We start from the raw sequence: 55,257 nt of genomic DNA, 5'->3' as shown, positions 1-55,257 counted from the left end.
TGGTGGGTGAGGCGGCAGTCGGCGGGCCGCTGACGGACCAGATCCGCGCCCGCGTAGCCGTGCGCGCGGTCAACCGCGATGGTTATGGCATCAACGAGTTCACCGGCAACGACATCGACAATGCCAAGCAGTTCAGCACGCGTGCGCATCTGGAGTTTCTGCCTACGGATACGCTGTCTGTCCTGCTGACCGGCGAGTACCACACAGAAGACGATCGCTCGCTCGCTATCAAGTTCCGTGAGATCAGCTTCCCGGGCGTGCTCGACGATGCCGACCCCAGCAATGACGGGCTTGCATCGCTGGGCCAGCGCGATGGCGCTTCCTTTGCCAGCAAGGTGCGCAATCTCAATGCAAATATCGATCCGATCAACGACCGCGAACAATGGGCGCTTACCGGTGTCGTCTCGCTTGAGGCGTCGGATGACGTATCGCTGAAGTCGCTGACGTCTTACCGCAGCTTCGATGCGATCTTCTTCCACGATTTCGACATGTCGAGCTACGCCGCATATCCACTGGCACAGACTCCACCGGTTGGTACAGGCACGAGCGCCAATCACTGGCAACCGGTGTTCCAACACCAGTTTACCCAGGAGCTTCAGGCCAATATTGATACGGGTCGGCTCCACGGGGTGTTCGGCCTGTTCTATCTGGATGAGAGAATTCGCACAGAGAACCACATCGGCAAGGACGTGATTACCAATACCGATCCTTTCCGCGTCCAGCTCGACGGTGTCCTGAATATCGAGGCCTATGCCGCTTTCGCCAACCTGACGTTCGACCTCTCCGACCAATTCTCGATCAAGGCGGGCGGTCGCTACAGCCATGAGAAGCGCCACATCAAAAACAATTTCGGCGTGGGCAGCTCGGTGACGAACAGCCTGACGCCCGATGCGTTGCAATGGGACAACTCCAAGAGCTGGAACGATTTCTCGCCATCGCTTGGCCTCGAGTACCGCCCCAATGACGACTTGATGTTCTATGGCAACTGGTCGCGCGGCTTCAAGAGCGGCACGGCCGAGATTGGCAGTGCCCGTCGTGGTCCGCCGTCAGTGACGACTTGCGACGGGTGCAATCCCTTCGTGAATCCCGAGAAGGTGGAAGCGTTCGAAGCTGGCGGCAAATACTCCGGCTATGATTTCAGCCTGAATGTGGCGGCTTTCTACCAAACGCTGAAGAACGGGCAGTTCCAGTTCACACAGCCGATTCCGACGCCGCCGTTCTTCTCCAGCGTCTTGCGTAACGCGGCCGAATCCGAAGCCTATGGCGTCGACGTAGAGTGGCAGTGGCGGGCGACATCGGCTCTGCAGATCGATGGATCGCTGGCCTACCTCCACTCGACGTTCACGAAATTCAATTCGATTGATCCGCTCGATGCACGGCTATTCGCGCCGGGCGCCGATCCCACGATGCTGACCAATGACCTTTCGGGCAATTACACCCGGATGTCGCCAAAGTGGAGCTTCAACCTCCACCCGACCTACGATATCGCGACGGGCAATGGCGGTTCGATCACGCTGGGCACCAACTTCGCCTACCGCTCGAAGCAGTTCCATACGGAGTTCAACGATCCGCGGCTGGCGCAAGACGGCTATGCGATGGTCGATGCCAACATTCTGTACAGGGCACCCAACAGGGATCTGACGGTCAACCTGTGGGTCAAGAACATCTTTGATGAACTGGTCTGGGCTGGCAGCTATGCGGTTGCCACGAGCCGGACGATCGGCGGCACGCTGATGCCGCCGCGCACCTATGGAGTGACGCTGGGTTACAACTTCTAGCTGCAATCCAGCACTGGGCGCTCGCCGGAGTGCATTCGGGGCCCTGTCGCAGAGATGCGGCGGGGCCCTTCGCCTTTGAGGCAACGCGCGACTACGCGATCACTCCAATCCATGCTAAGGGCTCGTCCAGGGTTGCGTTTTTCCTTTGGGGGAGAGGGAAATGGCTCGTGCTTTCATGATGGTTGTGGCTCTGGTTTGCTACGCCGCTTTTTTCGCTTCGTTTCTGTATCTGGTCGGCTGGGTCGGTGGTTTCGATTTCATGCCCACCCATGTCGACAAGGGCGCAGCGGCGGCACCGATTACTGCGATTATCATCGACGCTGCGCTGATCGCGCTGTTCGGCATTCAACATTCGGTCATGGCGCGCCCCGGCTTCAAACAAGGCTGGACCAAAATCATTCCTGCTCCGATCGAACGCAGCATCTATTGCCTCGCGACTGTCGCGGTGCTCGTGATCCTGTTCCGTTTCTGGCATCCGATCGAAGGCACTGTCTGGATGGTCGATAACGAAACCGGCCGCTTGGCGATCTGGGCACTGTTCTGGATGGGTTGGGGCATCCTGTTCATTTCAACCTGGCTACTCAACCATTTCGAACTGTTCGGTCTGCAACAGGCCTGGCTCAATCTTACGGGTAAGGACGCTCCACCGCCGAAGATGCGTACCCCACTATTCTACAAGCTGGTGCGGCATCCGCTCTATACCGGATTCTTCATTGCTTTCTGGGCGACGCCGCACATGACCTACGGCCATTTTCTCGCGGCGATCGGTTTCACGATCTACATCCTGATCGGCATCGCTCATGAGGAGAAGGATTTGCTGGCGGTCTTTGGCGAGGAGTATGCCGATTATCGCCGCAGGGTCGGCTCCTTCATTCCGGGGATCGGAAAGAAAGGCTGAGAAGCCGCACTAGAATTCGTCAGCCGCGTCGAGCAGTTTGGTGAGCCGCTTTGGCGCAACGCTTTGCCAACTTCTGCGCAGCCAGTGTTCGACCTGGTTCCAGTCGGTACCGCGACGATTGAGCACGATCCCGATCCATCCGCTCGCGCCGTAATAGGCCGGGCGGTAGAAGGTTTCCGGATCGCGCTCGATCAGCGCTGCCATCTCGTCAGTGCCGCTGGTCTTGGCAAGCAGCGCGATATGCGGTTCGCCATGATGATGGTCGCTGAAATAGGCGAAATACTTGCCGCTCTTGCCGCCCGTTCGCCAGCCGGGTGCGCCGTGGCTCTCGCGCTCATGGACTTCAGGTAGAGCAAGCGCCAGTTCGCGCACGCGCTCAAGCAACCAATCGGGGTTTTGCCCGCGCCCAACATAGGCACCAAGCGCACGCGGATAGAGCTGGTGTTCGGCGATCAGCACGCGTGTGGCGAGCTTTTCGGGCGTATCACCGTCGATGATCGCGACTTTCGCCTGACCCAGGATTTCACCGTCATCGAGCTTGGACGTGACGATATGCACCGTCGCCCCGGCATGGCTGTCGCCTGCATCCAGCGCGCGCTGATGCGTGTCGAGGCCCTTGTATTTGGGCAGCAGCGAAGGATGGATATTGACAATCCGGCCCGTCCAGCGGGAGACCAATGCTTCTCCAAGGATACGCATGTAACCGGCAAGTGCGATATATTCGGCACCGGCATCCATGGCCGCCTGTTCCATCGCGGCGTCATGAGAGTCGCGCGCCATGCCTTTGTGCGGCAAGACGAAAGTAGGCAGGCCCTCTGCCTCGGCCAGCTTCAGCCCGCCGGCGTCGGGATTGTTGCTGACGACCAGCACGATCTCGTAAGCCGAGCCGGGCTGGCGGCTGGCATAGAGCAGCGCCGCCATGTTGGTCCCGCTACCGGATATGAAGACGGCGACACGGGCCTTCTCGGCAGTGGGATCACTTGCGCCTGCATCAGGCAAGGTGCACCGCCTCCCAATCGGACTGTGCACTCCAGGTTCCTTGCGATCCGCGCACGGTGCAGCCGCGCTCGCCCGCTTCGATCACGCCGACGCGAAAGGCGGTTTCACCCGCTTCGGCGAGCCGATCCGCAACCGCCTCGGCCTTGTCCGGCGTAACCGCCAGCACCATGCCGACGCCGCAATTGAAGGTGCGCGCCATTTCCCCCGGTTCGATATTCCCTTGCGCCTGCAGGAAAGCCATCAGGCGCGGCTGTTCCCACAGAGCAGCATCGACCACCGCGTGCGAACCCTTGGGCAGGATGCGCGGGATATTCTCGAGCAATCCGCCGCCGGTGATATGCGCCAGCGCGTCGATCAACCCTTCGCGGACCAGCGGCAGCAGGCTTTTGACGTATATCCGGGTCGGTTCGATCAGTGTGTCGATCAACAGGCGCTCCTGGTCGAACAGGGCAGGGCGGTCGAGCTTCCAACCCTTGTCCGCCGCCAGACGCCGCACCAGCGAATAGCCGTTTGAATGGACGCCCGAGGATGCGAGGCCGATCAGCACATGGCCGGGCGCAACCTTCTCACCCGTCAACTGCTCGCCGCGCTCGACTGCGCCGACGCAGAACCCCGCAAGGTCATAATCGCCCGGCGCATACATGCCCGGCATTTCAGCCGTCTCGCCGCCGATCAGGGCGCATCCGGCCTGTTTGCAGCCATCTGCGATGCCGGCGACGACGCGTTCGGCAATGCCATTTTCGAGTTTTCCGGTGGCGAAATAGTCGAGGAAGAATAGCGGTTCCGCGCCTTGCACGATCAGATCGTTGACGCACATGGCAACCAGATCGATCCCGACGGTATCATGCCTGTCATGGTCGATTGCCAGCTTCAGCTTGGTACCTACGCCGTCATTGCCCGCGACCAGCAGCGGATCCTTGTATCCGGCGGCCTTGGGATCGAAAAATCCGCCGAAACCGCCCAGCTCGCTATCCGCTCCGGGCCTTGCGGTGGCTTTAACCAGCGGGCCGATCGCCTTGACCAGGCGGTTGCCAGCATCGATCGAGACACCCGCATCTTCGTAGGTGTAAGGGGAATTCTTGCCGTTCATGCGGTCCCCTTTAGCAATATCGCTTGGAATCGCACGATGCTTTCGGCAAAAGGCTCTCCGTTTTCCCCGATGACCCCGCATATTTCCCTTCCTCGCCTGTCGCACACCTTGCCGAGCGGCACGTCAGCCCGCTTTGGCTGGGCCTTTGCAGCCTGTCTTCTGATGGGTTTGGCGGTGGCTGTCTGGGCGCAGGTCGAAGGCGATCGCGGCATTGCTCCAGTCGTTTCCAGCAGCGATATCGACGTTGGCGGTATCGAAGTCGATGTACGTGCGGATTCGGCCGAGGAAGCGCGCGAAAAGGGCTGGAAGGAAGCGCATCGCAAGGCTTGGGAGAAGCTCGGCGGACCCACCATCTCGGAAAGCGAGTTGCAATCGCTTGTTTCTGCGGTCGTGGTCGAGAATGAGCGGATCGGTCCCAAGCGCTATATCGCCCGTCTGGGCGTGATTTTCGATCGCACCCGCGCGGGCCGCTATCTGGGCGAAGGCGCAAGGGCCAGCAGGTCCGCGCCGATGCTGCTCCTTCCGGTGACGGAAAGCGGCGGTGCTTTTACCATGTATGAGGTGCGCAATCCGTGGCAGCGTGCCTGGGCGGAGTTCAATCCCGGCACCAGCCGGATCGACTATGTCCGCCCGGCCGGGGCCGGGGGCGATTCGCTGCTGCTGACCTATGGCCAGACCGGGCGCCGCAGCCGCACCTGGTGGCGAGTGATTCTCGACCAGTTCGGCGCCGCCGATGTCCTGGTCCCCGTGGCCCGGCTGCGCTACACTTGGCCCGGCGGGCCGGTGAAGGGCGAGTTCACGGCGCGCTACGGCCCCGACAGCCGCTACCTCGACGGTTTTACGCTTACGGCCGACAATCCGCGCGAACTGCCTGTGATGCTGGAACAGGCGGTCAAACGATTCGACACGATTTTCGAACAGGCTCTGGCCGATGGCAAATTGCGACCCGATCCGACCTTGAACCTGGGGGGTGGCGGAGATGTCGATCCGGCACTTCAGCGGCTGATCGAGATCGGCCGTGCGATCCAGCGCCGCGACGCAGCCGAAGAGACTGGCGAAATCGGTCCCGTGCCCGGGATTGGAACACCTCCGCCTGCTGCCACGCCGCAGCCAAGTGTCGTCAACAGCTATGTCGTGCAGTTCAACAGCCCCGATGCCTCGGCGATCGACTCGACGCTGGCGGCGATGAGGGCAACCCCTGGCGTGCGCGGCGCGGCGACCACGAGCATCGCCATAGGCGGGACCTCGGTGATGCGAATAAGCTTCGCCGGATCGCTCGACCAGCTTGCGGCGGTGCTGCGCCAACGCGGCTACACCGTGCAGGAAGGTTCTGGCGCGCTCGCAATCAGCCGCTAGAATGTTGCGATGTCGCAGATCGCCCTTCCTCTGGATTTGCGCGGTCAGTCGGATCCTGACCGGATCGTGATCGGCAGTGCAAATCGCGCGGTCTATGAAGCGCTCTCCGATCCAGCCGCGTGGCCGTTTCGCACTGCGGTGCTGACCGGTCCCGCGCGCTCGGGCAAGAGCCTGCTGGGCAAATGGGCGGCCAGCCAGGGCGTGAGCGTGGTGGATGACGCCGACAGTGTCGATGAGACCGAGTTGTTTCATCGCTGGAACGCCGCGCAAGAGAGTGGCGAGCCCCTGCTCCTGATCTCGAATAGCCAGCCCTGGGACATCGATTTGCCCGATCTGCGATCGCGGCTCGGCGGCTCGCTCCAGCTCGAAATCGGTTCGCCCGATGACGATATGATTGGGCAATTGATAGAGACTATCGCGGCGCAGAGGGGGCTCTCGCTGGCCGAGGGCGCAACCCAATATCTCGTTCCGCGGGTGGAGCGCAGCTTTGCTGGAATCGAGAGTTTGGTGGGCGCGATCGACCGCTTGAGTCTTGAACGCAAGCATCCAGCCACCATGTCGATATGGCGGGATGCATTGGACCAGGTGCAGGGCCCGGAGCAAGCACGCTTGCTTTGAACCGCATTTGGTGGGAGAAAATTGTCATGTTTGCTGGCCTGATCGCCTATCTTGACTCCGTTCGCGCGCGCGATCCTGCTCCGCGTTCGCGCTGGGAAATCCTTTTGTATCCAGGTGCTTGGGCGGTGTTCTTCCACCGAATTGCACACTGGTTATTCGAAGCTAAGCTCTATTTCCTGGCGCGAATGGTGAACCACACCTCGCGCTTTCTGACGGCTATCGACATCCATCCCGGCGCCACAATCGGCAAATTCTTCTTCATCGACCACGGCTTCACCGTGATTGGCGAAACGGCCGAGATTGGCGACAATGTGACAATCTACCAATGCGTTACGTTGGGTGGGACCAATCCCACCAACGGCAAGGCGGGCAAGCGCCACCCGACATTGTGCGACAATGTCATCATCGGGTCCGGTGCTCAGATCATCGGGCCGATTACAGTGGGCGAACGCGCGCGCGTGGGTGCCAATGCCGTCGTCACCGAAGACGTGCCTGAAGGCGCGACGATGATCGGGCTCAAGGCGCGTTCGACACTGGTTCCGGCGGATGAGTGGCTGAGGGAGTTCATTCCCTACGGAACTCCGTGTGACGATCCCTGCGAGCCGAGCCGCGATTGCATCGAGAAGCTCGAAGGAGAGCTCAAGGTGCTGCGCGAGGAAATTGCCGCGCTCAAGCGTGAGACGCTGGGTGTAACTGCCCACAAGCGCAGCGGGACTGACGACTGATGACGACTGGCGTCGGTGCCGGAAGTTCCAGCTCGGTCATCGCATTTCCCGGACGCGTTCCAAAGCAGGTCGGCTTTGCCCGCGACGAGCTCCAGCGCATTCTCGATCTATACGGGCGCATGGTCGCTGCTGGCCAATGGCGCGACTACGCAATGGACTTCACCAAAGACGTAGCCGTGTTTGCCGCGTTCCGCCGCGCTGCAGAGCGCCCGCAGGCGCGGATCGAGAAACGGCCCGCGCTGAGAAGCCGCCAGGGCATGTGGACGCTCTTCGGCGAGCACGGCCAGGTGCTCAAGCGCGGACACGAATTGCCAGGAATTTTGGCACCGGTCGAAAGGCGGCTGGTGAAGGCGGTCGGGGACTAGACGAATCGCGTCAGCGGCGGCGGTAAAGGGATGCTGCGGTAATGATTGTGGGGAAGATAAATCCCTTGAGATAGGACAAGGGATGTCGTCCTTCCGTAAACTCGACCGGCAAGTTGCCGAAATGCGCCCAATACTGGGTGGCGACGAGCCCCGCTATGCTGCCCCACATTGCCCACAGCGCAATGCGCTTGCCCATCGACACCGCAATCAGGCTGGCGACGATAGCCAGGCGAAAGATTGCCTGGATCGCATTGAAGCCTGGGTCACTGCTCAGGCCCTTCCCCTGGACGAGATCGAACAGCATGCTCACATGATAGACTACCAGCAGACCCGCCAGTAGCAGGATAATGAAGTAGCGGAACGACCCACTCCGATCGGTCCCCGTATCAGCGGTTTCGTCCATTGGTTCGAGGCCTTCGATATTGATTAAAAGGGCCCGCACCACCGGCGCGAGCCCCTCTCCTCCATCAGGTGTTTCAATTCGCTGTCAGGCCGCTCGGCAGCGCAGCGGTTGTCGGCAGGCGGCCCTGTAGATCGTCCGGCAATGTGTGCACCACCATGCGGCGGATCGGCGTCCAGAAGGCCGACAATGTCAACAGCGCGGAGCCGATCACCAGCGCCGTAAGCGCCACGTTCAGTTCCACCGCTCCGAAGCGGTCGAACAGGAAGGTGAGCGCCGCCAACACATAGGCGAGGGCAGAGACCAGCAGCGCGCGCCGGTCGATCGCCAGCGCCACAAGTCCTAACGCGACATAGACCACCAGCACGCCCACTGCGGCACCCATCCCGATGTTCTCGCCGCCGGTCACACCCAGCCAATGGAACAGCGGATGGGCGATCATCGGCGCGGCGAGCAAGTGGAGCCAGAAAGCGACATCGCTGCGCCGCGTCTGGCGGCCCAGGTCGCTGATGTCCCAGCGCATAGCGAAACCAAAGATCACGAGGCCCGCCACAAAGACCAGCGGGATGATGATGCTTTCGGGACTGTCAATCGATTGCGGGCCTAGCGCGGTGATGACGAGAGCGATCGCGGTGACCGCCAGTGCCCCTGATCCTGCCGCGACGGTAATCGGGACCATGAAACGCCGCCAGTGGAACCAGGCTGCGACTGCCGTCAGCAGCGCCGAGCCGGAGATGAGCGTCCCTGCGAGGACCTGATGGCCATCGAAATTGGCGTTCAAGCTCAGCACGACAAAACCGAGCAGCATCTCGAAAACGCCGCCGACGAATGCCAGGAGCAGAACGATCGAAGGCAGCGCCATGCGCCGCACGCGCGTGAAGTATTCGGCCATGCCCCAGGCCGCGGCTGCGATCAGCAAACCGGAAAAGGGTGGCGGTCCGTCGAGTCGAGGTGTGAAAGCCTGTCCGATTCCCGCCATCGCCACCAGCAGCAGTATCGCCGCTATGGTGACGAATATGTCATTGAAACTGTTGATCAGGCGGAAATGTTCTTCGTCGGTCGCGGGTGCCTCGGTCGAGGCACGGACCGATGCGCGCAGCGCGTCAGCCGCTTCGGCGCTGATCGCACCGCTGGCGACGGCCCTGCGCAGATCGTCTTCGGTATACATCGTCGTAACTCTCCCCTGCAATCGGGGAAAGCTACGACAGGTGTATTACTGTGTCAATACGGTGTGTGGATCAGCCGCGTGCGCTGGACGGGGCAGCTTCGGCGCCAAGCACCTTCTGCATCGCCTTGAGGATCGCGCCAGACTGCTCCGCGCCCGATTGCGGGGCGACGAGGTTGGAGAACTCGGAAATCTTGCTCCAGTTCTCGGCAAAGCCTTCAACAGTGCGCTGGCCTTCGGGCAGCCAGACGGCGTCGTTCATCACCGTCCATGAGCTGTGATAGCCGCCTGCACCTGCGCCGACGATGGCATTGGTGGGCGAGTCCTCACTCACAAGGAACAGCGCGGCGGGGACCACGTTGACCGGATCGAACAGCTTAAAGGCTTCTTCAGGGAAGAGGTCTTCGGTCATGCGGGTGCCGGCAACCGGCGCGAGCGTGTTGACGCGGATATTGTACTTCGCGCCTTCGAGCTGCAGCGTCTTGGTCAGTCCCGCCAGGCCCAGCTTGGCCGCGCCGTAATTGGCCTGGCCGAAATTGCCGAACAGGCCGGTGGAGCTGGCAGTCATCAGGATGCGGCCATAGGCCTGCTCGCGGAAGGTATCCCAGCACGCCTTGGTGGCGAAGGCCGAGCCGGTCAGGTGAACCTTCAGCACGAATTCGAAGTCGGCCGGCTCCATTTTGGCGAAGGTCTTGTCGCGCAGAACGCCCGCATTGTTGATGAGGATATGGACGGCGCCCCACTTTTCCTTCGCCTTGGCGACCATTTCTTCCATCTGGTCGTATTCGGTGACCGAGTGGCCGTTGGACATGGCGGTGCCGCCAGCAGCCTCGATTTCCTCGACAACCTTCAGCGCGGCATCGGAATGGCCGGTGCCGTCGCGCGAGCCGCCGAGGTCATTGACGACGACCTTTGCGCCGCGCCGCGCCAGTTCCAGCGCGTATTCCCTGCCCAGGCCGCCGCCTGCGCCGGTCACGATGGCTACTCTATCCTTGAAATCGATGCTCATGAGAACTCTCCGAAGCTTCCGTAAACGTAAATCTGGGCGCTGGGTGGCACTTTCACTGCTGCAATGCAACAGGATTGGTGCGGCGGCGCGATGCCGTAAGGTCAAGCGCGGGGTTACAGCCCTTCCAAGGCAGAAATCAGGCCGTTCAGCGAATCGATCACCACATCGCCGCCCATTTCGTGCGGTGGCTGGTCGCAATAGCCATAGCCGGCCACAACCACCGGCACATTGGCCGCACGCGCCGCTTTTACATCGTAGCTCGAATCGCCCACGAAGGCGAAGCGGCCTCCTTGTCTCTTGGCTCCGCAGCGGTCTTGCGCTTCCAGTACCGGATCTGGCGCGGGCTTGGCGCGGCCTTTGCCCAGGGTATCGCCGCCGATCACCGTTTCGAACCGGTCGATCAGATCCAGTTGAGTCAGGATATCGCGCGCAAATCCTTCGAACTTGTTGGTGACCACGGCTATGCGCACGCCGCGTTGCGCCAGATTGTCCAACATCGTTTCGGCACCGGGGTATGGCCTTGTGTGGACGGCATTGTGCTCGGCATAATATCCCAGCATCTGCTTGTAGAGCGCATGGAACTCGTCCTTTGGCATCCCACCCTGGCGTTCTACCGCTCTCGCCAGCATGATCTTGGCCCCACCGCCGATCAAATCCTTTGAGCTGTCGACAGGCACCGGGTCGAAGCCGCCCAGCTTCAACGCATGATTGACCGCAGCGCCCAGATCCTGGTGCGTATCGAGCAATGTGCCGTCGAGATCGAAACCCACAGCGTGAAAGGTAAAATCGGCCATGTGCTGTGCGGTGGCGGATGGTGCTTCAAACCGCAAGCGTTTGGTGGCATTGGGGCTTTCGATGACACATTTCGCAGCCATAATCCTTGCTGCGGGCAAGGGCACCCGCATGAAGAGCGACCTGCACAAGGTCCTCCATCCGATCGCAGGCAAAGCGATGATCGACCACTTGATGGATTCGGTCGATGCGCTGGCCCCTGCACACAAAGTCGTGGTGGTCGGCGCCGGGCGGGAGCAATTGGAGCAGGCGCTGGGTGATCGCGCCATGACTTGCCTGCAGGAACCGCAACTGGGCACCGGACACGCCGTGCAGCAGGCACAGGGCCCCTTGGGCGGCTTCGATGGCGATGTGCTCATCATGTATGGCGATGTGCCCTTCGTCCGTCCCGCGACGATGCAGGCAATGCTTGAGCGTTTGCGGCAGGATGACGAGCCCGCGGCCGTTGTGCTGGGTTTCACCCCTGCGGACGCATTGCAATATGGCCGTGTTATCGCCGATGCTCATGGGCGGATCGCGAAGATGGTCGAGTTCAAGGATGCGAGCGAGGAGGAGCGTTCATGCTGCCTCTGCAATTCCGGCCTGATGGCGGCGCGCGCTTCTGATTTGTGGGCGCTGCTTGACCGCGTGGGCAACGCCAATGCTCAGGGCGAGTATTACCTGCCCGATATCGTCAATATCGCGATCGCTGACGGTCGCGCCTGTGCGGTTGTGGCGACGGACGACCCCAATGAAGTTGCAGGCATCAATAGCCGTGCCGAGCTGGCCCAGGCCGAAGCTCAATGGCAGGAGCTCAAGCGCGCAGAGGCAATGGCCGATGGCGCGACTCTGCGCGCACCGGAAACCGTCTTCTTCAGCTGGGACACGCAAATCGGGCGCGATGTGACGATCGAACCCAATGTCGTATTCGGCCCCGGTGCATCAGTGGCCGATGGCGCTACGATCCTTGCCTTCAGCCATATCGAAGGTGCCCATGTGGGGGAGGGGTGCTCGGTCGGCCCCTTTGCCCGGCTGCGCCCCGGTTCGGTGATGGAAGCGGGCAGCAAGGTCGGCAATTTCGTCGAGATGAAGAATGCGGTTCTGGGGCCCGGGGCCAAGGCAAACCACCTCACCTATCTGGGCGATGCGACTGTGGGTGCCGAAGCCAATATCGGCGCTGGCACGATCACCTGCAATTACGATGGCTATTTCAAGCACAGGACCGAGATTGGCCCGCGCGCCTTCATCGGCAGCAACAGCGCGCTGATCGCGCCAGTGAAAATCGGCGCGGACGCCATTGTTGCCGCGGGCAGCGCGGTCAGCCGCGATGTCGATGAAGGTGAGCTGCGCATGGTGCGCGGGGAGCAGATCGTGAAACCCGGTTGGGCCGATCGTTTTCACGATACGATGAAGAAGAAAAAGGCGGCGCAGAAGAAGGGATGAGTGAAGGCGAAGCTCCGCTTACCTGCTGGCTCTGCGAACGCCCGTTCGAGACCCTGATCGAATGGCACCACCCGGTTCCCAAGGCAAAGAAAGGCCGGGTGAAGGTTTCTGTCCACCCGATCTGCCATCGTGCGATCCATGCCAATTTCACCAATTCCCAGCTTGCCCGGATTGGTGAGGATCGCTCAGCTCTGATCGAAGATGAAGCGCTGGCAAAGTTCCTCGATTGGGTGAAAGACAAGCCGCCCGATTTTCATGCTCCTACCCGGAGCAGGTGAGGCAATCGAGCGGCTTGCAAGTCTTGGTACCGAAGGCGGATCAGACGGATGCGAGCCTTGGGCGTTCGCGCGGCTGTTCCTCGTCGGCCGATTCGCGGCGACGTTCGACGGGCGGCACGGACTGCAGGCGAATGCTCTTGTGGCCGGTCTTCTCGTCAACCTGCTCTTCCCAGCTTTCGAACTCCTTGCGGCTGAGCAGATAGCGCCAGCGCGCTTCGTCAAAGCTGATTAGCTTGTTGCGCACAGCACGCACTACATCTGCCTTGCGTGCGTCGGACCAATGAATGTCATGCGATTCGGGCAGTCCAGCGCGCTTGATTGCGTCGGCCACAGTTTCATGTGGGGCATAAGGCATATTCAATCTCCAAACTTCGGCCCCCGTGGCTCAAATACTGGATTTTGAGGGTTAATTTGGAGTTTTGAGGCTTGGTCGATGGTGGATTTACCATTCGAATCGTGGCCACAATGCGGTGAGGCGTTTGGGTATAAGGCTTGTTAGTTACGGCTTCGCTCGCGCAGGTTAGTCAAGCCTGCGAATCGAACAAACCCGGCTATTCCGGCTTGCCGTCCATAAGTCGCTGCATCAGATAGACAAATTGCAGTGCCTGTAGCTGCGCACGCTGGCTGTTATCGACTCCGCCTGAATGGCCCCCGGTCATTTCCTCATAATAATAATAGGGCTGGCCGAGCGCCTTGAGCTTTGCGGCACCCTTGCGTGCATGAGCGGGATGCGTGCGGTCATCCGCAGTCGATGCCCAGAGGAAGGGCGAGGGATAGTCCATGCCCTCTGCGATCTTCTGATAGGGCGAATAGGGTTCGATCCAGGCGCGCTGTTCGGGGATGCGCGGATCGCCATATTCGCCGATCCATGATGCACCTCTGCCAATCAGGTGGAAGCGCAACATGTCGAACAGCGGGATTTGTACGATTGCCGCGTTGAACAGATCGGGCCGTTGGGTGAAAGCCGTCCCGACCAGCAAGCCGCCTTGCGATCCGCCTTCTATGCCGAGCTGGGTCGGGGTGGTGAAACCGCGCGCCACCAGGTCTTCGGCAACGGCGATGAAGTCGTCCCATGTGCGCTGCTTGTTTTCCCGCATCGCGGTCTGGTGCCAGTTGGGGCCGAACTCGCCGCCCCCACGCAGGTTCGCCAGCACATATGCACCGCCCCTTGAAAGCCACAACTTGCCGGTCAGGCCGAGATAGCCGGGCAGTTGAGGGACCTGGAACCCGCCATATCCATGCATCACCGTGGCGGCTCCGCCATCTGGCTTCATGCCGCTGGGCTTGACGATGAAATAGGGAATCTTAGTGCCATCGGCGCTCGTCGCCTCGTGCTGTTCCACCTCCATCCCGGTGGGATCGAAACGGCTGGACGATTGCTTGATCGGCTCGGGCTTGCCGCCATCGGCATAGTAAAGGGTGGTTGGATTTAGAAAGTCCGAGACCGTGTACATGATCTGGTCGGTTTCGTTTGACGAAGCCTGGATGCCGACCGTGGCGTTATCCGGCAGGTCAACCGTCTCGCTGGTCCATGCGCCATCGATGAAGTTAAACCGCAGCACACGGCCACGCACATTGTCGAGCAGGCCGACATAGAGCGCATGGCCGGTGATTGCGCCACCCTGCCTCGTCTGGCGTTCTCCCGGCGCCCAGACGAGGGTCTTTTGGGCACCGTTGGGATCGACCTTCCATTCTTCCAGATCGATCGCGACCAGCGAATCCGCAGGGAAGGTCTCTCCGTCCACTTCCCAATCGACATCGGTCGAGACGAGCAATTGTCTATCGACAATGCCATAGAGCGAAGCCTTGAGCGGGATTTCCAGCCGAAGCCAGTCGCCGTCTTTCCAGACGTAGTTCTCGGTCTCATGGAAGCTGATCGCGCGAAAGGCCGTGCGGGCCTGTATCGCGCCGCTGGCATCGCGCAGCAGGCTGGCGCCTGACCAGACATCTTTTGGCGAACCGCGAAAGATCTCTTCCGCTTCGTCGAGCGACTGCCCGCGCTTCCATATCCGGCTGGTGTAAGGATATTCGCTCTCGGTCATCAGCTCTTTGCTGAAATTGCGCGTGACGAGCAGCGTGTCCTTGTCGATCCACTGGATGCTGCCCTGACTCTCGGGCAGTTCGAAGCCTCCGGCGACAAAGTTCTTCGTCTGCATGTCGAACTCGCGCATCACGGTGGCGTCCTTGCCGCCATCCGACAGGGCGATCATGCAGTGGCGCAGATCGGGCGGGAGGCAGGTTGAGCCCCTGTAGACCCACTCGCGGCACTCCTCCTTCGCAAGAGCATCCACATCCAGCACGAGCTCCCATTCGGGATTTTCGCCGCGATAGCTTTCCAGCGAAGTGCGGCGCACCAGGCCGCGCGGGTTCTGCTTGTCCTGCCAGAAATTGTAGAGCCCATCGGGCCGGAAGGAGACGAAGGGAATGCGGTCTTCGCTATCGAGGATATCCAGCGCTTCGCTTTTGAGCGCGTCGAAGCGCGGATCTGCAGTCAATGCTGACAGCGTGCGATCATTCTCTGCCTCGACCCATTCCAGTGCACTTGGATCGCGTGCTTCTTCCAGCCAGATGAAAGGGTCCTGCTCGGGGCCGGGGATGCCTGCATCGGCCGGCTGATCGCTGGCAGAGTCGCCTGTTGTGGTTTCAAGTGTCATGGATGCGGCCAGTGCGAATTTACAGACAAGATTCAAGAGTCCTCTCTACGCAACTGATGCATCATCGGCCCGAATAACGCTGCAAGATGCTGTGCGATTTCTCGATTCCGCAGAGACAGCAATCAGGACGACGAGTACAACTGACGTCATCGTTGGGTAGGTGTAGTAAAGTGATCCGTCGAGCACCGCCATCGCAGACAGGCCTGCGACGGCGCAGAAAGCGGGAATCGCAACCTCCGGACTTGTGCGTATTGCTGCTCGTATCCTCAAGAAAGGGCGTGCAAATAGAAATGCTGCGCAGATTGTTCCTATGGCACCCCACTGAAACAGGGATTGCACAATCACATTGTGCGGATGATTGAAACGAACCTGCCCTGCCTGATAGAAGAACCTGAATTGACCTTCACCATTGCCGACGAATGGATGATCCAGGAATCGCTCATAGGCGATTCCCCAAAGCAGGGTTCTGCCGGGCGAGGATACGCCAAGTTCGTTTGAACCAAACAGTGTCTTTATGGTTCTCAGGAAGCCCCATGAGTCATTAGGCGGGACATAGATCATTGACAGGGGAACAGACGCGGCAAAGCACGCCAGAAATGAGAATGCGTTCCTGAGCCGCTTGTCCGGCGCCGACAAAAGTGCCGCCAGACCCACGGCTCCGAGTCCTGCCACTATCCCGGCGCGGCCTCCATTCAGATCAAGGAACGTCAGGCCTATGACGACACCCAGGCAACATACCAGAAAATGCTTTCCACCCGGGCTTCGTGCGGCCAGTCCTGCCGAGATACCTGCGACAACGATCCCGATAAAGGAAAGCTGGCGAACGTTGCTGGCTCCAGCCATGAAGATCTTCCATTCGATTTCGCCAGTAAGCGCCCCGTGCGCGATCACGAAATAGCTGAAGGCAATCTGAAACAATGCGCCGAAGAGTACCGCGTGCACGATGGGTTTCGCGAAGTCGCGCCAATGCGCTGCAAGCGCTTGGAACAGCAAGGCAGCAAGGGCGATGTGTGCGACAGTTCTGAACAGAAAAAGCAATGAATCACCCGGGAATGGCGCATTGAGAACTGCACCGGCAATTCCGGTGGCTATCAGCAACAAGCCTGCAGCAAGATTCCAGCCCTCTGGAGGGCGGAGGGGCCCGCCAGTTTCCAGAAATGAAAGCCCCAATACGAGAATCATCAAGATTTCGCCGCCGAGGATCGGGATCGAGGCAGTGTGCATAATTGGAAAATGCCACGTGATCAGCGCGAACGCGGTCGGTACAACGACAAGCAGCGCCAGGAAGGCGATTTGCAAAAAGTGATGACCAGGGCTGATCCCCGCCTTGGCAGTCATCATGCGAAAGCTTGTTTGCAATGAGCAGTTCTGGATTCAATCATGAACTCGAAATTATCGGGTCTTTTCGAATAGTAAACAAAAAGGGCGACCCGTTGGGCCGCCCTCTTGTTTTTCGGTTGTCCGAAATGATCAGCTGACAATGAGTTCTGCCAGCACGGTTAGGCTCCCGTCACTCGCCGACATGTTCGGCGAGGACAGTCAATCCAGTGTCGGCCACTTCGGCGAAGCCGCCGCGGACCTGGATCTCTTCCGCCTGCGCTCCGGCAGTCTTGAAGACCTGCACCACGCCATCGCGGATGGTCGACATGAAAGGCGCGTGGCCTTCCAGAACGCCGAACTCGCCTTCGGTTCCAGGGACAACCACCATGTGGACATCCTCGGACCGGACCAGTTTCTCCGGCGTGACGAGTTCGAAATGCAGCGCCATCTGGATCAGGCTTCCTCGGCCAGCTTCTTGGCCTTCTCGACCGCCTGGTCGATGCCGCCAACCATGTAGAAGGCCGCTTCGGGCAGGTGGTCATATTCGCCGTCAACCACAGCCTTGAACGACTTCACCGTGTCTTCAAGCTGCACGAACACGCCCGGGATGTTGGTGAACACCTCGGCCACGTGGAACGGCTGCGACAGGAAGCGCTGGATCTTGCGCGCGCGGGCGACGGTCAGCTTATCCTCTTCGGAAAGCTCGTCCATGCCCAGAATGGCGATGATGTCCTGCAGGCTCTTGTACTTCTGCAGCGTTTCCTGAACGCGGCGTGCAGTCTCGTAGTGCTCCTGGCCAACGACGCGCGGTTCGAGAACGCGCGAAGTCGAGTCGAGCGGATCGACCGCCGGGTAGATGCCCAGCTCGGAAATCGCGCGGCTCAGCGTAGTGGTCGCGTCCAAGTGAGCAAACGAGGTTGCAGGGGCAGGGTCGGTAAGGTCATCGGCCGGAACGTAAATTGCCTGCACCGAGGTAATCGAGCCCTTGGTGGTCGAGGTAATGCGTTCCTGAAGGTTGCCCATGTCGGTCGCGAGGGTCGGCTGATAGCCCACCGCCGAAGGAATACGGCCGAGCAGTGCCGACACTTCCGAACCCGCCTGGGTGAAACGGAAGATGTTGTCGACGAAGAACAGCACGTCCTGGCCTTCCTGATCGCGGAAATATTCCGCCATGGTCAGGCCCGAAAGAGCGACGCGGGCACGTGCGCCCGGAGGCTCGTTCATCTGGCCGAACACCAGAGCAACCTTCGAACCTTCGCTGGTGGCGTTGCCATCGGCGTCCTTGGCGATAACGCCTGCGTCGAGGAACTCGTGATAAAGGTCGTTACCTTCGCGGGTACGTTCACCCACACCGGCGAAGACGGACACGCCGCCGTGACCCTTCGCGATGTTGTTGATGAGCTCCTGGATCAGCACGGTCTTGCCCACGCCGGCACCGCCGAACAGGCCGATCTTGCCGCCCTTGGCGTAGGGCGCGAGAAGGTCGATCACCTTGATGCCGGTAACCAGAATGGCCGCCTCGGTCGACTGGTCGATGAACTCGGGCGCTTCCGCGTGGATCGGAGCGGTCTGTTCGGCACCGATCGGGCCGCGTTCGTCGATCGCTTCGCCAACCACGTTCATGATGCGGCCCAGCGTTTTGGGGCCGACCGGCACGGAGATCTGCGCGCCTGTGTTGACCACTTCCTGGCCGCGGGTAAGACCCTCGGTAGCGTCCATCGCGATGGTGCGGACGGTGTTCTCGCCAAGGTGCTGTGCAACTTCAAGAACCAGCGTCTGTTCGCCGTTCTTGGTCTCCAGCGCAGTGAGAATCGCCGGCAGCTCACCAGGGAACTGCACGTCGACGACAGCGCCGATTACCTGGGCGATAGTGCCGTTGGTGGTTTGATTGAGTACGGGTGCGGTGGCCATTTCTATGTCCTGCCTTGCTCAGAAATTATGCGCCGGCTGCGCAAACTGTTTCGGAATCTTTCAGCGCCCATTCGCCGTCCTCGGGCGTCAGGGTTGCCTTGTTGCGGAGATATTCGTCGTCGCCCAGGCCGTATTCGCAAATCACATCGTCCGAGCCGATTCCGGCGCGTTTGCAGACTGCGGTGTTGACCGGCTTGGCCTCAGGGCAGGCTGCGCCGTGCAGTTCCGTGAAGAGCGCCTGGTCCGGGGCGGCCATCGTCTCGATCGGCTCCGGCGTTGCGGTTTCGGCCGGCGTCGGTTCTGCTGCCTGCTCTTCATTGCAAGCGGCAAGTGCCAGGATCGGGAGGAGGGAAAGGGCAAGTTTTTTCACGATACAATCCGTTTCGTTAGAGCGCTTCGGCACCGGCGATGATTTCGATCAGCTCGGTGGTGATCGCGGCCTGGCGGCTGCGGTTATATTGGATAGTCAGCTTGTTGATCAGGTCGCCTGCGTTGCGCGTGGCGTTGTCCATAGCCGTCATCGATGCGCCCTGTTCGGAAGCCTCACGCTCAAGGAGCGAACCGAACAGCTGCGTTTTAACGTAGCGCGGCAGCAATTCCTCGAGGATTTCCTCTTCACCCGGCTCGTACTCGACCACGGCATCACCGCCAGCGGCGTCGTCTGGCGTGGGGACGGGGATCAGCTGGACGGTGGTGGGTTCCTGCGCCAGCGCCGACTGGAAGGTCGGGTAGATCAGATGTGCCACATCGTATTTGCCGTCGTCGAACATTTCGATCAGTTCGGCGGCGATTGCATCGGCTTCCTCGAAACCCGGCGTCTTCACCGTGCTGGTATCGAAGTGCTTGACGATGCGGTCGGCATGGTCGCGCTTGATCGGGGCGCGGCCCTTCCGTCCAACGAGGTAGAACTCGACTGTCTTGCCTGCATCGATCAGCTTCTTGGCCTGCGCCTTGGCTTCCTTCACGATGTTGGCGTTGAGACCGCCGCACAGGCCCTTGTCGGTGTTGACCACCACGATCAGGTTGCGCTGACTGGCACCGGAGCCCGCCAGCAGCTTGGGCGCGCTGTCGCTCTTGCCGACTTTCGCGGCGATCGAGGTCATCACGCCTGCGAGCCGTTCGGCATAGGGGCGCGCGGCTTCGGCGGCCGACTGCGCACGGCGCAACTTGGCCGCTGCGACCATCTGCTTGGCCTTGGTGATCTTCTGGGTCGATTTGACCGAGTTGATCCGGCCCTTGAGTTCTTTAAGCGAGGCCATTTCGGCTCCCTAGGTTTCTCTCAGGCTCAGGCGAACTGCTTGGCGAAGCTGTCAAGCGCGGCTTTGGTCTTCTCAGCCGCATCACCTTCGAACTTCGTCGACTCACGGATTTCCTTGAGCACATCCGCGTGTTCCGAACGCATGTAAGCGAGCATCTGTTCCTCATACTCGGTCACGCGGTCGGTCGGGATATCGTCAAGGTAGCCATTCGTGCCGGCAAAGATCGACACGGTCTGCTCTTCGAACGGGAGCGGGCTGAACTGCGGCTGTTTGAGCAGCTCGGTCAGGCGCGCACCGCGGTTAAGCAGTTTCTGCGTAGCGGCGTCGAGGTCAGAGCCGAACTGAGCGAAGGCCGCCATTTCGCGGTACTGCGCCAGCTCCAGCTTGATCGAGCCCGAGACCTTCTTCATCGCCTTGGTCTGGGCGGCACCGCCCACACGCGACACCGACAGGCCGACGTTAATCGCCGGACGGACGCCCTGATAGAAGAGGTCGGTTTCAAGGAAGATCTGGCCATCGGTGATCGAGATCACGTTGGTCGGAATATAGGCCGAAACGTCACCGGCCTGGGTTTCGATGACGGGCAGGGCGGTCAGAGAGCCGCCGCCATTGTCGTCATTCATCTTCGCCGCGCGCTCCAGCAGGCGGCTATGAAGATAGAATACGTCGCCCGGATAGGCTTCGCGGCCCGGCGGACGACGCAGCAGCAGCGACATCTGGCGGTATGCGACGGCCTGCTTGGAAAGGTCGTCATAAACGATCACGGCGTGCATGCCGTTGTCGCGGAAGAACTCGCCCATCGCGCAGCCGGTGTAGGGTGCGAGATATTGCAGAGGCGCAGGCTCAGAAGCGGTTGCAGCGACCACGATCGAGTATTCCATCGCGCCGTTTTCTTCGAGCTGGCGGACGATCTGCGCCACGGTCGAGCGCTTCTGGCCGACGGCGACGTAAATGCAATAGAGCTTCTTCGATTCGTCGTCCGAAGCGTTGATTTCCTTCTGGTTGATGAAGGTATCGATCGCAACGGCGGTCTTGCCGGTCTGACGGTCTCCGATGATCAGCTCGCGCTGGCCGCGGCCGACTGGCACCAGCGCGTCAAGCGCCTTGAGGCCGGTCTGCACCGGTTCGTGCACCGATTTGCGCGGGATGATGCCCGGCGCCTTCACTTCGACGCGGCTGCGCTCGGTCGTGTCGATCGGGCCTTTGCCGTCGATCGGGTTGCCCAGCGCGTCCACCACGCGGCCCAGCAGGCCCTTGCCGACCGGCACGTCCACGATGGTGCCGGTACGCTTTACGCTGTCGCCTTCCTTGATCTCGGCATCGGAGCCGAAGATCACGACGCCGACATTGTCGGCCTCGAGGTTCAGCGCCATGCCCTGAACGCCATTGGCAAACTCGACCATTTCGCCGGCCTGCACCTTGTCGAGACCGTGGATGCGGGCAATACCGTCACCCACCGAGAGGACAGAGCCGACTTCGCTGACTTCGGCTTCTGTACCGAAGCTGGCGATCTGGTCCTTGATGACCTTGGAGATTTCTGCGGCGCGGATTTCCATTTTCAGCCTTTCATCGAATCTTCGGGCATACGGGCCTTCAGCCCTTCATCGCCGTAGCGAGGGAATTGAGACGGGTGCGGATCGAGCCATCAATACGCTGCGATCCAATGGTGACGACGAGGCCGCCCAGAAGGTCCGGGTCGACGCTCGGCTTGATCTTTACGGTGCGGCCCTGGCGCGCGGTCAGCTTGTCCTTGAGCGTGGCAAGCTGCTCTTCGCTGAGCGGGTGGGCGCTAGTGACTTCGGCGGTCACTTCGCCGCGCTGGGCGGCGGCGATCGCCTGGAAGGCGCGGATCATGTCGGGCAGGGCGGAGAGGCGGCGATTGGCGGCCAGCACGCCCAGGAAATTGCGGGTCAATTCGGACAGACCAAGATGTTCGGCCACTCCCGCGACGGCGGCACCTTGCGATGCGCGGCTCAGTTCGGGGTTGGTGGTGACTCCACGCAGGTCTTCCGAATCGGAAAGCGCGGACGAAAGCATGTCGAGGTCCGACTCGACCGCGGTCACTGTGCCATTCTCGGCTGCCAGCTCGAACAGAGCAGAAGCGTATCGCCCTGCAAGGCTAGCCTGTATACCGGCGGAAATATCCACGCGCTTGAGGTCCTCTTGGATCCGGAAAATAACGATGCATCGCTTTGCAACTTACGGGTTGCGGCAAGGCACCCCGGCAAAGCTGGCGCGCGCCTAGCACCACCCCTTCGCAAGTGCAACCCGATTGGGGGGGATTCTATGGGGTCATTATACCTATGGCCAAACTTGACGTTCAGTCCTGCCCGCCTGAACCGCGCTTTTCCCTTGGCTGGCAGCTATAGACCAGCCGCTCGTTGGGGTGGGCAGGCAGCATCGAGAGGACGCTTTGCTGCTGTTCGCCCAACTGGCGCGCAGCTTCAGTCACGCCGCATTTCGGCGGTTCGTAACCGGCCCGCGCCTCCCGAGCCTTCTCCATATCGCTGCGGCCCAGCAAATAGCGGTCGGTGCGGAAGGTGCGCGTTTGCGGATCATAGGTGTTGACCGAGACCGCGGCTTCATCATCCGGCACGAACACCCGGCTCCATTCGCCGCTGGCAAAACCATATTGCGTGCGGCCATTGACGCAGCCATCGGCGGCCCAGTCAAACTCGACGTCATCAGTCTTGGCGCCGGTTATGCGGCTGCGTTCGGGCACTATGGTGCATAACAAGGTGCCTTCGCTGGCCTGCGAGCTTGAAGGCGTTTCATCGCCATCGTTCCCGTCCAGCGCAGCGGCTACCCGCTCGTCAATCTCTTCAAGGCCCGGGCGCGACAGCCAAACACCGACAGCGCCGATCGCTGCGAGCGCGGCCAGCCCGCCGGTAATCATGGCGCGCCGGTCGCCGCCTTCTTCCCTCTTCCGCTCCTGAACCGCGATATAGGCAGAGCCAATCGACAGCATCATGAGAATCAGCGCCACGGCCATGGCATTCTCGCGCTCGTCGAGAACTTCGAGTTGCGCTTCGAGCTGCGCACGGTTGCGTTTGTCACGCAGTTCCGCGTCGCGCGCCTCCAGCCTTGCGCGCGCATCGGCCCGTTGCTGCTCCAGCCGTGCACGCTCTGCCGCGTCGAGATCGTCGATACTGCGGCATGGCAGGGCATTGGTGCGTGCCTCGATTTCATTATCGCGCAGGAAGGGCAGCAGCTCGCGCGTGGATACTGCGAAATAGAATTCGGCATCAGAACCGTCCGAATCCGCGCCGAAGCTGTTCACGCCGATGACGCGTCCACAACCGTCCAGCAGTGGCCCGCCGGAGTTTCCGCGCGCAATAGGTGCGGTATGGAGAATGGTGTCGAACTGGCGGCTGGGGCGTGCTCCTGACAGAAAGCCGCGGCTCTTTACCGGGGGCTGCGAGCGGAAGATATCGCCGATATCCAGCCCTTGCGCGCGGTCGACATTCATCGGGTACCCGACAGCTGAAACCTCGCCCAGGTCGCTCGCGGGGGTGCCGGCCACGGTCAGGGGCGGCAGGCGCAGGCTGCCTTCGGTGACTTCGACCAGAGCCAGATCGTTGCGCGGGTTGACGGAGACGGGGCGGGCATAGGCCGCTTCCTCGCCTTCGGAGGGCACGATGCCGATCCGCAAGGTGTCGTCTTGCAATGCTTCGCGGATGACATGGGCATTGGTGACGATCGTCGTTGGCGTGATGGCAAAGCCGCTCCCGTGACTGATCGGATAGACCTCCTGACCATCGGTGCCGATTATCACGACCCGCACGACTCCGCGCGCTGCCGCGTCGATATCGGCCGGATCGGCATGGGCCAGGCTGGGTAGTGCGAGCGAAAAAAGCAGCGCAATAAAGGCGAAGAGACGTGTCATGGCCGCGTGTTTGACGGGCAAATGGTTTGATCGCAAGCTTCGGGATGCGGCGAATGGGGCATTAACTTAGAGACTTCAGGCATGACGCTTGGAGACAGATCATGACCTATCGCATTCGCGGGCTCGAGCCCGGACAATTCGCACAATATTTCACGCTGGACGAAACCGGCTTGCGCGAACATCTGGCAGAGCGGCACATTGCAAGTGCAGAAGGCCGCTATCCCTGTCGTGTCAGCCTGCAGGATGCGGATCCAGGGGACAATCTGATTCTCCTCCACTACGAGAATCACTCGGCGCCAACTCCCTATCGCAACGCCTTCGCCATCTACGTGCGCGCAGAAGCAAGGGAGGCGGCGGAGTTCATCGACGAATTGCCGCCCGTCTTGCGGGGAAGGCCAATTTCCTTGCGAGCCTTTGACCATTCGGGGCGTCTGTGTGGAGCCGTGCTGGCCCTGGCAGACGATGTCGATGCGCAGGCACGCCAATTGTTCAGGGATGAAGCCATCGCCTATATCGATGCGCATAATGCGGCTTACGGCTGTTTCGCAGCCCGCATGGAGAGGTATAGCGGAGGTCGCGATGACCGATAGCATCAACACCGAAGCGGCGTGGGCAGCGGTAAAGCGGCGCGACCGTTCGTTCGACGGACGCTTCGTCACCGGCGTGCTCACCACCGGCATCTATTGCCGCCCAAGCTGCGCTGCGCGCCATCCTTCCCGCGAAAACGTGCGCTTCTTCGCCACCGGGTCCGAAGCGCGAGCAGCGGGGCTGAGGGCGTGCAAGCGTTGCCTGCCGGACGATGTGGGGCGCGACGAGAAAGCGGTTCTGTCAGCGATCGAGGAAATCAAATCGTCCGAAGGCAAGCCCACGCTTGACGAATTGGCGGACATCACGGGCTATTCGCCAACGCATTTCCAGCGCGTATTCAAACGTGCGACGGGCCTTTCGCCTGCTGCCTATGCGCGTGCGCTGCGCGAGGAGCGGGTGAAGGATGCACTCAGCAGCAGCGCCAGCGTGACCGAGGCAATCTATGATTCGGGCTTCGAAAGCGCCTCGCGCTTCTACGATACGATGGAAGGGAAGCTGGGAATGAGCGCTTCGGCCTGGAAGAACGGCGGCAAGGGCGTGACGATCCAATGGGCGGTGGTCGAAACGACGCTGGGCCGGATGCTGGTGGCTGCAAGCAATAAAGGAGTATGCCGGCTTTCCTTCGACGAAGGCGAGGACGAACTGCGCAACCGCTTCCCCAACGCGGAACTGGCCGAAGGTGGCGGGGAGTTTGCCGCTCTGCTGAAGCGCGTCATCGATGCGGTCGAGCGGCCGGGCACAGGACGGGACATCCCGCTCGATGTGCAGGGCACCGCCTTTCAGCAGGCTGTGTGGCAGGCGCTGCGCGAGATTCCGCCGGGTGAAACGCGCAGCTATGCCGAAATCGCTGCAGCAGTGGGCAGGCCCAGGGCGGTGCGCGCAGCAGGCAGCGCGAATGGCGCGAACAATGTCGCCGTGCTGATCCCCTGCCACCGCGTGATCCGCACCGATGGCTCGCTTGGCGGCTATGCCTATGGCCTCAGGATCAAGGAAGAATTGCTGAAGCGCGAGCAAGGGAAGTGAGCGTGGGCTAGCGGCAGGGACGCGAAGCTTCCCAACCCCCGCAAGCTGCTTGCCACGCCACCCATAGCCCCCTGCCACCTTGCAATTTTTTTACATTCGACTATATGGAAATTGCCTGACGTCGCCTGCGACGGAATTTGATTACCGCGAAAGCGGTCCCCTTTTCCCTTTCATGCTGCTTGGCTCCGCCCCGGGAAACGCCCGTGTGCGGAAGGTTTTTCGCATGCAAGGATCTGGTTTGGCGAAAGAAGAGCTCATTACGATGGAAGGCGAGATCAACGAGATCCTGCCTGACGGACGCTTTGGCGTTACACTTGATAATGAGCATCGGATTATCGCTTACACGGCAGGAAAAATGCGCCGTTTCCGGATCCGCTCGGTCGTTGGAGACCGCGTGCACGTTGAATTGACGCCTTACGATCTGACCAAAGGCCGGATCGTCTTCCGCGAGCGAACGCCCGGGCAAGGACCCGGAGGAGGTCGCAAGCGTGGTTTCAGGCGCTAACTCAGTTTTGATGAGGCAGCCGAGATGCTGCCAACAAGGATATAATGATTCACAGTTTTTCCGGCGCAAATACGCGCCGTTCCACCAGCCCGGGCATGAGCAAGGGCAATCAGGGGCACAGCGGAGGCCAATCAGACCTTCACGCCCTCCTGTCGAACCTGGAGCTGCGGCAACTCGTCGCGGCGATGGTCGACTGAGGAAAGACAAGACAAGCGGCCGTGCTCCCGGCATTTCCGCGATAGACCGGAGACCGCAGATGGACCTCAACAGGGAATATGCCGCGCACCAGCAGGCACTGATGTCCGCAGAGGTGGCGCATAGCGATTCCGATCGCCGCGCCTGTCTCGCGCGGGCTTCCGATATTGCAGCACGCATCGGCGCATTCCAGCGCCGCCTGGGTGCCGCCGCCGCATGTGCCTGGAGCGCATCGCAACTCGCAACAACCGCCAGCGCTTGAACAGACAAGACAGACAAGCGCTGGCGCCACAAAATGCTCTCGTTGGATTACGACGGGTTTCGACGAATTGGCTACGGATCGGGAACGGCAACGCTCCAGGTCTACGAGACGACGACTTCCTTTCAATTGACGACTTGACGCACGACCCGGTTCGCAATCTCGCAACCGGAACAATCCGTTTCTTGAAAGGAAACGCAAATGGCTATTGGTACTGTTAAATTCTTCAATGAAGACAAAGGTTATGGCTTCATCCAGCCCGATGATGGCTCGGCAGACAGCTTCGTGCATATCTCTGCCGTCCAGGCTGCGGGCATGACCACGCTCAACAAGGAACAGCGGCTGAACTATGAGGTCGAGGTAGGCCGCAATGGCAAGGCCAGCGCCGTCAACCTGAGCAACGCCGACTAGGCACAATATCCCCGGTTGCCGATCTGAAAGGCAGCCGGGGAAATCGCCGCATGGCCTTCCATAAAATGCCGAGAGAAACTCATGGCACTATCATATGATTTCCTCATCACCCGTGCCGAAGAGGCGGCAAAGGAGGCCGAAACGGCCACACTGGAGAATGTCCGCCTCCGTGCTCTCCGCTCTGAGTCTGTATGGCGCGACATGGCCGATCGGGAGATGAAATCCGCCAAGGAACGCGAACGGGCCCGTCTCGAGCGCGTGAACGAAAAGATGCTGGAGGAGGCCGCAAGGTCTCAGGCCGAAGGCGACATTCCCTGACCGGCGCACATGGGTGACGGCTCGTTTGACGCGGCCTAATCCAGTTTGGGCGGCATTCCCGGTTCTGCTTTGGCCATAGCGCGCTGGTAGGCTTCGCGCTCGCCGATGCGCTGCAGATAGGCCTTGAGATTGGGCATATGGTCGATCGACATGCCGCTCATCGCGCGGCTGGTCGTCAGCTGGAAACCCATCATGATGTCCGCCGTGGTCAGTTGGGCTCCCCCGAAATAGTCGGCTTCGCCCAGCCGGTTTTCGACGATAGCCCAGCCTTTCTTGATCCGGTCGGCAACGAAGGGCGGCATTTCTTCCGCACCAAGGAACTGGCACACCAGCCCCATCATGCCGTTGGTCATGAAAGTGGCATTGGCCCAGTGGTAATAGAACAAATGGTCGGCAAAATCGGGATGGTCCTTTGCCGGGATCAGTCCACGGTCGCCATATCTGGATATGATCCAGTCGATGATCGCACCGCTTTCGCCCAGTACGAAGCCATCATCGGTAATGACGGGGGCGATCCCCATCGGGTGCAGCGCCTTGTATTCGTCGGGCGCGAGCCGGTTGTCTTCGCGCCGGTTGTAGAGCTTGAGATCGTAATCGATCCCCAGTTCCTCGCACAGCCAGACGATGCGTTCGGATTGAGACAGGCGCAGGTGGTGGACTGTCAGCATGGCGCTCGGTTCCTCTCGGATGTTAATCGTCCGGCAGGCAAGCCGGGCATCGCATCAACAATACCCGGCTGCCAGAAAAGTGCCCAGCTATTTTCAAAGTGCGGCAATCGCCTCCTTCGCTTGAGCAAAGCCTTGCTCGATCGCATCTGCGCCGCGACCCGCATTTTCCACGCGAATGAAGGTCACGTCCTCAACTCCAATGAAACCGAGGAAGATCTTGAGCAGCGATTCCTGGTGCTCTGCCGGGCCGCCCGTTTCGTAGGCTCCACCCCGCGACGATGCGATAATGACCTTGCGTCCGCCGGCAAGGCCTTCGGGGCCGTTGGAGGAATAGCGGAAGGTGACACCGGGCACGCCGAGCCGGTCGAGCCATGCCTTGAGCTGGCTGGGTATGCTGAAATTGTACATCGGCGCGCCAATCACGACGATATCCGAAGCGAGAAATTCTTCCAGCACTGCACGTTCTGCCGGGAAAGCCGCAGCGACGGCACCCTCATGCGTTTCGGGCGGGGTGCGGATCGCGGCAGTGGTAACTTCGTCGATATGCGGGAGAGGATCGCTGACAAGATCGCGCGAGACGAGCGACGCGCCGGGGTTGCGGGCCAGCAGGTGCTCGGTGATCTGGCCGGTCAGCTTGCGGCTGATGGACTGATCGCCGGTCGTGGCGCTATCGATTCGAAGGATTTGCATTGAGTGTGCTCCATAGTTACTATTGATAACCTGGAGGCCATATGGATACTGTTTCAACCAAAGCGCAAGAAGGCACTTTTCTGTCCGATAGGAACACGCGTGTGACCATGCATGTGCCGGATCAGCCAAGCTGTCGCGCGGTAAACGACGTACTTTCGCGCATCGGTGACAAGTGGTCGGTGCGGGTGGTGATGAGCCTCGCCCGCAGTACGAAGCGCTTCAACGAATTGCGGCGCGAGATTGACAGCATCTCGCAGCGAATGCTCACGCGCACTCTGCGCGGCCTCGAGCGCGACGGGCTGGTCAGCCGCAAGGTCACGCCCACGGTTCCGCCTCGCGTCGATTATGCGCTCACCGAGTTGGGCGATTCGCTTACCGGCCCGATCGCGGCGCTGGGCAATTGGGCGATGGAGAATATCTACGCGATCGAAGTTGCCCGCGCCGATTTCGACGAAGCGCAGGAGGGCGACTGAAGTTCAAACTACACGAAGCTGTAGGGATCGATATCGACGCCGATGCGCACGCCGGGCGGGAACTCCTGCGTAGCGAGCCAGTCCATGATGATCCGCTGCAGTTCCACGTTGCGGCGGGCGTTGATCAGAAACCGATAGCGATAGCGTCCGCGCAGCAGCGCCAGGGGAGCGGGGGCAGGGCCAAGTATCATCAGATCGTCCGCATGGGGGCGGCTGTCGCCAAGCCGGTTGGCGGCCTGGCGGGCCTCTGCGTTGTCTTCGGATGAAATGATGATCGCGGCCCAGCGGCCGAATGGCGGGGCGCCGGCATGGCGGCGCGCTTCGGTCTCGGCTTCGTAGAAGGCATCGCGATCGCCCTCCGCCAGCGCAGCAATGACCGGCGCTTCCGGGTGCCGGGTCTGGAGTAGCACTTCGCCCGGTTTCGAGCCTCGGCCTGCACGCCCGGCAACCTGTGCGATCTGCTGATAGGTTCGTTCGCCCGCGCGCAAATCGCCGCCCTCGAGGCCCAGGTCCGCATCGACAACGCCAACCAACGTCAATTCCGGGAAGTGAAATCCCTTGGTGACAAGCTGGGTGCCCACGATCACGTCGATTGCGCCATTCTCTGCCTCGGTGATGAATTGCGCCGCCCGCTCAGGTGAATTGAGCGTGTCCGACGTTGCGACCGCGATCCGCGCTTCGGGCAGGATCTCGGCAACCTCGTCGGCAATCCGTTCGACGCCGGGGCCGCAAGCGACAAGGCAATCGGGCTCGCCGCATTCAGGGCAGGTTGCGGGCGGCTCTGTCTCGTGACCGCAGTGATGGCAGGCGAGGCGGCGCGACAGGCGGTGCTCGACCAGCCAGGCGCTGCAATTGGGGCACTGGAAGCGGAAGCCGCAATTGCGGCACAAAGTCAGCGGGGCAAAGCCGCGCCGGTTGAGGAATAGCAGCGATTGCTCGCCCTTGGCCAAACGGTCTTCCAGCGCGGCGACGAGGCGCGGGGCGAGCCAGCGTCCGCGTTCGGGCTGCTCTTCAGTCAGGTTGATACAGTCGATATGCGGCAGTTCTGCTCCACCGAAGCGGCTGGGCAGGTCGAGCTTCTCGTAGATCCCGCTTTCGGCCATCTGCAGGCTTTCGAGCGCAGGCGTGGCGCTGGCGAGCACCACCGGAATGCACTCAAAACGGGCGCGCATGACCGATACGTCACGCGCATTGTAGCGCACTCCGTCATCCTGCTTGAAGCTCACCTCATGTGCTTCGTCGACCACGATCAGGCCCAGATCAGCATAAGGGAGGAACAGTGCGGAGCGTGCGCCGACCACGACCTGCGCGCCGCCATTCTGCGGGCCTTGTGAAATCGCGCGCCAGGCGCGCCGACGCTCGGTCGATTTGAGCGAGCTGTGCCATTGGACCGGAGCGGCACCGAAACGATCCTCAAAGCGCTTGAGGAAGTTCTCGGTCAGCGCGATTTCGGGCAGAAGCACCAGCACCTGCCGGCCCATGCGGATCGTTTCGGCAATCGGCTCGAAATAGGTCTCCGTCTTGCCCGATCCGGTTACGCCATCGAGCAGGAACGGGGCGAATGCGCGCGCCTTCACCGCATCGACCAGCCGGCCCGCCACTTCGCGCTGTTCGGGCGAGAGTTCGGGCACGTCGAAATCGGGATCGGCAGGCTCGAAAGGCCGGTCGATCGCTACAGTGACGGGCTCGATCACGCCCGCGCTGACCAGCCCGCGCAACACGCCTTCGGACACGCCGGACAGCTCCGACAATTCGCGGATCGTCGCCTGCTCGCCTTGCAGCAGGTCAATCGCCTGCAGCCGTTGCGGTGTCATCCGCTCCGGCTCGTCTCCCGTCAGCCGGTATTCGGTCATGGTGGTGGGGCCTGTAAGCGCTCCGCCGCTGGAGATCACCATCCGCGCGACGGAGTTCATCGGCGCGCAATAGTAATCCGCCGTCCATTCGATCAGCCGCCGCAAGGCCGCAGAGAGCGGCGGCACCGGCAGCACTTCGACGATGGCGCGGAGCTTGGCAGCGGGAACCTCTTCGCCCGGTAGCCGGTCAGCCTCCCATACGATCCCCGTGATCTGCCGCGGACCGAGCGGCGCAATCACGACTGCGCCTGGTTCCACCGCCATGCCGTCAGGCACTTTGTAGTCGAGCACCGGCAGGGCCGAGTTGAAAGTAAGGAGGCGTACGCGGTTCATGGCTTTGTCCATATGGCCGCGGGCAGGCATGGATCACAAGCCGCAGCACAGCGATATGAACGTTTAGTGCGGAGGCGGCCTTTGTCGCTCCTAACCTTGGGAGAGTGGCGAGCAGAGGGTGGCCTCACGCGCGCGGCGCGCTATAGCATCAGGGAATCGCAAATCCTGACGCCGGAGCGCAGCAACAATGAAATTCTTCGCCGACACCGCTGAAATCGATGACATCAAGGAACTGGCCGCAACCGGCCTGCTCGATGGCGTCACCACCAACCCCTCGCTGATCCACAAGTCGGGCCGCGACTTCATGGAAGTGACAAAGGAAATCTGCGCCATCGTCGATGGTCCGGTTAGTGCTGAAGTCGTTGCGCTCGATCACGAAACGATGATGAAAGAGGCCGAAGTGCTGCGCAAGCTGGCCGACAATGTCTGCATCAAGGTGCCGCTGACGATCGACGGGCTCAAGACCTGCAAGGCGCTGACGGGCGATGGCACCATGGTCAATGTCACGCTGTGCTTCTCCGCCAATCAGGCGCTGCTCGCGGCCAAGGCTGGCGCGACCTTCGTTTCGCCCTTCGTCGGGCGGCATGACGATAATGGCTTCAACGGGATGGAGCTGATCGAAGACATCCGCCTGATCTACGACAACTACATGTTCGAGACCGAAATCCTCGTCGCATCGGTGCGCCATGCCACGCATGTGCTGGAAGCTGCGCGGATCGGCGCGGACGTGATGACCGCGCCGCCCAAGGTCATCAAGCAGCTTTTCAACCACGTGCTGACAGACAAGGGAATCGAAGGATTCCTGAAGGATTGGGCCGCCTCGGGACAGTCGATCCTCTGATCGCTGGAGCTTGTGATTGGCTGAAGAAACACCCCTCGACAAATTCAAGCACGCACTGACCGGCGCGAGCCGCGCGATTGCGCGCGAGGCCGAGGTGGAAGTGGCGTGGAGTGCGGATGCGCCCTCGCAATCGGGCAAGAACTTTCGCGTCCCGCTGCCATCGCGCAATTTGCCGCCCGAACAGGTTAGCGAGGCGCGCGGCTTTGCTGACAGTTTCGCGCTCCGCCTACGCCATCACAGCGAAGCGCTGCATTCCCGCCATGCGCCGCCCGAACCGATTGCGCGCGCCTGTTACGATGCAATCGAGCAGGCGCGATATGAAGCGCTCGGTTCCAACAATTTCAGCGGGATACGCGAGAATCTTGATGCGGCGGTTGAAATGCGCACCGCCTCCGATCCGATTGCGCGGGCACAGAACGAGAGCGAGGTTCCGCTGCAGACCGCACTCTCGCTGATCGTGCGCGAGAAGCTGACCGGCCAGCCGATCCCCGAACGCGCGCAGGTCGGCGTCGAGATGGTGCGCGAGTTTATCGAACAGCGCGCGAGCGCAGATTTTGACGCACTGGCGCTGTCGATCGACGATCAGGCAGCATTCCAGTCGCTCAGCCTCGACATGCTCCAGCATCTCGACCTTACTCAGCCGACCGACGTCCCCGACGAAGGCGAAAACGAGCAGGGCGACGAAGAAGACGGCCAGGACGAACAGCAGGGCGAAGACGAGCAGGACCAGAACCAGGGCGATCCGCAATCCTCCGAAATGGCCGGCGAAATGTCCGAAGGCGATTCGGACGGTGACAGCGAAACCGAGATGTCCTCCGACGAGGAGATGGCGGAAGGCGAGGCTGGGGAAGAGGGCGAGGAAGGCATGATGCCGGTCCGGCCCAACCGCCCCACCGGCGAGATTCCCGATGGCCTCGATTACAAGGTCTATACAACGCGCTTCGACGAGGAAGTCCCGGCGGACGAACTTTGCGATGCCGAGGAGCTTGACCGGCTCCGTGCCTATCTCGACAGCCAGCTGACGGGGCTGCAGGGCATTGTCACGCGGCTCGCAAACCGGCTTCAGCGGCGGTTGATGGCGCAGCAGAACCGCAGCTGGGATTTCGACCAGGAAGACGGGATCGTCGATGCCTCGCGCCTGCCGCGTGTCATCATCTCGCCCGGCACTGCGCTCGCCTACAAGACCGAACGCGATATCGAGTTTCGCGACACGATTGTCACGCTGTTGATCGACAATTCCGGTTCCATGCGTGGGCGCCCGATCAGCATCGCCGCGATCAGCGCGGATATCCTTGCGCGGACGCTGGAACGTTGCGGCGTCAAGACCGAGATCCTGGGCTTTACCACGCGCGCATGGAAGGGCGGGCAGAGCCGTGAGGCATGGCTGGCGGATGGCAAACCGCCTGAGCCGGGCCGCCTCAACGATCTGCGGCACATCATTTACAAACAGGCCGACGAGCCGTGGCGCCGTGCGCGCCGCAATCTCGGCCTGATGATGCGCGAAGGGCTGCTCAAGGAGAATATCGACGGCGAAGCGCTGATGTGGGCGCATAACCGGCTGATCGGGCGGCGCGAGGATCGCCGTATCATGATGGTGATTTCAGACGGTGCGCCGGTCGACGATTCGACGCTCAGCGTGAACAGCGCGGGCTATCTCGAAAGCCATCTGCGCAAGGTGATCGAATGGATCGAGAAGGCTTCGCCGGTCCAGCTGGTTGCCATCGGCATCGGGCACGATGTGACGCGCTATTACAGGCGCGCAGTAACGATCATGGATGTCGAGCAGCTCGGCGGCACGATCATCGAACAGCTCGCCGAACTGTTTGAGGATGAGCGACGACGGTGAAACTCGGCGGGGACTAGCGACTCATTGCTGGATCATACTTCGTATGATAAAGTATGCGTATGAGCAGACTTGAACGCATCACCATCACCATGCCCGAGGAAATGGCCGCCAAATTGCGGGCCGCCGTCGAGCGCGGCGAATATGCCACCACCAGCGAAGTCGTGCGCGAGGCGCTGCGCGACTGGAGCGATGAGCAGGAGCGGCGTGCCGATGCGGTTGAGCGCGTGAAGCAGATGGTTGAGGAGGCCGAAGCGGGCCCATCCTATCCCGCCGAACAGGTGTTCGCCGAAATTCGCCAATTTGTTGCCGAGCAAGCGGCCAAATATCGCGCTGAAAACCAGTAAGCATGATTGAGATCAAGCAGCAAGCGGTCGAGGACCTGCGCAATATCGGTGACTATATTGCGCGCGACAATCCCGACCGTGCGGAAAGTTTCGTTGCCGAATTGCTTGAGCGCATCGCTTGGGTCGGCGCCAATCCGCGACTTTATCCCATTCGTGTCCAGTGGCGAACCGGCCTCCGGATTGCGAACCACGGAAATTACAGGATCCTCTACCGGACTGGTGATGATCTCGTCGTTTTCCTGAGAATAGTGCATAGCTCGCGTGATCTTGAATCCATTGTGGATGCATTTGAATGAACGTCACCGAAGCCGTCCTGTCCCGCCGTTCGATCCGCGCATTCCTTGACCAGCCGGTCGAACGCGAAACGCTCATCCGCGTGTTGGAGAAAGCCCAGCGCGCGCCTTCAGGCGGCAACGTCCAGCCGTGGAATGCAGAAATGCTGACAGGCGATCCGCTCGCCCGCCTCTTCGAGGAAGTGGGCAAGGAAGTACCCAAATGGCGCGAGGGCATGACGCCCGAATACGAGATCTATCCGCAGGGGCTGGACGGCGCCTATGAGGAACGGCGCGTCGCCGTGGGCGAGGCGATGTACACCGCCATGGGGATTGAGCGCAGCGACCGGGCAAAGCGCCTGGCATGGTTTGCCAACAACTATCGCGCGTTCGGCGCACCGGTGCTGATGCTGGTCCATACGCCGCGCTATATGGGGCCGCCGCAATGGTCCGATGTCGGCATGTGGTTGCAGACGGTCATGCTGCTGCTGCGCGAGGAAGGCCTCGACAGCTGCGCGCAGGAAGCATGGTCGGCATTCGGCGAGCCGGTGCGCAGGGTCGCCAACATTCCCGAGGACCACATCTTCTTCTGCGGCCTCGCAATCGGCTATCGCGATCCGGATGCGCCCGTGAACTGTTTTGAGGTTAACAGGGCCGGAATCGACGAAGCGATCACCTGGAATGGATTCACCGACTAGGATCGAACCTTTCTGGCTCGGGTTGGGGAATGATGAGGTTAATTTGCTTTCGGTTCGGCCTTCCAACCTTTAGGGTGGATGCTAGAGACCGAAAGGTTGCTGGGTCGCACAGCCGTATAAGCCACTGATTCTGGTGGGACGCATCTGAAGCGGGGAGGCGTGCGTGCGACAAAGAATTCTGTGTTCACTGGTCATGAGTGCCATTGTGGTCTCGACCGTACCGGCGGGTTTTGCGCAGGATCGCCAGGTCCTGCAACGTGACAGCTTCCCGATCGGCGATTCGGATGGGGCCCTCTGCCAGGTCCAGGATCGCAGCATTGGCAATCCAGCGCGCCAAGGCATGTTCGACCGCCGCTGGGCGGTTGTGTGCCGTGACAGCGCCCGGCCCGTCGCGACACTCTACGCCTTTCGTGGTTTCGAAGGCGATCCCGTTGACCTGATTGCCCCCTATCGCCGCGAGAAGGTGGACTGTGGCGGTGCAGAGCAGGTCCGGCAATGCACGGTGGCGGGCACGACTCTGCCTTGGACGGTGCTGCGCGAGAGCGGCGATGGCTACAGCTACATTGCCGAAGGCTTTTCAGCCTATGACGACGCGATCAGGTTGGCGCTGCGTTCAGTCCGCGAAAATGCCATTGCCAGCGGGCGGATCGATATCGCCACGACATCAATCACCGATCCTTTCGCCTTTGCCCGGATCCAGGCCGAAACACTGCAGCCGGAACAGGCGCTGGCAGAGGGATATCGCCGCAATCTGGGCGGCGACTACGCCGAAGCCTCGGCCTATTTCGAAACCTTGCAGCAGCGGCTCGAAGGCGATCAGGAAAGCGGCATCAACCCCGGCGAATTCTTGGTCAATCGCGCGCTGCAGAAATCCAACCTGAAGGATTTTGCGGAGGCCGATCGCCTGTTCATCGAGGCCGAGCCTCTGACCGCCGGTGATCCGGTTGCCGAAAGGCTGCAGCGCAATTTCGAAGCGATCCATCTTATCAACCAGGGCTATGTCGAAGATGCACTGGAGCGCGCGCGCCGCCCCTTGAGCCAGGGATTGCAAGGCGCATTGGACGAGGAACCAGACATCGCCATCACGCGCCCACTTGCGGCGCGGCTAAATGCTGACGATGACACGGGGCGTCTGCTCGGCTTCGTCGACGAGCTTTCGCTCACGCCTGACGAGCGGGCAGAGATCATCGATGCTCAGGGCCTGCAATTGCAGGGTACGGCATTGCGCATTCTGGGGCAGCGTGAAGAGGCGCGCCGCGCTCTTATCCAGGGCTATAACCGTGCAGTCGCGGTGCGTGACGGACGGGTGGTCACGATCGTGCGTCTGCGCGCGCAGGTGCTGGGCGAACTGGCCGTACTGGCGGAAGCGGAAGGCGACATTGGCAAGGCAGAAAGCTATCTACGCTATGCCATCGACATCCTTGAAACCCGCTATCCTGAACGGCGCGCAGTAAGCGGGGCCAAAGCACGGCTTGCGGCAATGCTGCTGCGCAATGGCCGGGAAGAGGAATCGCTCGCGCTTTATCGGGATGTTGTCGACGGATCGCTGGGCAAGCGCGATGCCGCGACTGGCTTTGCCAACCAGCTCGTTCCCTATTTCCGCCATCTGGCTCCACGGGTTGAGGGCGATCCGGGCGTAGCTGCGGATTTCTTCAAGGCGCTGCAGGTGCTCGTTCGCCCGGGCGTGGCCGAAACGCAGGCGATCCTCGCGCGCGAATTGAGCGCGAGTTCCGACGAAGCGGCAAGCCTGTTCCGCCAGTCAACCGATCTTGCGCGTGAAATCGAGCAGGTGCGTATCGCCTGGTCGGCACAAAGCCGTGCTCAAGAAACAGTGCAGGGCAATCAGAGACTTGCAGAAATGGCTGCGCGGCTCGATGAGCTTGAATCGCAGCAATTGCAGACCCAGGCGCGCCTTAGCGATTATCCGCAATATCGCGTGATTGCTCCGCGTGCGCTGTCGCTGCCGGAATTCCGTGCGGCAATGCAGCCCGGGGAAGCATATCTCCGCATGGCGGCGGTCGGCGGAAATGTATTCATGTTCCAGGCCGATCGCGATGGTGCAAAGGCCTATCAGGTCGACCTGCCGGAAAGCGAGCTGGATTACCTCGTCGATGTCATCCGTGGTTCGATTTCAAGTTTCGAAGGCGGGCGCTACGTCACATACCCATTCGATCTCGAGTCTTCACACGCGCTCTACCGCGCACTGATGGAGCCGGTCGCCGGTGAGCTCGCCAATGTGCATCATCTCGTGTTCGAGCCCGATGGTGCGATGCTGCGCCTGCCGCTCGACCTGCTGGTGAGCGACGATGCTTCGGTTGCTCGCTACCAGGCCCGGCAGGAACAAGCAGGTGCGGACCCGTTCGATTTCACAGGCGTGGAATGGTTCGGGCGCGGCCGCGCGATCAGCACCGCCGTTTCCGCGCAAGCCTTCGTCGATGCCCGCAACGTGCCTGGGTCCTCGGCATCACGCGAATATCTCGGGCTTGGCAAGAACCAGCCGGTTGGGGATGGCAGCGGTATCCGCGCGCTGGCGGTGAGCGGCAGCGATCAGTGTGGCTGGAGTGCCGCGACCTGGGACAATCCGATTTCCGATGCCGAATTGATGGCTGCGAGCAAGGTCGTCGGCGCGGGCGAGTCCGAAATCATCACCGGCAGCGCATTCAGCGACGACGCCCTGGAGGCCAAGGCGGACCTCGACCAATTCCGCATCCTCCACTTTGCGACACACGGCCTGGTCACGCCTCCGCAGCCATCCTGCCCCGCGCGGCCTGCCCTGTTGACGTCTTTCGGCGGCGAGCAGTCGGATGGATTGCTTTCATTCGACGAGATTTTCGACCTCAATCTCGATGCGGACCTGATCATCCTGTCCGCTTGCGACACGGCGGGCGGGGCGAGCATCGAAGCGACCCGTGCAGCAGGCGTGGGCAGCGGTGGAGGCACCGCGCTCGACGGGCTGGTACGCAGTTTCGTTGGGGCCGGGGGCCGCGCGGTTCTCGCCAGCCATTGGCCAGCGCCAGACGATTTCAACGCCACTGAGCGATTGATGAGCGAAATGTTCCGCCAGGGCCGCAATCAGACCTTGGGGATGGCGCTCCGCGCTTCGCAAGGCCTGTTGATGGACCAGCCGGATACTTCGCATCCTTACTATTGGGCAGGATTCGCCATCATTGGCGATGCGGCGCGGCCGCTGCTGACCAGCGGCGTACCGGCGATCGCCCAGGCAGACATGGCAGCCCACGCTGTGCAGGGGGCTGAATAATGAAAGGAACGAGCTTGCGATCGACCGGTTTGCACCATGCCCGCCGCGCCTTGGGAGCATCCCTGCTGGTGCTGGCGGCAATGCCTTCATTGGCACAGGCGCAGGTGGCGATTGCGCCAACGCGTGAGGAAATCCAGCGGCAGGAAATCGAGCGTGACCTGCGGGACGATTCGTCACCGCTGGCAGCTACAGATGGGGTGGAGCGCGCGCCGTGTCCGCTAGCCGATCCGCAATTCGCAGAGCTCCGCTTCACAATGGGGGAAGCGAAATTTCCCGGATTGGGGGATCTCGATCCTGCAATGCTCGCACCAGCCTGGCAGGGCTATGCCGGGCGTGAGATTCCTGTCTCGGCGATCTGCGAAATCAGGGATCGCGCGGCGACGATCCTGCGCGATGCAGGCTATCTCGCTGCCGTGCAGGTGCCGGAACAGACAATCACCAGCGGCACCGTAGTCTTCGACGTAGTGCTGGCCCGGCTGGCCTCGGTGCAGGTTCGCGGGGAAGCGGGCAAGGCGAGCGGGCTGTTGCAGCGCTATATCGCCAAGCTTGAAGGCCAAGGCGTGTTCAATGCCAACGAGGCTGAACGCTACTTGTTGCTGGCACGCGATATTCCAGGGCTTAACGTGCGGCTGACGCTGCAACCGATGCCACGCGAGCTGGGTGGAGAGCCTGGCGATGTTGTTGGCGTGTTCGATGTTTCGCGCCAGCCCTTCTACGTCGATGCGAATATCCAGAACTACGGTTCGCGAGCGGTCGGGCGTTTCGGCGGATTGCTGCGCGCGCGGGTCAACAATGTCACCGGCATGGGTGACGAGACGCTGCTGAGCGCTTTTGCCACGGAAGATTTCAAAGAGCAGATTGTCCTGCAATCCGCGCACAGCCTGCATGTCGGGTCTGAAGGGATGACGCTGAACGGCGGCTTCACCTATGCCTGGACCAAGCCAGATGTTCCGGGGCCGAACCTGTTCGAGTCCGAAACGCTGATCGCTTCCGGTTTCGCCAGCTATCCGCTTGTGCGCTCGCAGGCGCGCAATATCACTCTGTCAGGCGGGTTCGAACTGATCGACCAGGCGCTCGACTTTTCCGGCCTTGCCTTGTCGCAGGACAAGTTGCGGATCGCTTTCGTCAAGGCACAGCTCGACAGCATCGATCGTGGCAGCGTGCTGGGACGTGGTGGCTACAGCATCATCGAACCGCGCCGGGCGACCGGAGTTTCGCTGGAGCTGCGCCAGGGGCTGGACATGTTTGGGGCGAGCAAGGGTTGCGGTGCAGGCTTCGTCAATTGCCTGGGCGCCGGCCTGGTGCCGCCTAGCCGTCTCGATGCCGATCCGACCGGGTTCCTGCTGCGCGGCGATGCCTATGCCGAAATCAGGCCGAAGCCGGATTGGGGGCTGCGGTTGCGCGGCAGGTTCCAGTATTCGCCTGATCCGCTGCTCAACTTCGAACAGTTTTCCGGCGGCAATTACACGATCGGGCGCGGCTACGATCCGGGCGCAATGATCGGTGACAGCGGGGTGGGCATTCAGCTCGAGGCGTTCCAGGGCTCGCTGGTGCCGAAGACGCCTGACGGGATTGCCGTGCAGCCCTTCATATTCGGCGATTACGCCGGAGCGTGGACCCATAATCTGGCCGATGACTATGCCGAAATCTTCTCGGTAGGTGGCGGACTGCGTTCGACAATCGGGCGGCAGGCGGTGCTCGACCTGACCGGGGCTGTTCCACTCAAACGACCGCCACTGGCGGCCAGCAAGGGCGATTTCCGCGTGTTGATGTCGCTCACCGTGCAACTGGCACCCTGGTACAAATGACGGAGCGGGAGGCAAGAATGACGGCAACCAATCCGATCCACACCGCAGGCGCTTCCAAGAGACGCAAGGCATGGCTGGGCAGCGGCTCCGCACTGGCAGCCGCCGTGGTAATTGCCGCGATGGCGCCAGGTGACGCATTTGCGCAAAGCGTGTCCGTCGCGCCCCGCGTTGACAACAATGTGGCGGCTCAAGGGGACGTAACCGTGGCACAAGGCACGGTCACGATTACACGCGGCGCGACCAAGGACCAGATCGCAGTCGATTCCTCCGATGCGATCCTGAACTGGACGACTTTCGACACCAACACGCTCGCTACCACCGACAGCTACGTCAATTTCCTGCCCGAAGGGACCGAGCTGGAGTTCGTTGGGCCGGGTGAAGACTACACCGTCCTCAACCGGATATTTCCAACCGCCGATGCGAGTGGGAACTATCGCGGCATTGCCTTTGGCGGGACGGTGACGAGCCTGCTGGGTCCGAGTGCGCCGACGGGCGGCAACATCTGGTTCTACAGCCCCGGCGGCATTCTTGTCGGCCCGAACGCCACCTTCAACGTCGGCGGGTTGCTGCTCTCGACCAGCGACATCGCAGAGATCCCCGGATTCGGTTCGCCGATAAAGTTTACGGGCACCAGCCAGAGCGATTCGAGCATCGCAATCGACGCCGGGGCGACCATCCTTTCGAGCAGCTATGTCGGCATTGTCGCACCGCGCGTGGTCCAGGCGGGTACCGTCGATGCCGATGGATCGATCGCCTATGTCGCAGCCGAACAAGCAACGCTGACAATCAACAACGGCTTGTTCGATATCGCTGTCGAAGTTGGAAGTTCGGATGCGAACGGAGTGGTCCACACCGGCACTTCCACGGGCGATGCTTCGCAGGCGGTGACCGACGTAAACGGCGGTATTCTCGATGCCGATGCACGCGCGATCTACATGGTCGCCGTCCCCAAGAACGATGCGATCACCATGCTCGTCGGTGGCGACATCGGTTATCGTCCGGCTGTGGCGGCTGCGCTGACCGAGAATGGCCAGATCGTGCTGAGCGCCGGGGCCAATGTGTCGAACGAGGGGCTGGTCAACGCGCCAGCCATAGCTTTCGATACAGCCAATGCCGTTGCGGGTGGTTCGATCGAGGTCGGCGGAGCGAACTTCAATTCGTCGACTAAGGTATATGCCAGCGATACGCTTTCGATCCAGCCGGGTGCGGGCGAGTCAGTGGTGTTCGGCAGCGACGCGCGCAACCCCTATGATCTCGACATTGTCAGGGCCGGAAATATCAACTTGAGCGCCGCGCAAGGCGGCGTGTTCAGCGTCGCGGGCGATCTCGTGCTGCGGGCAGGGGTCAGCGATGCGGTGGGCGGGGATATCCAAATCCTTGCAGAAGGCGCTCCGGAAGGTTCGCTCCTGGAAGCGGGCGTTATCAAGATTGGCGGCGATCTGACGCTCGACACCAGCGCCCTGGGGTTGGATGTACCCGGTCCCGAAGCCGACGCGACGGCTGGCTCCGTTTCGGTTGAAATCGGTGCAAACGCATCGCTGACGGTTGGCGGAAACCTGCAAATCGATACCAGCGCGCAAGGCGGCGTGTTCGGCGCGGGAACCGCGGGCGCAGTTTCCTTCGTGGTCTCGGATGGAATCTTCAACGCGGGCGACCTCAGAATTTCCAGCGACGGCATTGGCGGTGGAGCGGGGGGTTTTGAAGGTGCCGGCCTGTTCGCCGTGGCCCTGGTGGCGGAAACGACACCGGCTGCTTCTGGCGGTACCGGCATAGGCGGCGATATCACCTTCGATTTCAGCAGCGGCACGGTCTCACTCACAAGTCTGACGGTTAGCGCCAACGGCATCGGCGCAGATGGTGCTTTCGGCGATTCCTTCTTTGGTACTTCTGGCGGCCAGGGTGGTGACGGGATCGGGGGAAGTGCGACGTTCAATGCCAGCGGCGGGACGCTTTCCGTGTCCGGAACGCTTGCGGTGACTGCCGACGGAATAGCCGGCAGCGGCGGCAGCGGATTCGGCTCGATGGGCGGTGACGGAGGCAACGGTACAGGCGGCTCTGCGGCGTTCAATCTCGACGGAACGGCTACTATCGATGCCGCCGCGATCCTGGTCAGCGCAAACGGCACAGGCGGACTTGGCGGCACTTCATTCGACAACAGCCTCCTCCCTGACGCTGGCGGCGGTGCAGGCGGTGACGGGCAGGGCGGCAGCGCAACCTACAACGAGATTGCAGGTACCATCGAGTTCGGATCGCTGACTGTGCAGGCTGCGGGCACCGGCGGGGCTGGTGGTGACAGCCTGGGCGCGGGACCGGGGCAAGCGCAGGGCGCGGGAGGTGCAGGTGGAGCTGGCACTGGCGGAATGGCGCAAGCGATCCTCATGCTCGATGACGCCATCGGTAGTGACTATGTGATCGATGCCACTGGCACCGGCGGACAGGGCGGATCGGGCGACGCGCCGGGAGCGGGCGGCAGCGCGACCGGCGGCAATGCAGGCCTTGTCCTCGACGACGCTCTCGTGGACGCGAATTTCATTGCGATCCTGGCAACTGCTGACGGTGGCCTCGCCGGAGCTTCGGACGGGCCCTCAGGTGCGGCCGCGCCGGGCGGCAGTGCTATTGGCGGAACTGCCAGCTTCCTGATGAGCGGCCCCAATGCGGGCTTTGCCGTTCCGCCGCCGCTGACCGTTGACGGTTCGGCATCGGGCGGCGTCGGCAGCGCGGGTCGGGCAGGTTCGGCTGTACTGGCTGGCGGTGATGGCGGTACCGGAGGCAGCGCACAGGGCGGATCGGCAGAAATCATTCTCAGCAACGGCGCCGTGCAGACATTTGCGGCCTTCGCCACTGACGTATTTGCGGACGGATTTGGCGGTTCCGGCGGAGTGGGTGGAGACAACTTCCTTGGCGGCATTGCCGGCGATGGAGGCACCGGCGGGGCAGCCATCGGTGGAACGGTCCTGATCGAAGCGGGAAGCGGCACAGAGATCACGCTGCTCGATGGCGGAGAGTCCTTTTCGCTGGAGGCCAATGGATTCGGCGGCGGCGGCGGATTCGGCGGTAGCCTCGACATGACCAATGGCGGGACCGCAGGAAATGGCGGCGATGGCGGCGCGGGTACTGGCGGCGCGCCAATCCTGAGATCGGTCGGCGGCAATATCATCGCCACTGGAATCTTTGTGGGCGGCGGCGGTTTCGGCGGATTCGCCGGCTTGGGCGGTAGCGACGGCCTGACCATACTTGGCCAGACTGGCAATGGCGGCGATGGCGTGGGTGGTTCACCTTCGCTTCAAGCGCTTGAGGGTAGCCCGGGGCGCCTGACTCTGGGAGATGTTGCGATTGACGCGAGCGGGATCGCGGGCTTCGGAACGGTCATGGGCTCGACCGCTGGCGGGACGATTACACTGGTCGATGCCTCGACCGACCCGGCGGGCCTGATCACCATGGCGTCTTTGTTCGTAACGGCGCCCGGTTCCATCGCTCCGCTTGCCACGCCCAGCCTCACAATTGAGTCCAACAGCGGCCCGATTACCGTAACCGGGAATGTGCAGGCCGATGTCGTCGGCGATATCGCGCTGATCTTTGACGCGGATGGACAGCTTGTGGTGGGCGGTTCGACCACGCTCGATGCGGGTGGAGCCATCACCGTTATCCATACCAACAATGGTGCCGCAACGATTTCGCTTGATAGCGCGGGCAATATCCTTGCCAACGCAGGCACGGATATCGATGCGCAGCCGGGTTCGATCCTTTCCGGCAATGAAGTGTTCCTGGGTGCCGTGAGCGACATCTCTGTCGATGATGTGCGGGCTATCCCCAATCTGGTGATCCAGGCAGGCGGCGATGTGTTCGTCCGCGATGCTGTGGCCGTGGGGCCGCAAGGTGCCGCGAACTTCGCTGGGATCTTCATCGACGCAGGTTATTCGAACCCTTCGGGACTGCCGATCTACGATCCATCCGCCCTCGCACAGATTACCGGAACGGTGGCATCCTATGATGACATCACCATCAATTCGGGCGGCAATGCGGTGTTCGTTTCCGGTTCTTCGGTCCTGGCCGATAACCGGCTTTCCGTTCATACGGGCGACGACATTATCGTCCATGCGGGGGCATTGCTCTCCAGCGGTCTCAACCCGACCATCCCGTTCGATCCGACCGAGCCCTTTGCTTCGGGTACGCCTCTTGTCCTCAGCGCCGGCGGACTGGTTGGCTCATTGTCCGGTCCCCTGCTGACACCCATTTCGTCGCTTGTGATCGACGGGACGCTCAGTTCCGGTATCTCCGCGACTCTCCTCCTCGGCAATGCGATTGACGGTTCGGGCAGTACGATCACGGCTGGCTGGCTGGCGGCAGACGTCAACGATGCACCTATTGCTGGTGCCGTGCAGGGCGACGATGCTGGCTTGCTTACCGCTCCATGCCTTGAGGGCAATATCTGCCTCGGCAATCTGGCGATTACCAACAGAGCCGAGATCGGTCTCGTGAGCAACAATGACGTGATCGCGCTGTACCTGCCGCAGGGCGCGGTGAGCGCGGATGAGATCGTCATCCTGACTCGCAATGACATTGTGATGGGCGGCGGCGGAATCGCCACCTCTATCGATACCACCAGCCTGTTTGACGTCACCAGCCTCACGGGCAATGTCGACCTCGGAACAGCCACGATCAGCTCGGGCCAGATCCTCATCGGCGCATCGTCTGGCAGCCTGTTGGGCAGTGCAACGCTGGCCGCCACTGGCGATATCGGGATCACCGTGGGGCAGGATATCTTCGCGAGCGCGATCACTGCGGGCGGACAGCTCACCACCGTGGCGGGAGCGGGCGGTGCGCTCGAACCTTCCTATGCAGTGCCCGGCAGCTTTACCGTCGATAGCGTTTCGATTGGTGCAGGCGATCTCAACATTGTGGCCGGTGGGGATATCCTGATCGGGACTGCCGCTGTGCCCGGAACCGATATTGTGCTGACGGCGGGCGGCGATGCTTCGCTCGGCTTCACCGACACCGCCCATGTCGTCGATATTCTGGCGAACAATATTCTCTTCGGGGATCTGACGGCAAGCAGCGATGTCCTGCTGCAAGCGCTGACGGGTTCGGTCACCGGCACAGCCCCCGGTGACATCGACAGCGGCGGGGCGATCAACATCACTGCCGCGACCGATATTCTCGCAAACAACCTCACCGCTGCAGTTGATGCAGGGCTGTTTGCGGGCGGCGATATTGCGGTGACCACGCTCGATACGGGCCTGGGTGTGGCATCCAACGCCGGCGGCAGTTTCACTGCGGTCAATGTGCTGGCCGATCCCACGCTTGCGAGCTTCGTCTCGATCGACGCGGTGAACGGCATAGATATCGGCACTCTGCGCACTTTAGATGCGAGCCTGTCTTCGACCGGCGGCCCGGTTGCAGTCACGAATGACGCGCAGGTCGCGGGGATCCTCTCGGCGGGCGGCACATCGGTCTCGATCGTTTCGAGCGGAGACCTTGCTTTCGATGCACAGGCTTCGGCGGGCGACGTCACTGTGACGGGTAACAGCAGCCTCAGCGTGCTTGGTGCCGGGGCGACAGGTACAATCGACTTGTCGGCGGCACAGGACCTGGCCCTGCTCGACGATGTGATTGCGGGCAGTGCGCTCCTGCTCGATGCGGGCGGGCTTCTCTCTGCGGGCGCGCTGGCAAGCGGGCAGACCATTGGTATCCTGGCAGGCGACCTCGACATCGGCGCACTCGCAGCGCTGGGGCAAAGCGACGTCACGCAGGCAATCTCGATCACCGGCCTGGGCGATGTGACGCTGGGCGGTGCAGGAGGAACTGGCGGTTTCGAGCTCGACTCCGCTGAGTTCGCGCGCATTTTCAGCGGCGGTGATATTACTGTGAACGCTGGCTCGCTTTCCGGCAGCCTGATCACTGTGGATGACATGTTCGCCGTGGTCGGGACCGGATCGGGCGGCGCGATGGACGGCAATATCGGCCCGGCAGGATCGCTGATCCTCAGTTCCGGCGGTGATATCCTGGTGCGCGGCAATCTGGCGATCTTCAATGCCAGCCTGAGCAATCACCTCGTCCTCGATGCGCCGGGCCTCATCCGCCTGGTGGCCGATACGGGCGCGTTGCAGATGCTCGATGCAACCGAAGGTCTGACCGGCGTGATCGACATTTTCGCGACGGATTTCATCGCCGCGACCGATGCCGCATTCGCCGATATTCAGGGCATGAGCCTCTCGCAGATCGATTTGCGGCTGGGCGATAGCGACGGGATGGACAATCCCTTCGGCGTGATCCGCGCGGACACGCTCAATATCGATACCACCGCCAGCCGCGTCTTCATCCAGAACACCTCGCTCAGCTCCGCCATCGCAGACCGGCGGGGCTTCGAGGTCAACACGCTCAACATTGGCGATAGTGGCGGCACGATCCAGCCGATTGTCATCAATGGCACGATCGGGGGGACAACCGGCCTCGACACCATTGGCGCGGTGTCGATCACGAGCAGCTTCGACCCGTTCTCGACCATCAACGGCTGCCTGATCGTCAGCCCCGCCGTCTGCATCGCGATCACACCGGGAGAAAATCCGTTTGACGATCCGACGCGTGACCTGGTCAGGAAGAAATTCAATCCCAATGGCGACAAGGACAGCGAGCGCGATCCCGATGGGGACCGTGACAACGATCTCGGCAGTTTCGACACCATGTTGGTCGAGCTGAAGCCGGTGGATGGCTTTGAGCAGGATCCGCTGATCGACCAGCCGGTCACTGGTGCGGGCAATGAGGACCTTTGGGTCGATCCCGATGCCTGCCAACCGAACGATAGCAGTGAGGAATGCCAGCTCGAACCTGCCGAATAGCTTGACCAGGCGGTGCTGCTGGCGGCAAGGCGCTGGCCATGACCACCGTGCCGCTCAAGCTGTTCAATTCGCTGACCCGCAAGCTGGAGGAATTCCAGCCCGTCCATCCCGGTGTTCCTGGTGATCCGGCTCAGCCGCCCGAAGCGCGCGTCTATACCTGCGGGCCGACGGTCTATAACTACCCGCATATCGGCAATATGCGCGCCTATGTCTTTGCCGATGTGCTGGGCCGCACGCTGAGCTGGAAGGGCTACAAGCTCACCCATGTCATCAACATCACCGATGTCGGCCACCTGACCGATGATGCCGATGCGGGCGAAGACAAGATGGAGAAGATGGCCGCTGAGAAGGCGCAGTCCATCTGGGACATCGCGAAGCATTATACCGAGGCCTATTGGGCCGATGTGAAGGCGCTCAATATCCGCCAGCCGGCACAGTGGTCAGTCGCGACCGACTATATAGAGGAGATGCTCGACTTCGCGAAGCAGATCGCGCTCAAGCATTGCTACGAGCTCGACAGCGGGCTCTATTTCGATGTCTCGACCGTCGAGGATTACGGGCGCCTCGCGCGCGCAGTCACCGACGAGGGAGAAGGGCGGATCGAAGCGGTCGAAGGCAAGCGCAACGCCGCTGACTTCGCGATCTGGCGCAAGACTCCGCCGGGCGAGAAACGCCAGATGGAATGGGACTCGCCCTGGGGCCGGGGCGCGCCGGGCTGGCATCTCGAATGCTCGGTGATGGGCGGCAAGCTGCTCGGCTTCCCCTTCGATATCCATACAGGCGGGATTGACCACCGCGAGATTCACCACCCCAACGAGATCGCGCAGAACCAGGCCTTCTGCTGCACTGACGGGTTGGGCGTGGCGGAGAATTCCGGCGCGCGCATCTGGATGCACAACAACTTCCTGGTCGAGCGATCGGGGAAGATGAGCAAGTCAGCGGGCGAATTCCTGCGGCTGCAGTTGCTGATCGACAAGGGCTATCACCCGCTCGCCTACCGCATGATGTGCCTGCAGGCGCATTACCGCAGTGAGCTGGAGTTTTCGTGGGAAGGCCTCGGCGCGGCGCTGACCCGGCTAAAGCGGATGGTCATGGCGGTTGAACCTCTTCGTGATGCCGAAGCAAGCGATCCGTCGCATCCCAAATTTGCTCCGATGCGCGAGAAGTTCGCCGCAGCGATTTCTGATGACCTGGGTACGCCGATCGCGCTCACTGCGCTGGAAGAGGCGCTGGCGGTGAAGAAGGTCGATGCGGGCATCAAGCGTGCAGTGATCGACGACATGGAAGCTGTCCTCGGCCTCAACCTCTTTGGCCTCACCCGCGTCGACCTCCGCATCCGGCCCAAGGATGCGCAGATCACCGAAGCGGAAATCGAGGACGCACTCGCCCGCCGCAAAGCCGCCCGCGCGGAGAAGGACTTCGCCACCTCCGATTCCATTCGTGACGAACTTACGACCATGGGCGTCGAGGTAATGGACGGCGACCCGCTCGGCTGGGAGTGGAAGCTCGGATGAAGCTCTGGCGCCTGACCCGCGCGCCTTTTGTGGCACTCGACGGGAAGGGGGCCGAACTGCACGGCGCACGGTATTCTTCACCGGGGCGACCGGTGGTGAATTTTGCATCTGAGGCAGGGCTCGCGGTGCTGGTGGCGCTGCGCTACCTTCCTGAGAATCGCGAACAGTGGCCCGATGACTTTGTCCTTGGCTGGACCGAAGTCGACGCCCAGCCGGAGCCTGTACCCAACGCGAGCGACGAGGCAACCATCCAGGAATGGGTGGACGAATGGCTCAAGAGCGGTCGCTCGCTTCTTGCCACGATCCCATCGCGCGTGCTGCCAGAAGGGGATATCGTTATGTTGAACGTGCGGCACCCCGGCGCCACGAAGGTTGCACCGCTGAACTTGCGACCCTTCGATTTCGCGCAATGCCTCCATCGCCCGCCCATGCTCGACAAATATGGGAGCCAAGCATGACCGTCCTTGCCCTGTCATCGCTCATTCGCCCGCTGGTCGAAGCGCGCCTGCCGGAAGATCTCGATGTCCGCTGGTTCGCCAGCCAGGAGGAGGCGCTCACCGTCGCACCCGAAGCCGAGATCGGCTGGTTCGACATGTATGACCATGCCGCCATGGCGGAGACCGTGCGCGCCGCAACCCGTCTCAAATGGCTCAATTCGATCTATGCAGGGCTCGATTTTCTGCCGCTCGACGTGCTGGCGGAGCGCAAGGTCACTGTCACCAATGGCGCGGGGATCAACGCGCTGACCATCGCCGAATATGTCGTGATGGGGATGCTGACCGTGGCCAAGGGCTATCGCGATGTGGTGCGGGCGCAGGAGAGGCGCGAGTGGCTGTTCGATTCGCCCGGCAAACGCGAGCTGGCGGGCAGCAAGGCTTTGCTGCTGGGCTATGGCGCGATCGGCAAGCTGATCAAGCCGCGGCTTGAGGCGTTCGATGTGGATGTGGCTGTGGTGCGCCGTTCGGGCGGGGAGGGCGTGCTAGGTCCCGATGAATGGCGCGCGCGGCTGGGCGAGTTCGACTGGGTGATCCTCGCCGTACCCGCCACACCTGAAACCGACGGGATGATCGGTGCGGAAGAAATCGCGGCGATGAAGAGCGACGCAGTGCTGCTCAACATTGCGCGGGGTGCCGTGGTGGACCAGCCGGCTCTGGTCGAAGCGCTCGAGGCCAAGCGGATCGGAGGGGCGTTTCTCGATGTCACGACACCTGAACCTCTTCCGCCCGAGCATCCGCTTTGGGCGCTCGACAACGCGCATGTCACCATGCACCTTTCGGGCCGGGCTCAGGACAAGATGTTCATCCGTTCGGCCGAGCGTTTCCTCGAAAATCTCGACCGCTACCTGCGTGGTGAACCGGTCGCACCGATTTTCGATCCCGCGTTGGGGTACTGATTGCGCCACCCTGCGAAACGGGGCCATGACTTGCGGGTAAAGCTCTGATAGGCTGCGCAAAAGGCGAAAAGCTTGAAATTGTGGTCGCATTGCGGTGGCTCGCATCAATCGATGCGGGCGAAACGGGGGGAATGCGATCATGTCCGAAAAGAAGAAAGCGTCAGACCTTTTCATCGAATGCCTCGAGGCTGAAGGCTGCGAATATATCTTTGGCGTTCCGGGCGAGGAAAACCTCGATTTCGTTGAGAGCCTCTCAAACTCAAAGCAGATCAAGCTGATCCTGACCCGGCACGAGCAGGGCGCCGGTTTCATGGCCGCGACTTACGGGCGCCATACCGGCAAGACGGGCGTTTGCATCGCTACGCTGGGGCCGGGCGCGACCAATTTCGTGACGGCCGCCGCCTATGCCCAACTCGGCGGAATGCCGATGATGATGATTACCGGGCAGAAGCCGATCAAGAAGAGCAAGCAGGGCCGCTTCCAGATCCTTGACGTGTGCTCGATGATGGAGCCGATCACCAAATATACGCACCAGCTTCATGCGGGCGACAACATCCCCAGCCGCGTGCGCGAAGCCTATCGCCTGGCGGAAGAGGAGAAGCCCGGCGCGGTGCATCTCGAGCTGCCAGAGGACATTGCCGAGGAGCCCTGTTCGGGCACGCCTATCCCCGCTTCGGTCGCGCGCCGTCCAAGCGCAGAAGCCAAGGCGGTGCGATTGGCAGTCGATGCTCTAGAAAAGGCCAAGAATCCGATTCTGGTGATTGGCGCAGGCGCCAACCGCAAGATGACGGGCCGGATGCTCAACCAGTTCGTTGAGAAGACCGGCATTCCTTTTGTCACCACCCAGATGGGCAAGGGCGTGATCGACGAGCGGCACCCGCTGTTCCTCGGCTGCGCGGCGCTGAGCGCAGGGGATTTCTGCCACCGCGCGATCGAGGAAGCCGATTGCATCGTCAATGTTGGCCATGACGTGATCGAAAAGCCGCCCTTCTTCATGAAGGAAGACGGGGTGACGGTAATCCATGTCTCCAACCGCAGCGCCGAAGTGGACCCGGTCTATTTCCCGCAGATCGAAGTGATCGGCGACATCGCCAACGCCATCTGGCAGATCAAGGAAGACATCGTGCGGCAGGGCCATTGGACCAGCGGCGATCTCAAGCGTTACCACCGCGCCGAGCTGGAACACACCGGCAAGCTGGCAGAGGATGCACGTTTCCCGATCTTCCCGCCGCATCTCGTCCAGCAGGTTCGCGATTCCATGCCGCAGGACGGGATCATCTGCCTCGACAATGGCGTCTACAAGATCTGGTTTGCGCGCGGCTACACCGCATACCTGCCCAACACCGTGCTGCTCGACAATGCGCTCGCCACAATGGGTGCAGGGCTGCCCAGCGCGATGATGAGCGCCATGCTCTATCCCGATCGCAAGGTCATGGCGATCTGCGGCGACGGCGGCTTCATGATGAACGATCAGGAGATGGAGACCGCGGTTCGTCTGGGGCTCAACCTCACCGTGCTGATCCTGCGCGACGATGCCTATGGCATGATCCGCTGGAAGCAGGCCAATATGGGCTTCAGGGATTGGGGGCTGACCTATGGAAACCCCGATTTCGTTGTGTTTGCGGAAAGCTTCGGGGCACAGGGCCACCGCATCGAAAGCAGCGATCATCTGCGTGAAACGCTGGCCTATTGCCGCGACACGCCGGGAGTTCACCTGATCGATTGCCCCGTCGATTATTCGGAGAACGACCAGATTCTGAATATCGACATTAAAAAGCTTTCCAAGGAGCTGTAATCCTGCTCCGGCACCCCGGCCCCGGAGTCGGGGTCCCGCTTCCTACTCGCGGCGGGACTGCCAACGCGGGATCCCGTATCAAGTCAGGGATGACGAACGAGAGATTGCAATGCCCGAACTTAGAGACATCTACCCGCTCTACCTCAACAACAAAGCAGCTCAGCCCAACACCGACCTTGAGGTGACGGACAAATTCACCGGCGAAGTGGCCTTCCGCACAGCGCTTGCGACGCCCGACGTGATCGAGGAAGCGATTGCCGGGGCCGTGCGTGCGACCGAGCCAATGGCGCGGCTGGCGAGCTACGAGAAGCAGGACGTACTGATGCATTGCGTCGCGCGTTTCCGCGAGCGGTTTGACGAGCTCGCCTATGCCCTGTGCGTCGAGGCGGGCAAGCCGATCAAGGATGCCGAAGGCGAGGTTTCGCGCCTGATCGACACTTTCCGCATCGGTGCAGAAGAGGCGGTGCGCAATTATGGCGAGGTCCAGCCGCTCGACATTTCGCCGCGAGCCAAGGGCTATATGGGCATGTGGAAGCGCGTGCCGATCGGCCCGTGCAGCTTCATCTCGCCGTTCAACTTCCCGCTCAACCTTGCCGCGCACAAGATCGCGCCTGCGATCGCCATGGGCTGCCCATTCGTGATGAAGCCCGCCAGCCTTACGCCGCTGGGCGCGATTATCATGGGCGAAGTGCTGGCCGAATGCGATGTGCTGCCGGAGGGCGCCTTCAGCATCCTCCCGGCCAGCCGCGACGGTGCGGATTTGTTCACTACCGACGATCGCCTGAAACTGCTGAGCTTCACCGGATCGCCGGGCGTGGGCTGGGCGCTCAAGGCCAAGGCGGGCAAGAAGAAGGTGGTGCTCGAACTGGGCGGCAATGCCGCAGTGATCGTCGATAAGGATGCCGATCTCGACCACGCGCTCGAACGGATCATCTTCGGCGCGTTTTACCAGAGCGGGCAGAGCTGCATCGGGGTGCAGCGGATCATCATCCACGAGGATATCTACGACACCTTCAAGGATATGCTGGTCGCCAAGACCGCGACGCTGGTGGCGGGCGATCCCAAGGACCGCGATACCTTTATCGGGCCGATGATCTCCGTGAAGGAGGCGACACGGCTCAAAGGCTGGATCGACGATGCGGTGAGCCAGGGCGCACATTTGCTGTGCGGCGGCGAGTGCGATGGCGCGATGTTGCAGGCGACTCTCCTAGAAGGCGTGCCGCGCAATTGCGACGCCAATACGGAGGAAGCCTTCGGCCCACTGGCCAATCTCTCAAGGTTCTCGGACTTTGGCGAGGCGCTGGAGCAGGTGAACGATTCGAAGTTCGGCCTGCAGGCAGGCATCTTCACCCGCGACATTCACCAGGTGCTCGATGCCTGGGATGTGCTCGATGTCGGCGGCGTGGTGGTGAACGATGTCTCGTCATACCGCGTCGACAACATGCCCTATGGCGGAGTGAAGGACTCAGGGCTCGGCCGCGAGGGCATCCGCTTCGCGATGGAGGACATGAGCGAGATCAGGAACCTGGTAATCCGGCGGGTCTAGAGTCTCACACATCCTCCAGCAGCAGCAGCGCAGCAGTCACCACCATGCGCGGGGCGGGGTTAAGTGTGTGGTCAACTTTGCTCACTGCAGCGTCGGCAACCAATTGCCCCGGAATGGTGAACTCGTGATCGGGCAGGGCGGCGACAAAGCACTCGCCCGCTGCAATTGCATCGGGCCCATCGAAGGCGAACGTGACTTCGTGGCGGGTGCCGCTGAAGGTGATCGAGGCCCAGGCTTTCTCTTCATGCGAGAGCAACTGGCCCTGCGCTTCGCCAAGCGCGATCAATGCGTCGCGCACGCGGTCACCGGTTGAGCGGCGGGCGCGAAAACGGCGCGCCTTCGACTTGGGAAAATCAGACTGCATGAGCCGTCTCCTGTTGTTGGGGCGCATAGCTCTCCATCCAGCGGCGGATGCGTGCTTCGGTGCGTTCGCGCGGGATACGGCCCATGCGCAGGTCGAGCACGAAACGTGGATCATGCGCGGCGAGGCGGCCGAATTTGGTCGCAGGCATATCGTGCTGGCGGAGAAAATTCTCGACGGATCGGATCAGCATGGTTCCCCTCATCGGTAGTTTGGAGATGACGAATCGTTGCGATGTTCTCGATTCGTTCCATGTGAAATCCTACTTGTCTAGGAAAAATCCTATGCTATAGGAATTTTAATCCGGAATGAGGTGCGAATTGCGATGAGCGACGAAGCGGGAAGGGCGAGATTGCTGGAACTGGCGCAGGCAAGCCGCGCCAGTCTTGCCTCGCTATCTGCAATGATCGGGCGCAATCCCAGCTATTTGCAGCAGTTTGTGCGCAAGGGCTCGCCGCGCAAGTTGGAAGAACAGGATCGTCGCAAGCTGGCCGAGTTTTTCGGCGTTTCCGAAACGGAATTGGGCGCACCGGAGGAAAATTCCTACGATTCGCGTCTTGACGCCACGGCGTCATCGGGTGGCTGGGTCGAAGTGCCGCGGCTGGATATTGGGGCATCGGCCGGACCCGGGGCCCTTCCGGTGGGAGAGCAGGCCTTCGATACGTTCCGCTTCTCGGCGCGCTGGCTGCGCGAACAGGGCTTCGAGGGGGCGCAGCTTTCCGCCATCAAGGTCGAAGGCGACAGTATGGAGCCGCTGCTGCGCGATGGCGACGAGATCCTCGTCGACCGTGCGCCGCGCGCATTTCGCGACGGGGTGCATGTCGTGCGGCTGGGCGACACGGTGATGGTCAAGCGCGTCGCCTCGGCCGGTCAGGGCAGGTTTGCGTTGCTCTCCCAGAACATGGCCTATCCGCCGGTCGAAGTTGCGGCGGACGAAGTCGAGATCATCGGCCGAGTGGTTTGGAAAGGGGGAAGGGTGTGATGTCTGATTTTGGGTGGAAAGCGGACATCGATCAGATGCCTATCTTTTCCCATCGAGCGCGTATCCTAGAATGGGCTAGGTTTAGCGCAACGTCGCCTGCTTTGTCGTCGCAATCACCGGAAAAATAGACGATATTGAGGGCAGCCCGTTGGGCATCATACTCCCCAACCCGCTCCATGACTTCCACGGCTTCAGTCCAGGGGAGTCGGTCACCTTTGATCAGCACCTGCGCACATGGAAGTACAAGGGCAACCAATTCGTGGCGAACCGCCTCGGCCCATTCTTCAAGCAGTTCATGTTGTCGATCCTTTGTAACTGCCTTGCTGAGGGGTGGGCGACAAATCTCGTTGAGGACGCAAAATGCTGCGTTGAGACTAATCGTCGCTCCCTCGCGAATAAGCGCCGAAGCATTCTCTTCGTCGCAATAGGGAAACCTCGCGTCAAACGTTTCGAGGAAACGTTCTTCTCTGGCTGAATCATGCAAACGCATTTGAGCCTTATGCCTGCGTCGGTGCTATGTC

General features: G+C 61.5%; 52 protein-coding genes. 30 read left to right on the top strand and 22 right to left on the bottom strand.

From position 1 onward, the window contains the following. Together ACQY6C_RS11585 and mddA are read left to right on the top strand one after the other, a co-directional pair. The coding region (locus ACQY6C_RS11585) for a TonB-dependent receptor (RefSeq protein ID WP_427968880.1) at positions 1-1,778 on the top strand (1,778 nt) is incomplete at its 5' end. 160 nt (positions 1,779-1,938) lie between these two features. Further along, positions 1,939-2,676, top strand: coding sequence for a methanethiol S-methyltransferase (gene mddA / locus ACQY6C_RS11580; protein WP_427968878.1), 738 nt, complete (start codon positions 1,939-1,941; stop codon positions 2,674-2,676). Positions 2,677-2,685: 9 nt separating this feature from the next. On the opposite strand, the gene purN is transcribed toward mddA, so the two are convergent. Both purN and purM read right to left on the bottom strand, forming a co-directional pair. Then, positions 2,686-3,675, bottom strand: coding sequence for a phosphoribosylglycinamide formyltransferase (gene purN, locus ACQY6C_RS11575; RefSeq protein ID WP_427968876.1), 990 nt, complete (start codon positions 3,673-3,675; stop codon positions 2,686-2,688). Further along, complete coding sequence (gene purM / locus ACQY6C_RS11570; RefSeq protein ID WP_427968874.1) at positions 3,668-4,765, bottom strand: phosphoribosylformylglycinamidine cyclo-ligase; 1,098 nt, start codon at positions 4,763-4,765, stop codon at positions 3,668-3,670. Before purM ends, purN begins: the two co-directional genes overlap by 8 nt. Before the next feature lie 36 nt (positions 4,766-4,801). Between purM and ACQY6C_RS11565 the strand changes: the two genes are divergently transcribed. From ACQY6C_RS11565 to ACQY6C_RS11550, 4 genes are read left to right on the top strand one after another with little or no spacing between them, the layout of a single operon-like run. Next, the gene (locus tag ACQY6C_RS11565; RefSeq protein ID WP_427968872.1) at positions 4,802-6,121 is read left to right on the top strand and encodes a heavy-metal-associated domain-containing protein; all 1,320 of its coding nucleotides are present in this window, start codon (positions 4,802-4,804) and stop codon (positions 6,119-6,121) included. A 9-nt stretch (positions 6,122-6,130) separates the two neighbouring features. Next, the gene (locus tag ACQY6C_RS11560) at positions 6,131-6,739 is read left to right on the top strand and encodes an ATPase (protein ID WP_427968870.1); all 609 of its coding nucleotides are present in this window, start codon (positions 6,131-6,133) and stop codon (positions 6,737-6,739) included. 26 nt (positions 6,740-6,765) lie between these two features. Next, positions 6,766-7,464 (top strand): serine O-acetyltransferase EpsC, encoded by a 699-nt coding sequence (gene epsC, locus ACQY6C_RS11555; RefSeq protein WP_427968868.1) that lies wholly within the window; start codon positions 6,766-6,768, stop codon positions 7,462-7,464. Continuing rightward, on the top strand, positions 7,464-7,829 hold the full coding sequence (locus tag ACQY6C_RS11550) for a DUF2794 domain-containing protein (RefSeq protein ID WP_427968866.1): 366 nt from the start codon (positions 7,464-7,466) through the stop codon (positions 7,827-7,829). Before epsC ends, ACQY6C_RS11550 begins: the two co-directional genes overlap by 1 nt. Before the next feature lie 10 nt (positions 7,830-7,839). On the opposite strand, the gene ACQY6C_RS11545 is transcribed toward ACQY6C_RS11550, so the two are convergent. The 4 genes from ACQY6C_RS11545 to ACQY6C_RS11530 all read right to left on the bottom strand — a co-directional run bounded on the left by ACQY6C_RS11545 (position 7,840) and on the right by ACQY6C_RS11530 (position 11,197). Next, positions 7,840-8,271 (bottom strand): hypothetical protein, encoded by a 432-nt coding sequence (locus ACQY6C_RS11545; RefSeq protein ID WP_427968865.1) that lies wholly within the window; start codon positions 8,269-8,271, stop codon positions 7,840-7,842. A 34-nt stretch (positions 8,272-8,305) separates the two neighbouring features. Next, positions 8,306-9,397, bottom strand: coding sequence for a hypothetical protein (locus ACQY6C_RS11540; protein ID WP_427968863.1), 1,092 nt, complete (start codon positions 9,395-9,397; stop codon positions 8,306-8,308). 70 nt (positions 9,398-9,467) lie between these two features. Further along, the gene (locus ACQY6C_RS11535; protein WP_427968861.1) at positions 9,468-10,403 is read right to left on the bottom strand and encodes an SDR family NAD(P)-dependent oxidoreductase; all 936 of its coding nucleotides are present in this window, start codon (positions 10,401-10,403) and stop codon (positions 9,468-9,470) included. A gap of 113 nt (positions 10,404-10,516) precedes the next feature. After that, positions 10,517-11,197, bottom strand: coding sequence for an HAD hydrolase-like protein (locus tag ACQY6C_RS11530; protein ID WP_427968859.1), 681 nt, complete (start codon positions 11,195-11,197; stop codon positions 10,517-10,519). A gap of 61 nt (positions 11,198-11,258) precedes the next feature. On the opposite strand from ACQY6C_RS11530, the gene glmU reads away from it, so the two are divergent. Beyond that, on the top strand, positions 11,259-12,617 hold the full coding sequence (gene glmU / locus ACQY6C_RS11525; RefSeq protein ID WP_427968858.1) for a bifunctional UDP-N-acetylglucosamine diphosphorylase/glucosamine-1-phosphate N-acetyltransferase GlmU: 1,359 nt from the start codon (positions 11,259-11,261) through the stop codon (positions 12,615-12,617). After that, complete coding sequence (locus ACQY6C_RS11520) at positions 12,614-12,895, top strand: HNH endonuclease (RefSeq protein WP_427968856.1); 282 nt, start codon at positions 12,614-12,616, stop codon at positions 12,893-12,895. The genes glmU and ACQY6C_RS11520 overlap by 4 nt, the downstream gene beginning before the upstream one ends. Positions 12,896-12,935: 40 nt before the next feature. On the opposite strand, the gene ACQY6C_RS11515 is transcribed toward ACQY6C_RS11520, so the two are convergent. From ACQY6C_RS11515 to ACQY6C_RS11470, 10 genes are all read right to left on the bottom strand, one after another. Continuing rightward, positions 12,936-13,250, bottom strand: coding sequence for a DUF1153 domain-containing protein (locus ACQY6C_RS11515; RefSeq protein WP_427968854.1), 315 nt, complete (start codon positions 13,248-13,250; stop codon positions 12,936-12,938). Positions 13,251-13,446: 196 nt separating this feature from the next. After that, on the bottom strand, positions 13,447-15,549 hold the full coding sequence (locus tag ACQY6C_RS11510; protein WP_427968852.1) for a prolyl oligopeptidase family serine peptidase: 2,103 nt from the start codon (positions 15,547-15,549) through the stop codon (positions 13,447-13,449). A 45-nt stretch (positions 15,550-15,594) separates the two neighbouring features. Further along, positions 15,595-16,890 (bottom strand): O-antigen ligase family protein, encoded by a 1,296-nt coding sequence (locus ACQY6C_RS11505; RefSeq protein ID WP_427968850.1) that lies wholly within the window; start codon positions 16,888-16,890, stop codon positions 15,595-15,597. Between the two features lie 169 nt (positions 16,891-17,059). Next, positions 17,060-17,317, bottom strand: coding sequence for an ATP synthase F1 subunit epsilon (locus ACQY6C_RS11500; RefSeq protein ID WP_427968848.1), 258 nt, complete (start codon positions 17,315-17,317; stop codon positions 17,060-17,062). Positions 17,318-17,322: 5 nt separating this feature from the next. Then, entirely contained in the window at positions 17,323-18,780 is a 1,458-nt protein-coding gene (gene atpD, locus ACQY6C_RS11495; protein ID WP_427968846.1) for a F0F1 ATP synthase subunit beta, read from the bottom strand. A gap of 25 nt (positions 18,781-18,805) precedes the next feature. Beyond that, a complete protein-coding gene (locus ACQY6C_RS11490) occupies positions 18,806-19,150 on the bottom strand; it encodes a hypothetical protein (protein WP_427968844.1) in 345 nt (114 codons plus the stop codon). A 16-nt stretch (positions 19,151-19,166) separates the two neighbouring features. Further along, entirely contained in the window at positions 19,167-20,039 is an 873-nt protein-coding gene (locus ACQY6C_RS11485; protein ID WP_427968842.1) for a F0F1 ATP synthase subunit gamma, read from the bottom strand. A 26-nt stretch (positions 20,040-20,065) separates the two neighbouring features. Further along, on the bottom strand, positions 20,066-21,595 hold the full coding sequence (atpA, locus tag ACQY6C_RS11480; protein WP_427968841.1) for a F0F1 ATP synthase subunit alpha: 1,530 nt from the start codon (positions 21,593-21,595) through the stop codon (positions 20,066-20,068). A gap of 37 nt (positions 21,596-21,632) precedes the next feature. Next, complete coding sequence (locus ACQY6C_RS11475) at positions 21,633-22,187, bottom strand: F0F1 ATP synthase subunit delta (protein WP_427968839.1); 555 nt, start codon at positions 22,185-22,187, stop codon at positions 21,633-21,635. Positions 22,188-22,359: 172 nt separating this feature from the next. Beyond that, positions 22,360-23,925: a trypsin-like peptidase domain-containing protein gene (locus ACQY6C_RS11470; RefSeq protein WP_427968837.1), complete on the bottom strand. Its 1,566-nt coding sequence runs from the start codon at positions 23,923-23,925 to the stop codon at positions 22,360-22,362. Between the two features lie 101 nt (positions 23,926-24,026). On the opposite strand from ACQY6C_RS11470, the gene ACQY6C_RS11465 reads away from it, so the two are divergent. From ACQY6C_RS11465 to ACQY6C_RS11435, 7 genes are all read left to right on the top strand, one after another. Beyond that, entirely contained in the window at positions 24,027-24,515 is a 489-nt protein-coding gene (locus ACQY6C_RS11465; RefSeq protein ID WP_427968835.1) for a DUF1203 domain-containing protein, read from the top strand. Then, the gene (ada, locus tag ACQY6C_RS11460) at positions 24,505-25,536 is read left to right on the top strand and encodes a bifunctional DNA-binding transcriptional regulator/O6-methylguanine-DNA methyltransferase Ada (protein WP_427968833.1); all 1,032 of its coding nucleotides are present in this window, start codon (positions 24,505-24,507) and stop codon (positions 25,534-25,536) included. Before ACQY6C_RS11465 ends, ada begins: the two co-directional genes overlap by 11 nt. 238 nt (positions 25,537-25,774) lie before the next feature. Further along, the gene (gene infA, locus ACQY6C_RS11455; RefSeq protein WP_427968882.1) at positions 25,775-26,041 is read left to right on the top strand and encodes a translation initiation factor IF-1; all 267 of its coding nucleotides are present in this window, start codon (positions 25,775-25,777) and stop codon (positions 26,039-26,041) included. Between the two features lie 44 nt (positions 26,042-26,085). Then, a complete protein-coding gene (locus ACQY6C_RS11450; RefSeq protein WP_427968831.1) occupies positions 26,086-26,238 on the top strand; it encodes a hypothetical protein in 153 nt (50 codons plus the stop codon). A gap of 59 nt (positions 26,239-26,297) precedes the next feature. Beyond that, positions 26,298-26,498 carry a hypothetical protein gene (locus tag ACQY6C_RS11445; protein ID WP_427968830.1) on the top strand — a complete coding sequence of 67 codons (201 nt, stop codon included), beginning with the start codon at positions 26,298-26,300 and terminating at the stop codon, positions 26,496-26,498. A 198-nt stretch (positions 26,499-26,696) separates the two neighbouring features. Continuing rightward, positions 26,697-26,906 carry a cold-shock protein gene (locus ACQY6C_RS11440; RefSeq protein WP_427968828.1) on the top strand — a complete coding sequence of 70 codons (210 nt, stop codon included), beginning with the start codon at positions 26,697-26,699 and terminating at the stop codon, positions 26,904-26,906. 81 nt (positions 26,907-26,987) lie between these two features. Beyond that, a complete protein-coding gene (locus ACQY6C_RS11435) occupies positions 26,988-27,224 on the top strand; it encodes a hypothetical protein (RefSeq protein ID WP_427968826.1) in 237 nt (78 codons plus the stop codon). A gap of 35 nt (positions 27,225-27,259) precedes the next feature. Here the strand turns inward: ACQY6C_RS11435 and ACQY6C_RS11430 are convergent, their stop codons facing one another. After that, a complete protein-coding gene (locus ACQY6C_RS11430; RefSeq protein WP_427968824.1) occupies positions 27,260-27,892 on the bottom strand; it encodes a glutathione S-transferase family protein in 633 nt (210 codons plus the stop codon). 93 nt (positions 27,893-27,985) lie between these two features. Further along, positions 27,986-28,582, bottom strand: a complete 597-nt coding sequence (locus ACQY6C_RS11425; protein ID WP_427968822.1) for an FMN-dependent NADH-azoreductase — start codon at positions 28,580-28,582, stop codon at positions 27,986-27,988. A gap of 41 nt (positions 28,583-28,623) precedes the next feature. Between ACQY6C_RS11425 and ACQY6C_RS11420 the strand changes: the two genes are divergently transcribed. After that, positions 28,624-29,055: a winged helix-turn-helix transcriptional regulator gene (locus tag ACQY6C_RS11420; RefSeq protein ID WP_427968820.1), complete on the top strand. Its 432-nt coding sequence runs from the start codon at positions 28,624-28,626 to the stop codon at positions 29,053-29,055. Between the two features lie 8 nt (positions 29,056-29,063). Here the strand turns inward: ACQY6C_RS11420 and ACQY6C_RS11415 are convergent, their stop codons facing one another. Next, the gene (locus tag ACQY6C_RS11415; protein WP_427968818.1) at positions 29,064-31,241 is read right to left on the bottom strand and encodes a primosomal protein N'; all 2,178 of its coding nucleotides are present in this window, start codon (positions 31,239-31,241) and stop codon (positions 29,064-29,066) included. A gap of 187 nt (positions 31,242-31,428) precedes the next feature. Between ACQY6C_RS11415 and fsa the strand changes: the two genes are divergently transcribed. From fsa to ACQY6C_RS11350, 13 genes are all read left to right on the top strand, one after another. Then, positions 31,429-32,082: a fructose-6-phosphate aldolase gene (gene fsa, locus ACQY6C_RS11410; RefSeq protein WP_427968816.1), complete on the top strand. Its 654-nt coding sequence runs from the start codon at positions 31,429-31,431 to the stop codon at positions 32,080-32,082. 16 nt (positions 32,083-32,098) lie between these two features. Continuing rightward, positions 32,099-33,928, top strand: coding sequence for a cobaltochelatase subunit CobT (gene cobT / locus ACQY6C_RS11405; protein WP_427968814.1), 1,830 nt, complete (start codon positions 32,099-32,101; stop codon positions 33,926-33,928). A 59-nt stretch (positions 33,929-33,987) separates the two neighbouring features. Beyond that, positions 33,988-34,272 carry a ribbon-helix-helix domain-containing protein gene (locus ACQY6C_RS11400; protein WP_427968812.1) on the top strand — a complete coding sequence of 95 codons (285 nt, stop codon included), beginning with the start codon at positions 33,988-33,990 and terminating at the stop codon, positions 34,270-34,272. A gap of 2 nt (positions 34,273-34,274) precedes the next feature. Beyond that, positions 34,275-34,568, top strand: coding sequence for a type II toxin-antitoxin system RelE/ParE family toxin (locus ACQY6C_RS11395; protein ID WP_427968810.1), 294 nt, complete (start codon positions 34,275-34,277; stop codon positions 34,566-34,568). Next, positions 34,565-35,242 (top strand): nitroreductase, encoded by a 678-nt coding sequence (locus tag ACQY6C_RS11390; RefSeq protein ID WP_427968808.1) that lies wholly within the window; start codon positions 34,565-34,567, stop codon positions 35,240-35,242. The genes ACQY6C_RS11395 and ACQY6C_RS11390 overlap by 4 nt, the downstream gene beginning before the upstream one ends. A 163-nt stretch (positions 35,243-35,405) precedes the next feature. Next, on the top strand, positions 35,406-38,501 hold the full coding sequence (locus tag ACQY6C_RS11385; protein WP_427968806.1) for a CHAT domain-containing protein: 3,096 nt from the start codon (positions 35,406-35,408) through the stop codon (positions 38,499-38,501). Further along, positions 38,501-40,309, top strand: a complete 1,809-nt coding sequence (locus ACQY6C_RS11380; RefSeq protein ID WP_427968804.1) for a ShlB/FhaC/HecB family hemolysin secretion/activation protein — start codon at positions 38,501-38,503, stop codon at positions 40,307-40,309. The genes ACQY6C_RS11385 and ACQY6C_RS11380 overlap by 1 nt, the downstream gene beginning before the upstream one ends. Before the next feature lie 17 nt (positions 40,310-40,326). After that, on the top strand, positions 40,327-47,145 hold the full coding sequence (locus ACQY6C_RS11375; protein ID WP_427968802.1) for a hypothetical protein: 6,819 nt from the start codon (positions 40,327-40,329) through the stop codon (positions 47,143-47,145). A 38-nt stretch (positions 47,146-47,183) separates the two neighbouring features. Continuing rightward, a complete protein-coding gene (cysS, locus tag ACQY6C_RS11370; protein ID WP_427968800.1) occupies positions 47,184-48,659 on the top strand; it encodes a cysteine--tRNA ligase in 1,476 nt (491 codons plus the stop codon). Beyond that, the gene (locus tag ACQY6C_RS11365; protein ID WP_427968799.1) at positions 48,656-49,117 is read left to right on the top strand and encodes an RES family NAD+ phosphorylase; all 462 of its coding nucleotides are present in this window, start codon (positions 48,656-48,658) and stop codon (positions 49,115-49,117) included. The genes cysS and ACQY6C_RS11365 overlap by 4 nt, the downstream gene beginning before the upstream one ends. Further along, the gene (locus ACQY6C_RS11360) at positions 49,114-50,052 is read left to right on the top strand and encodes a D-2-hydroxyacid dehydrogenase (RefSeq protein WP_427968797.1); all 939 of its coding nucleotides are present in this window, start codon (positions 49,114-49,116) and stop codon (positions 50,050-50,052) included. The genes ACQY6C_RS11365 and ACQY6C_RS11360 overlap by 4 nt, the downstream gene beginning before the upstream one ends. 139 nt (positions 50,053-50,191) lie before the next feature. After that, positions 50,192-51,847, top strand: a complete 1,656-nt coding sequence (locus ACQY6C_RS11355) for an acetolactate synthase large subunit (protein ID WP_427968795.1) — start codon at positions 50,192-50,194, stop codon at positions 51,845-51,847. 109 nt (positions 51,848-51,956) lie between these two features. Continuing rightward, positions 51,957-53,393, top strand: coding sequence for an aldehyde dehydrogenase family protein (locus tag ACQY6C_RS11350; protein WP_427968793.1), 1,437 nt, complete (start codon positions 51,957-51,959; stop codon positions 53,391-53,393). A gap of 4 nt (positions 53,394-53,397) precedes the next feature. Here the strand turns inward: ACQY6C_RS11350 and ACQY6C_RS11345 are convergent, their stop codons facing one another. Both ACQY6C_RS11345 and ACQY6C_RS11340 read right to left on the bottom strand, forming a co-directional pair. Beyond that, positions 53,398-53,757, bottom strand: a complete 360-nt coding sequence (locus ACQY6C_RS11345; RefSeq protein WP_427968792.1) for a hypothetical protein — start codon at positions 53,755-53,757, stop codon at positions 53,398-53,400. After that, positions 53,747-53,947, bottom strand: coding sequence for a hypothetical protein (locus ACQY6C_RS11340; RefSeq protein ID WP_427968790.1), 201 nt, complete (start codon positions 53,945-53,947; stop codon positions 53,747-53,749). The genes ACQY6C_RS11345 and ACQY6C_RS11340 overlap by 11 nt, the downstream gene beginning before the upstream one ends. A gap of 132 nt (positions 53,948-54,079) precedes the next feature. Here ACQY6C_RS11340 and ACQY6C_RS11335 point away from each other — a divergent pair, with 132 nt between their 5' ends. Continuing rightward, positions 54,080-54,736: a S24 family peptidase gene (locus ACQY6C_RS11335; protein ID WP_427968788.1), complete on the top strand. Its 657-nt coding sequence runs from the start codon at positions 54,080-54,082 to the stop codon at positions 54,734-54,736. 31 nt (positions 54,737-54,767) lie between these two features. Here ACQY6C_RS11335 and ACQY6C_RS11330 read toward each other — a convergent pair whose 3' ends face one another. Further along, positions 54,768-55,226: a hypothetical protein gene (locus tag ACQY6C_RS11330; protein WP_427968786.1), complete on the bottom strand. Its 459-nt coding sequence runs from the start codon at positions 55,224-55,226 to the stop codon at positions 54,768-54,770. Between the last annotated feature and the right edge of the window lie 31 nt (positions 55,227-55,257).

Origin of the sequence: Altererythrobacter sp., from assembly GCF_050299635.1 — a bacterium.
GTDB lineage: Bacteria > Pseudomonadota > Alphaproteobacteria > Sphingomonadales > Sphingomonadaceae > Erythrobacter.
This window is presented reverse-complemented; position numbering and strand designations above follow the sequence as displayed.

Excerpts from the sequence above, each read along its gene's own strand:
- fsa (WP_427968816.1), top strand. The coding sequence starts at position 31,429 with ATGAAATTCTTCGCCGACACCGCTGAAATCGATGACATCAAGGAACTG.
- ACQY6C_RS11550 (WP_427968866.1), top strand. The coding sequence starts at position 7,464 with ATGACGACTGGCGTCGGTGCCGGAAGTTCCAGCTCGGTCATCGCATTT.
- ACQY6C_RS11350 (WP_427968793.1), top strand. The coding sequence starts at position 51,957 with ATGCCCGAACTTAGAGACATCTACCCGCTCTACCTCAACAACAAAGCA.
- ACQY6C_RS11440 (WP_427968828.1), top strand. The coding sequence starts at position 26,697 with ATGGCTATTGGTACTGTTAAATTCTTCAATGAAGACAAAGGTTATGGC.
- ada (WP_427968833.1), top strand. The coding sequence starts at position 24,505 with ATGACCGATAGCATCAACACCGAAGCGGCGTGGGCAGCGGTAAAGCGG.
- ACQY6C_RS11540 (WP_427968863.1), bottom strand. The coding sequence starts at position 9,397 with ATGTATACCGAAGACGATCTGCGCAGGGCCGTCGCCAGCGGTGCGATC.
- ACQY6C_RS11360 (WP_427968797.1), top strand. The coding sequence starts at position 49,114 with ATGACCGTCCTTGCCCTGTCATCGCTCATTCGCCCGCTGGTCGAAGCG.
- purM (WP_427968874.1), bottom strand. The coding sequence starts at position 4,765 with ATGAACGGCAAGAATTCCCCTTACACCTACGAAGATGCGGGTGTCTCG.
- glmU (WP_427968858.1), top strand. The coding sequence starts at position 11,259 with ATGACACATTTCGCAGCCATAATCCTTGCTGCGGGCAAGGGCACCCGC.
- atpD (WP_427968846.1), bottom strand. The coding sequence starts at position 18,780 with ATGGCCACCGCACCCGTACTCAATCAAACCACCAACGGCACTATCGCC.
- ACQY6C_RS11395 (WP_427968810.1), top strand. The coding sequence starts at position 34,275 with ATGATTGAGATCAAGCAGCAAGCGGTCGAGGACCTGCGCAATATCGGT.
- ACQY6C_RS11500 (WP_427968848.1), bottom strand. The coding sequence starts at position 17,317 with ATGGCGCTGCATTTCGAACTCGTCACGCCGGAGAAACTGGTCCGGTCC.
- ACQY6C_RS11470 (WP_427968837.1), bottom strand. The coding sequence starts at position 23,925 with ATGACACGTCTCTTCGCCTTTATTGCGCTGCTTTTTTCGCTCGCACTA.
- ACQY6C_RS11330 (WP_427968786.1), bottom strand. The coding sequence starts at position 55,226 with ATGCGTTTGCATGATTCAGCCAGAGAAGAACGTTTCCTCGAAACGTTT.
- ACQY6C_RS11450 (WP_427968831.1), top strand. The coding sequence starts at position 26,086 with ATGATTCACAGTTTTTCCGGCGCAAATACGCGCCGTTCCACCAGCCCG.
- ACQY6C_RS11535 (WP_427968861.1), bottom strand. The coding sequence starts at position 10,403 with ATGAGCATCGATTTCAAGGATAGAGTAGCCATCGTGACCGGCGCAGGC.
- ACQY6C_RS11560 (WP_427968870.1), top strand. The coding sequence starts at position 6,131 with ATGTCGCAGATCGCCCTTCCTCTGGATTTGCGCGGTCAGTCGGATCCT.
- ACQY6C_RS11445 (WP_427968830.1), top strand. The coding sequence starts at position 26,298 with ATGGACCTCAACAGGGAATATGCCGCGCACCAGCAGGCACTGATGTCC.
- ACQY6C_RS11375 (WP_427968802.1), top strand. The coding sequence starts at position 40,327 with ATGACGGCAACCAATCCGATCCACACCGCAGGCGCTTCCAAGAGACGC.
- ACQY6C_RS11515 (WP_427968854.1), bottom strand. The coding sequence starts at position 13,250 with ATGCCTTATGCCCCACATGAAACTGTGGCCGACGCAATCAAGCGCGCT.
- ACQY6C_RS11335 (WP_427968788.1), top strand. The coding sequence starts at position 54,080 with ATGAGCGACGAAGCGGGAAGGGCGAGATTGCTGGAACTGGCGCAGGCA.
- ACQY6C_RS11565 (WP_427968872.1), top strand. The coding sequence starts at position 4,802 with ATGCTTTCGGCAAAAGGCTCTCCGTTTTCCCCGATGACCCCGCATATT.
- cysS (WP_427968800.1), top strand. The coding sequence starts at position 47,184 with ATGACCACCGTGCCGCTCAAGCTGTTCAATTCGCTGACCCGCAAGCTG.
- mddA (WP_427968878.1), top strand. The coding sequence starts at position 1,939 with ATGGCTCGTGCTTTCATGATGGTTGTGGCTCTGGTTTGCTACGCCGCT.
- ACQY6C_RS11425 (WP_427968822.1), bottom strand. The coding sequence starts at position 28,582 with ATGCAAATCCTTCGAATCGATAGCGCCACGACCGGCGATCAGTCCATC.
- ACQY6C_RS11530 (WP_427968859.1), bottom strand. The coding sequence starts at position 11,197 with ATGGCCGATTTTACCTTTCACGCTGTGGGTTTCGATCTCGACGGCACA.
- ACQY6C_RS11365 (WP_427968799.1), top strand. The coding sequence starts at position 48,656 with ATGAAGCTCTGGCGCCTGACCCGCGCGCCTTTTGTGGCACTCGACGGG.
- ACQY6C_RS11520 (WP_427968856.1), top strand. The coding sequence starts at position 12,614 with ATGAGTGAAGGCGAAGCTCCGCTTACCTGCTGGCTCTGCGAACGCCCG.
- ACQY6C_RS11505 (WP_427968850.1), bottom strand. The coding sequence starts at position 16,890 with ATGATGACTGCCAAGGCGGGGATCAGCCCTGGTCATCACTTTTTGCAA.
- ACQY6C_RS11420 (WP_427968820.1), top strand. The coding sequence starts at position 28,624 with ATGGATACTGTTTCAACCAAAGCGCAAGAAGGCACTTTTCTGTCCGAT.
- ACQY6C_RS11435 (WP_427968826.1), top strand. The coding sequence starts at position 26,988 with ATGGCACTATCATATGATTTCCTCATCACCCGTGCCGAAGAGGCGGCA.
- ACQY6C_RS11380 (WP_427968804.1), top strand. The coding sequence starts at position 38,501 with ATGAAAGGAACGAGCTTGCGATCGACCGGTTTGCACCATGCCCGCCGC.
- ACQY6C_RS11340 (WP_427968790.1), bottom strand. The coding sequence starts at position 53,947 with ATGCTGATCCGATCCGTCGAGAATTTTCTCCGCCAGCACGATATGCCT.
- ACQY6C_RS11355 (WP_427968795.1), top strand. The coding sequence starts at position 50,192 with ATGTCCGAAAAGAAGAAAGCGTCAGACCTTTTCATCGAATGCCTCGAG.
- ACQY6C_RS11390 (WP_427968808.1), top strand. The coding sequence starts at position 34,565 with ATGAACGTCACCGAAGCCGTCCTGTCCCGCCGTTCGATCCGCGCATTC.
- ACQY6C_RS11510 (WP_427968852.1), bottom strand. The coding sequence starts at position 15,549 with ATGACACTTGAAACCACAACAGGCGACTCTGCCAGCGATCAGCCGGCC.
- ACQY6C_RS11465 (WP_427968835.1), top strand. The coding sequence starts at position 24,027 with ATGACCTATCGCATTCGCGGGCTCGAGCCCGGACAATTCGCACAATAT.
- ACQY6C_RS11430 (WP_427968824.1), bottom strand. The coding sequence starts at position 27,892 with ATGCTGACAGTCCACCACCTGCGCCTGTCTCAATCCGAACGCATCGTC.
- ACQY6C_RS11400 (WP_427968812.1), top strand. The coding sequence starts at position 33,988 with ATGAGCAGACTTGAACGCATCACCATCACCATGCCCGAGGAAATGGCC.
- atpA (WP_427968841.1), bottom strand. The coding sequence starts at position 21,595 with ATGGAAATCCGCGCCGCAGAAATCTCCAAGGTCATCAAGGACCAGATC.
- ACQY6C_RS11485 (WP_427968842.1), bottom strand. The coding sequence starts at position 20,039 with ATGGCCTCGCTTAAAGAACTCAAGGGCCGGATCAACTCGGTCAAATCG.
- ACQY6C_RS11415 (WP_427968818.1), bottom strand. The coding sequence starts at position 31,241 with ATGAACCGCGTACGCCTCCTTACTTTCAACTCGGCCCTGCCGGTGCTC.
- ACQY6C_RS11345 (WP_427968792.1), bottom strand. The coding sequence starts at position 53,757 with ATGCAGTCTGATTTTCCCAAGTCGAAGGCGCGCCGTTTTCGCGCCCGC.
- epsC (WP_427968868.1), top strand. The coding sequence starts at position 6,766 with ATGTTTGCTGGCCTGATCGCCTATCTTGACTCCGTTCGCGCGCGCGAT.